Annotated in this window: 52 protein-coding genes, 4 tRNA genes, 2 pseudogenes and 1 riboswitch (1 of these 59 only partly in view); of the genes and pseudogenes, 17 read left to right on the forward strand and 41 right to left on the reverse strand. The window is 59.4% G+C overall.

Going from position 1 to position 57087, the window contains the following annotated elements; genetic code table 11:
* From IEQ42_RS00005 to IEQ42_RS00030, 6 genes and pseudogenes are all read right to left on the reverse strand, one after another.
* A pseudogene (locus IEQ42_RS00005) lies at positions 1-2618 on the reverse strand (DUF6531 domain-containing protein); the annotation flags it as partial.
* 249 nt (positions 2619-2867) lie between these two features.
* A complete protein-coding gene (locus IEQ42_RS00010; protein WP_210702176.1) occupies positions 2868-3260 on the reverse strand; it encodes a sel1 repeat family protein in 393 nt (130 codons plus the stop codon).
* Positions 3261-3632 carry a hypothetical protein gene (locus IEQ42_RS00015; RefSeq protein WP_003223109.1) on the reverse strand — a complete coding sequence of 124 codons (372 nt, stop codon included), beginning with the start codon at positions 3630-3632 and terminating at the stop codon, positions 3261-3263.
* Positions 3629-3970: a helix-turn-helix domain-containing protein gene (locus tag IEQ42_RS00020; protein ID WP_210702177.1), complete on the reverse strand. Its 342-nt coding sequence runs from the start codon at positions 3968-3970 to the stop codon at positions 3629-3631. Before IEQ42_RS00020 ends, IEQ42_RS00015 begins: the two co-directional genes overlap by 4 nt.
* A 112-nt stretch (positions 3971-4082) precedes the next feature.
* Positions 4083-4538 (reverse strand): YkvA family protein, encoded by a 456-nt coding sequence (locus IEQ42_RS00025; RefSeq protein ID WP_210702178.1) that lies wholly within the window; start codon positions 4536-4538, stop codon positions 4083-4085.
* Positions 4539-4832: 294 nt separating this feature from the next.
* On the reverse strand, positions 4833-5549 hold the full coding sequence (locus IEQ42_RS00030) for a BamJ family beta-barrel-assembly machinery protein (RefSeq protein WP_042558398.1): 717 nt from the start codon (positions 5547-5549) through the stop codon (positions 4833-4835).
* Positions 5550-5819: 270 nt separating this feature from the next.
* Between IEQ42_RS00030 and IEQ42_RS00035 the strand changes: the two genes are divergently transcribed.
* Together IEQ42_RS00035 and IEQ42_RS00040 are read left to right on the forward strand one after the other, a co-directional pair.
* Entirely contained in the window at positions 5820-7628 is a 1809-nt protein-coding gene (locus tag IEQ42_RS00035) for a di-heme-cytochrome C peroxidase (protein WP_210702179.1), read from the forward strand.
* Complete coding sequence (locus IEQ42_RS00040; protein ID WP_228731914.1) at positions 7625-8791, forward strand: catalase family protein; 1167 nt, start codon at positions 7625-7627, stop codon at positions 8789-8791. The genes IEQ42_RS00035 and IEQ42_RS00040 overlap by 4 nt, the downstream gene beginning before the upstream one ends.
* Before the next feature lie 228 nt (positions 8792-9019).
* On the opposite strand, the gene IEQ42_RS00045 is transcribed toward IEQ42_RS00040, so the two are convergent.
* The 4 genes from IEQ42_RS00045 to IEQ42_RS00060 form a co-directional block, all read right to left on the reverse strand.
* Positions 9020-9096, reverse strand: a tRNA-Asp gene (locus IEQ42_RS00045).
* Between the two features lie 19 nt (positions 9097-9115).
* Positions 9116-9191 (reverse strand) — tRNA-Val (locus IEQ42_RS00050).
* A 191-nt stretch (positions 9192-9382) separates the two neighbouring features.
* Positions 9383-9459 (reverse strand) — tRNA-Asp (locus IEQ42_RS00055).
* Between the two features lie 19 nt (positions 9460-9478).
* Positions 9479-9554 (reverse strand) — tRNA-Val (locus tag IEQ42_RS00060).
* Between the two features lie 159 nt (positions 9555-9713).
* Between IEQ42_RS00060 and rdgC the strand changes: the two genes are divergently transcribed.
* The 3 genes from rdgC to sugE all read left to right on the forward strand — a co-directional run bounded on the left by rdgC (position 9714) and on the right by sugE (position 12186).
* Positions 9714-10634, forward strand: coding sequence for a recombination-associated protein RdgC (rdgC, locus tag IEQ42_RS00065; RefSeq protein ID WP_042558339.1), 921 nt, complete (start codon positions 9714-9716; stop codon positions 10632-10634).
* A 153-nt stretch (positions 10635-10787) separates the two neighbouring features.
* A complete protein-coding gene (locus tag IEQ42_RS00070) occupies positions 10788-11753 on the forward strand; it encodes a bile acid:sodium symporter family protein (protein ID WP_210702180.1) in 966 nt (321 codons plus the stop codon).
* Positions 11754-11871: 118 nt separating this feature from the next.
* Positions 11872-12186, forward strand: a complete 315-nt coding sequence (gene sugE / locus IEQ42_RS00075; protein ID WP_042558337.1) for a quaternary ammonium compound efflux SMR transporter SugE — start codon at positions 11872-11874, stop codon at positions 12184-12186.
* 114 nt (positions 12187-12300) lie between these two features.
* On the opposite strand, the gene IEQ42_RS00080 is transcribed toward sugE, so the two are convergent.
* The 5 genes from IEQ42_RS00080 to IEQ42_RS00100 form a co-directional block, all read right to left on the reverse strand.
* Entirely contained in the window at positions 12301-14175 is a 1875-nt protein-coding gene (locus IEQ42_RS00080) for an MFS transporter (RefSeq protein WP_210702181.1), read from the reverse strand.
* 99 nt (positions 14176-14274) lie between these two features.
* Positions 14275-15426, reverse strand: coding sequence for a TDT family transporter (locus IEQ42_RS00085; RefSeq protein WP_210702733.1), 1152 nt, complete (start codon positions 15424-15426; stop codon positions 14275-14277).
* A gap of 105 nt (positions 15427-15531) precedes the next feature.
* Positions 15532-15843 carry a cupin domain-containing protein gene (locus tag IEQ42_RS00090; protein WP_210702182.1) on the reverse strand — a complete coding sequence of 104 codons (312 nt, stop codon included), beginning with the start codon at positions 15841-15843 and terminating at the stop codon, positions 15532-15534.
* A gap of 6 nt (positions 15844-15849) precedes the next feature.
* Positions 15850-17787: a membrane-associated oxidoreductase gene (locus IEQ42_RS27235; RefSeq protein ID WP_228731915.1), complete on the reverse strand. Its 1938-nt coding sequence runs from the start codon at positions 17785-17787 to the stop codon at positions 15850-15852.
* A 92-nt stretch (positions 17788-17879) separates the two neighbouring features.
* Positions 17880-19076 carry an MFS transporter gene (locus IEQ42_RS00100; protein WP_210702183.1) on the reverse strand — a complete coding sequence of 399 codons (1197 nt, stop codon included), beginning with the start codon at positions 19074-19076 and terminating at the stop codon, positions 17880-17882.
* 91 nt (positions 19077-19167) lie between these two features.
* On the opposite strand from IEQ42_RS00100, the gene IEQ42_RS00105 reads away from it, so the two are divergent.
* The gene (locus tag IEQ42_RS00105) at positions 19168-19710 is read left to right on the forward strand and encodes a TetR/AcrR family transcriptional regulator (RefSeq protein ID WP_210702184.1); all 543 of its coding nucleotides are present in this window, start codon (positions 19168-19170) and stop codon (positions 19708-19710) included.
* A 246-nt stretch (positions 19711-19956) separates the two neighbouring features.
* The gene (locus tag IEQ42_RS00110) at positions 19957-23427 is read left to right on the forward strand and encodes a hybrid sensor histidine kinase/response regulator (RefSeq protein ID WP_210702185.1); all 3471 of its coding nucleotides are present in this window, start codon (positions 19957-19959) and stop codon (positions 23425-23427) included.
* Positions 23428-23517: 90 nt separating this feature from the next.
* On the opposite strand, the gene IEQ42_RS00115 is transcribed toward IEQ42_RS00110, so the two are convergent.
* Positions 23518-24882 (reverse strand): DNA recombination protein RmuC, encoded by a 1365-nt coding sequence (locus IEQ42_RS00115; protein WP_191624053.1) that lies wholly within the window; start codon positions 24880-24882, stop codon positions 23518-23520.
* A 175-nt stretch (positions 24883-25057) separates the two neighbouring features.
* The gene (locus tag IEQ42_RS00120; protein WP_047300324.1) at positions 25058-25381 is read right to left on the reverse strand and encodes an SEL1-like repeat protein; all 324 of its coding nucleotides are present in this window, start codon (positions 25379-25381) and stop codon (positions 25058-25060) included.
* Between the two features lie 983 nt (positions 25382-26364).
* Here IEQ42_RS00120 and IEQ42_RS00125 point away from each other — a divergent pair.
* The 3 genes from IEQ42_RS00125 (at position 26365) to IEQ42_RS00135 (ending at position 28764) form a co-directional block, all read left to right on the forward strand.
* Positions 26365-26589, forward strand: coding sequence for a hypothetical protein (locus IEQ42_RS00125; protein WP_042558329.1), 225 nt, complete (start codon positions 26365-26367; stop codon positions 26587-26589).
* 274 nt (positions 26590-26863) lie between these two features.
* The gene (locus tag IEQ42_RS00130; RefSeq protein ID WP_042558328.1) at positions 26864-27346 is read left to right on the forward strand and encodes a hypothetical protein; all 483 of its coding nucleotides are present in this window, start codon (positions 26864-26866) and stop codon (positions 27344-27346) included.
* A 146-nt stretch (positions 27347-27492) separates the two neighbouring features.
* On the forward strand, positions 27493-28764 hold the full coding sequence (locus tag IEQ42_RS00135; RefSeq protein ID WP_210702186.1) for an OmpP1/FadL family transporter: 1272 nt from the start codon (positions 27493-27495) through the stop codon (positions 28762-28764).
* Positions 28765-28908: 144 nt separating this feature from the next.
* Here IEQ42_RS00135 and IEQ42_RS00140 read toward each other — a convergent pair whose 3' ends face one another.
* The 14 genes from IEQ42_RS00140 to cobO form a co-directional block, all read right to left on the reverse strand.
* Positions 28909-29469, reverse strand: coding sequence for a glutathione peroxidase (locus IEQ42_RS00140; protein WP_042558326.1), 561 nt, complete (start codon positions 29467-29469; stop codon positions 28909-28911).
* A gap of 54 nt (positions 29470-29523) precedes the next feature.
* Complete coding sequence (locus IEQ42_RS27455) at positions 29524-29646, reverse strand: hypothetical protein (RefSeq protein ID WP_263480683.1); 123 nt, start codon at positions 29644-29646, stop codon at positions 29524-29526.
* Positions 29643-30851: an MFS transporter gene (locus IEQ42_RS00145; protein WP_210702187.1), complete on the reverse strand. Its 1209-nt coding sequence runs from the start codon at positions 30849-30851 to the stop codon at positions 29643-29645. The genes IEQ42_RS27455 and IEQ42_RS00145 overlap by 4 nt, the downstream gene beginning before the upstream one ends.
* A 52-nt stretch (positions 30852-30903) precedes the next feature.
* Positions 30904-31308 carry a MarR family winged helix-turn-helix transcriptional regulator gene (locus IEQ42_RS00150; RefSeq protein WP_042558324.1) on the reverse strand — a complete coding sequence of 135 codons (405 nt, stop codon included), beginning with the start codon at positions 31306-31308 and terminating at the stop codon, positions 30904-30906.
* Between the two features lie 122 nt (positions 31309-31430).
* Positions 31431-32162 (reverse strand): adenosylcobinamide-GDP ribazoletransferase, encoded by a 732-nt coding sequence (locus tag IEQ42_RS00155; RefSeq protein WP_210702188.1) that lies wholly within the window; start codon positions 32160-32162, stop codon positions 31431-31433.
* A 1-nt stretch (position 32163) separates the two neighbouring features.
* Positions 32164-32739, reverse strand: coding sequence for an alpha-ribazole phosphatase family protein (gene cobC / locus IEQ42_RS00160; protein WP_210702189.1), 576 nt, complete (start codon positions 32737-32739; stop codon positions 32164-32166).
* Complete coding sequence (gene cobT, locus IEQ42_RS00165; protein WP_210702190.1) at positions 32736-33791, reverse strand: nicotinate-nucleotide--dimethylbenzimidazole phosphoribosyltransferase; 1056 nt, start codon at positions 33789-33791, stop codon at positions 32736-32738. Before cobT ends, cobC begins: the two co-directional genes overlap by 4 nt.
* Positions 33788-34309, reverse strand: coding sequence for a bifunctional adenosylcobinamide kinase/adenosylcobinamide-phosphate guanylyltransferase (gene cobU, locus IEQ42_RS00170; RefSeq protein WP_210702191.1), 522 nt, complete (start codon positions 34307-34309; stop codon positions 33788-33790). Before cobU ends, cobT begins: the two co-directional genes overlap by 4 nt.
* Before the next feature lie 87 nt (positions 34310-34396).
* Positions 34397-35899: a cobyric acid synthase gene (locus tag IEQ42_RS00175; RefSeq protein WP_210702192.1), complete on the reverse strand. Its 1503-nt coding sequence runs from the start codon at positions 35897-35899 to the stop codon at positions 34397-34399.
* A complete protein-coding gene (cobD, locus tag IEQ42_RS00180; RefSeq protein ID WP_210702193.1) occupies positions 35896-36888 on the reverse strand; it encodes a threonine-phosphate decarboxylase CobD in 993 nt (330 codons plus the stop codon). Before cobD ends, IEQ42_RS00175 begins: the two co-directional genes overlap by 4 nt.
* Positions 36881-37789, reverse strand: a complete 909-nt coding sequence (gene cbiB / locus IEQ42_RS00185) for an adenosylcobinamide-phosphate synthase CbiB (protein WP_210702194.1) — start codon at positions 37787-37789, stop codon at positions 36881-36883. The genes cobD and cbiB overlap by 8 nt, the downstream gene beginning before the upstream one ends.
* Positions 37786-38436 carry a 5,6-dimethylbenzimidazole synthase gene (bluB, locus tag IEQ42_RS00190; protein WP_115148243.1) on the reverse strand — a complete coding sequence of 217 codons (651 nt, stop codon included), beginning with the start codon at positions 38434-38436 and terminating at the stop codon, positions 37786-37788. Before bluB ends, cbiB begins: the two co-directional genes overlap by 4 nt.
* Positions 38433-39833, reverse strand: a complete 1401-nt coding sequence (locus IEQ42_RS00195; RefSeq protein ID WP_210702195.1) for a cobyrinic acid a,c-diamide synthase CobB — start codon at positions 39831-39833, stop codon at positions 38433-38435. Before IEQ42_RS00195 ends, bluB begins: the two co-directional genes overlap by 4 nt.
* A complete protein-coding gene (cobO, locus tag IEQ42_RS00200) occupies positions 39830-40441 on the reverse strand; it encodes a cob(I)yrinic acid a,c-diamide adenosyltransferase (protein ID WP_047300314.1) in 612 nt (203 codons plus the stop codon). The genes IEQ42_RS00195 and cobO overlap by 4 nt, the downstream gene beginning before the upstream one ends.
* Before the next feature lie 81 nt (positions 40442-40522).
* Positions 40523-40748: riboswitch (cobalamin riboswitch) on the reverse strand.
* A gap of 163 nt (positions 40749-40911) precedes the next feature.
* On the opposite strand from cobO, the gene IEQ42_RS00205 reads away from it, so the two are divergent.
* Both IEQ42_RS00205 and IEQ42_RS00210 read left to right on the forward strand, forming a co-directional pair.
* Positions 40912-41496 (forward strand): hypothetical protein, encoded by a 585-nt coding sequence (locus IEQ42_RS00205; protein WP_210702196.1) that lies wholly within the window; start codon positions 40912-40914, stop codon positions 41494-41496.
* A 66-nt stretch (positions 41497-41562) separates the two neighbouring features.
* Positions 41563-42876 carry a PQQ-dependent sugar dehydrogenase gene (locus IEQ42_RS00210; RefSeq protein WP_210702197.1) on the forward strand — a complete coding sequence of 438 codons (1314 nt, stop codon included), beginning with the start codon at positions 41563-41565 and terminating at the stop codon, positions 42874-42876.
* A 72-nt stretch (positions 42877-42948) separates the two neighbouring features.
* Here IEQ42_RS00210 and IEQ42_RS00215 read toward each other — a convergent pair whose 3' ends face one another.
* From IEQ42_RS00215 to IEQ42_RS00235, 5 genes are all read right to left on the reverse strand, one after another.
* Positions 42949-43485, reverse strand: coding sequence for a C40 family peptidase (locus IEQ42_RS00215; RefSeq protein ID WP_210702198.1), 537 nt, complete (start codon positions 43483-43485; stop codon positions 42949-42951).
* A 220-nt stretch (positions 43486-43705) separates the two neighbouring features.
* Positions 43706-44323 carry a C40 family peptidase gene (locus IEQ42_RS00220; RefSeq protein ID WP_210702199.1) on the reverse strand — a complete coding sequence of 206 codons (618 nt, stop codon included), beginning with the start codon at positions 44321-44323 and terminating at the stop codon, positions 43706-43708.
* Between the two features lie 223 nt (positions 44324-44546).
* Complete coding sequence (gene hda / locus IEQ42_RS00225; RefSeq protein ID WP_042558310.1) at positions 44547-45251, reverse strand: DnaA regulatory inactivator Hda; 705 nt, start codon at positions 45249-45251, stop codon at positions 44547-44549.
* A 217-nt stretch (positions 45252-45468) separates the two neighbouring features.
* The gene (locus IEQ42_RS00230; protein ID WP_210702200.1) at positions 45469-46542 is read right to left on the reverse strand and encodes an AI-2E family transporter; all 1074 of its coding nucleotides are present in this window, start codon (positions 46540-46542) and stop codon (positions 45469-45471) included.
* Positions 46543-46576: 34 nt separating this feature from the next.
* Positions 46577-47635 (reverse strand): DUF2066 domain-containing protein, encoded by a 1059-nt coding sequence (locus tag IEQ42_RS00235; RefSeq protein ID WP_210702201.1) that lies wholly within the window; start codon positions 47633-47635, stop codon positions 46577-46579.
* Positions 47636-48004: 369 nt separating this feature from the next.
* On the opposite strand from IEQ42_RS00235, the gene purM reads away from it, so the two are divergent.
* From purM to IEQ42_RS00250, 3 genes are read left to right on the forward strand one after another with little or no spacing between them, the layout of a single operon-like run.
* Positions 48005-49063 (forward strand): phosphoribosylformylglycinamidine cyclo-ligase, encoded by a 1059-nt coding sequence (purM, locus tag IEQ42_RS00240; protein ID WP_042558307.1) that lies wholly within the window; start codon positions 48005-48007, stop codon positions 49061-49063.
* On the forward strand, positions 49063-49713 hold the full coding sequence (purN, locus tag IEQ42_RS00245; RefSeq protein ID WP_210702202.1) for a phosphoribosylglycinamide formyltransferase: 651 nt from the start codon (positions 49063-49065) through the stop codon (positions 49711-49713). The genes purM and purN overlap by 1 nt, the downstream gene beginning before the upstream one ends.
* Positions 49714-49721: 8 nt before the next feature.
* Positions 49722-50435: a DUF3108 domain-containing protein gene (locus IEQ42_RS00250; RefSeq protein WP_042558305.1), complete on the forward strand. Its 714-nt coding sequence runs from the start codon at positions 49722-49724 to the stop codon at positions 50433-50435.
* Between the two features lie 279 nt (positions 50436-50714).
* Here the strand turns inward: IEQ42_RS00250 and IEQ42_RS27580 are convergent, their stop codons facing one another.
* From IEQ42_RS27580 to IEQ42_RS00260, 3 genes and pseudogenes are all read right to left on the reverse strand, one after another.
* Entirely contained in the window at positions 50715-51578 is an 864-nt protein-coding gene (locus tag IEQ42_RS27580; protein ID WP_390896403.1) for a methyl-accepting chemotaxis protein, read from the reverse strand.
* A pseudogene (locus tag IEQ42_RS27585) lies at positions 51570-52370 on the reverse strand (MCP four helix bundle domain-containing protein); the annotation flags it as partial. The gene IEQ42_RS27580 and the pseudogene IEQ42_RS27585, both read right to left, overlap by 9 nt.
* Before the next feature lie 100 nt (positions 52371-52470).
* The gene (locus IEQ42_RS00260; protein WP_215729511.1) at positions 52471-53526 is read right to left on the reverse strand and encodes an amidohydrolase family protein; all 1056 of its coding nucleotides are present in this window, start codon (positions 53524-53526) and stop codon (positions 52471-52473) included.
* A gap of 127 nt (positions 53527-53653) precedes the next feature.
* Between IEQ42_RS00260 and IEQ42_RS00265 the strand changes: the two genes are divergently transcribed.
* On the forward strand, positions 53654-54070 hold the full coding sequence (locus IEQ42_RS00265) for an OsmC family protein (protein WP_210702204.1): 417 nt from the start codon (positions 53654-53656) through the stop codon (positions 54068-54070).
* Between the two features lie 61 nt (positions 54071-54131).
* The gene (locus IEQ42_RS00270; protein WP_210702205.1) at positions 54132-54995 is read left to right on the forward strand and encodes a pirin family protein; all 864 of its coding nucleotides are present in this window, start codon (positions 54132-54134) and stop codon (positions 54993-54995) included.
* Positions 54996-55154: 159 nt separating this feature from the next.
* On the opposite strand, the gene IEQ42_RS00275 is transcribed toward IEQ42_RS00270, so the two are convergent.
* Entirely contained in the window at positions 55155-55883 is a 729-nt protein-coding gene (locus IEQ42_RS00275; RefSeq protein ID WP_210702206.1) for a dienelactone hydrolase family protein, read from the reverse strand.
* A 68-nt stretch (positions 55884-55951) separates the two neighbouring features.
* Positions 55952-57087, reverse strand: partial view of a molecular chaperone HtpG gene (htpG, locus tag IEQ42_RS00280; protein ID WP_150594201.1) — the 3' portion only. Its footprint extends 769 nt past the window's final position; the window shows 1136 of its 1905 coding nt (coding positions 770-1905); the start codon falls outside the window, past its right edge; it ends in the stop codon at positions 55952-55954.

Raw genomic sequence — 57087 nt, forward strand, 5'->3', positions numbered from 1 at the left:
TTCGGCGGTGACCTGGTTGTAGGCGCCATAACTGTAGGCGCGGGTGGCGCCCGTAGGAGAAGTCGTCTGGATCAGTCGGCCAATGGCGTCCCAATGCTGACGCGTGACCGCACCGTGTTCATCAGCAATGGTAGTCCTGCGCCCCAGTGCATCGTAGGAAAAGCGCCGCACACCCCATCGGGCAGGGTTTCTTCAACTAGCTGACCAAGGGTGTTCCAGACAAACACATGCCGACTGGTGTCCGGGTAACGGATCGACAGCAGCTGCCCGCGAGCGTCGTAGTGGTAATGCGTGACCTGACCATCGGGATCGACCGCCTCAGTGACATCGCCCTGAGCATTGCGCCGGTAGGTCCATACCGCGTCGCCACGGGAACGGCTGTGCAGGAAACCGTTGCGGTACTCGTAGGACGTTGGCACATCGTCCGGGGGAAGCAGCGCGATCAGCCGTCCGAGATCGTCGTAGCGGTATTCGGTGACGGCGCCTAAGGGATCCTGCTCGGCGACCAAACGGCCCGAACCGTCGTAGGCCTTGAGGTGTTCGCCGCCATCGGCCTCGACCTTGCGCACCAGTCGTGCGCGGTCATCGTGGACGTAGGTTTCTTCGGTGCCATCGACGTAATGCACGCCGACACTGCCGTCGTCATGCCAGGCATAACGCGTGTCCATCTGCGAGAACGACGCCCAGTGCCTGACGCAACGCGCCGATTTTCCTGAGCGTTCCCACTCCCAGAAGAAACTCGCGCCGCCCGTGAGTTGGCGCTGCAGGATGACGTGCTCATCGTCGTAGTCGTAACGCTCGCTGTCGCCGACCGCGTTACGCGCCTCGACCAGACGCTGATAGGCGTCGTAGCGATAACTGACAAGGGTGTGTTCGGTGTGCCAAGGCTCGGCAAGGTTCAGCGCCGAGTCAAAGCGCTGGTAATCAACCGCGATCAGATGCGACCGGTCATAACGCAACAACAGCGCCCGACCCGCGCCGTTGTCCAGACGCTGAACCCGATCCTGACGATCCCGAACAATGCGCAGACGATTGCCATACGCATCACTAACCGCCGTCAGACGCCCGGCCCGAAAGTGATAAAACCGCGCCGCATCCCCCGCCAGCGCGAGGATCAGTTCTTCCGGTTCATCCCCGAAAAAAATCGCCGCCCGCGACAGGCTGTTATGAATCGCCGGGCGCTCAACACTCGGCAGCGGGAACCGCGTACGCCGGTTTTCATGGTCAACCCAAACAACACAGTCGACATCGAACTCCAGCCGATGCGCCAGCGAATGACTCCAGCCAAACCCCAGCCCGACATTGATTTCGGCGGCACTGGTGCGATACAGCCTTGTGAACTCGAATGGCAGCAGCCCATCGAGCACGCCATCGGTCAGGGTCAGCAGTTCCTCGCCGGTAACCATCGACACCGGGCAGCCGTTGGTGCAGGTGAGTGGCACACAATCGGCGCTGTTGCCGTTGGGGTTCTTTGCCTGATCCGGCGAATCGTCGTGGTGTTCGTCTTTTTTCAGCAAGGTGTTGCGCTTGGCATTCCAGCGCAATTGCATCCGGCCTTTTTTGATACCGGCGGCGATCCCACGCGCGGCAACAGTCTTGTATTGATCAACGTACTTGATGAAACCGCTGACGATGCCGAACATCGCCTTCACCAACCGCACCAGCGCCGACAGCAGTTGAACCGCGTGACCTGCCAGACGTAGCGTCAGATAAGCGATCCCTCCACCGCCACTGGCGAAAGTCAGAATGACGGCAATCAGCACGTCGATCAGCACTTGCACCATCATCATCGATACCGCTTGCGCGGTTTTACCGGCGATCTGGCTCGGCGGCAGCATCTCCAGCCACAGGCTGGCGGTACGCAACAGCAAACACAGCGCCGCTTCGTCACTGACCAGTAACTGAAGCTTCTCCATGACCTCAGGAGCCGTGGACGCCAGATCAATCAGGTCAGTCGCGCCACTGCCCAACCGCTCGGCAAACTGGCCCGGATCCTTGAGAATGTCCGACAGCATTCCGATGCTGTCCCACACCCCCTCGATCGCCGCCCAACTGCCGGCGAGCATGCCGTTGCCCGCCGCCGTCGCCACCGAATGCGACCACTGCGGCTTGAACCCTTGCCATTCGCCGCGCAACCAGTCATCCAGCTCACCGGTTAAACCGTCATAGGACTTGAACAACGCCCTGACCTGTTCCGCGGTGACCTTACCGTGCACATGCACGCGATAGAACTTACCTTCTGTTCCCCTGAATTCGCCCTTGCCTTCGGCGTCGAGGGTGATGGGTGTTGTTTCGCCTCCATCCACCGCCACCACATCGACCACGATGTTGCCCAGCGGAATGTCGTAGACCGATTCGAACTTGCTCTCGATCAACATCAATCCGCCCTTCGGGCACTGGACGACATTGGAGAAAAATGCGTCGTCGCTGCTGCTGACGGCCGTCGTGCGGTTGCCGAAGCGGATGATCCGCTCCATGCCCACCAGTGACGGCAGATCAGCGGCGTGGCTGACGGTGTCGGCCGTGCGGCTGGCCCAGTGTTCGAGCTGTTCGCGGTAGAGACTGAGGGTGTCGGGGAAGCTGTCGAGTGCTTGCTCGATGCGAGTGATAGCTTCCATCAACGCACGTCGGGGTGCTGGGCGGACTGAGTTACCGGGTCGAACATGAGCGTTCCCTCGCGCAAAAAATAGGCGCGGGAACTGTGCGGGGGATCAGTCAGAAAAGAAGTCAGGCAAGTAGGCGATGGCCGTAGGACTTATCTGCAAAACAGCAAAAACCTAAACGGACAAACAAAACGCAAACGGGGCGTGAGGTTTACCTCACGCCCCGTTTATCGGACGACACAAATGGATTTACTGCGTTGAATCTCAAGCACCGAGCTCTTTCAATTTAAGCTCGGCCAACGGGTGCCCGGCCTTGGCGGCCATTCCCCACCAGCGCGCGGCTTCGGCAGGGTCTGGCGCTTTGCTCGCGGTGCCAGCCAGGCTGATCACGCCAACCTGATAGGCCGCTTTGCCATCACCTGCCAGAGCCGCCAACCGCAACAGCCGCACGCCTTCTTCACGCGCTCCCAGCCCCACACCGCGAAAGGTCAGAATGTGGCCATAGAAGCTTTGCGCGCCGACATCACCGAGGTTGGCCATGCGTGCAAACTGACCTTCAAGCCAGCGCCACCCGCGAGGCTGGCGCACAAACCATGACCAGTGAAACAGCCTGCGAGCCAGCCAATAGCTGGCCCGCGCCTTGAGTCGTAGAAACACTCAGGCCTCCGCTGATTCCGGGTATTCATATTCGAAAACCCTGACCACTTCCGATGCATGCCAGGACGCTGCGGCAACGCCATCGGACGGCCCGGAAAACCGCCCCAGACGTTCGACACATTCAAAAAAACCGGTGCGCGGCAAACGACTCGCGCCTTGGCTGATCACCAGCGAGCTGCGCAACGGCTGTTCGGCCTTGGCATCCAGCGCGGCCAGGTGCTCAAGCGCGGCAGTCAAGGTTTGCATCGCCGGTGTCGGCAATTGCAGCCGTTCAAGCAACGCCCGGTAGGTCAGCAGATGACGCTGTCGGCGCGCCTGGTCCAGTTCACCGAGTAATCCGTCCCAATGTTGACGACTGATGCGTACGCTCACGATTCATCCCTCCACCCTGGCACCGTCAGCTCCCAAGCGAGGCTACGCCGAATCGCGGCGTCAGGCAGACGCTCACCACTTTCGATCATGGCCAGATATGACGGGCTAATGCCTACCGTGCGGGCCAACGCCTCGATGGCGATGCCCTTCCCTTCGCGCAAACTGCGTAGTTGATCCAGACCTGGAAGAATCGGGTCCGACGTTGCCGCGAGCGGCTCTGGAGCCTGCTGCGACGGTGCTTCTTTAATACCTGCTGCTTTTAGTAGAGCCTGATACTGAGCCCAAGGCAGAACCGCGTATTCGGGTTCGCCATCGCGTGCAATTATCTGAATATCCATGACTACCCCGTAGGACAACAACACTTAGCGAGTCGGCACTTTTCCCTAGAAGTGTAATCCTAACAGCGGCCAAGGTCGCGAGGGGTATCTATCTGTCTGCGGGCTGGTTGAATCAGGGCTTTTTCGGCCCCTGGAGCTGAAGTTGTTCGGGGGTATCGGGCAAGCGTTCCGCGATTGCCAGTTTTTCCGGATTCTGGCGATTGCGCCAGAGCCGGAAGGCACCGAGTTCATCGTCGAGGACTTTCATCAGCCAGGCGAGGACGGCGATGTCATCGAGCATGCCGAATACCGGGATGAAGTCCGGAATCGCATCGACCGGGCTGAGAAAGTACATCAGGCCCGCGACCACTGAAACCAGGGCCTTGCCACTGATCGCCCGGTACTCTCCGCGCCAGTAGGCCAGACACAAAGCCTGAAGCAAACGCAGGTCATCCTTGAGCTTGCCGAGCCGATTGCCTTGCGCCGCGCCTTTGCTGGCCACCGCGAAAAGCAAGGTCGGCAGACGACCGCGAGCCAGCAGGCGGCCAGCCAAAGGCAGGAATCGAGCGAAATTCCACGGAGCTTTCATCTATTCCTCCCGTTGAAATGTTATCCACACAAATTGTGGATAACCTTGTGAACAGAGCTGCATTTGCGCGCTGAGAGCCCCGTTTTATAAGGGCTGCGCTCAGATCGGGCGTTTTTTACTCACATAAAAAACCCCAATATTTCATTGACTTGGCGGCTCAGGGCGTCTAGCGCGGGCAGCCTCAAAGCCTATGACTCTTCTGACCGGCGTCGGTTCGCTTTGTTTACCCTTCTCAAGGTCCAGATGCAACAACGCCCCGCATAAGCGAGGCGTTGTTGTCGAAGCCGTTACCGATTACTTGGCAGCGGCGTCTTCTTTGGCTGGATCCTTGATGGCCAGCAGTTCCAGGTCGAAGACCAGAACCGAGTTGGCCGGGATTGCCGGGCTTGGCGATTGCGCACCGTAAGCCAGATCGCTAGGGATGTACAGTTTGTACTTCTCGCCAACGTGCATCAGTTGCAGACCTTCAACCCAACCCGGAATCACGCCGCTCACCGGCAGATCGATCGGGCTGCCGCGCTCGACGGAGCTGTCGAAGACGGTGCCATTGGTCAGCTTGCCAGTGTAGTGAACGGTCACTACGTCAGTAGGCTTAGGCTGTGCGCCGTCGGCTTTCTTGACCACCTCGTATTGCAGGCCGGAAGCGGTAGTCGTCACACCAGCCTTCTTCCCGTTTTCTTCGAGGAATTTCTTGCCGGCGGATGCCGACTCTTCGCTCATCTTGGCCATGCGCTCTTCGGCACGCTTTTGCAGCGCGGCGAAAGCTTCGACCAGCTCTTCATCTTTCAGCTTCTGTTCTTTCTTGCCGACGGCATCTTCGATGCCCTGGGCTACCGCTTTGGAGTCCAGATCATCCATGCCTTCCTGAGCCAGGCTCTTGCCCATGTTCAGGCCGATACCGTAGGAAGCTTTTTGCGCCGGGGTTTTCAGCTCTACGCTGGTCTGCGAATCACAACCCGCAAGTACCAGGCTAACCAGGGCTACCGCCGCCGCCAACCGATGCTGTTTCATGCTATTTCCTTGTTCATGCGCCGAAAGGGCAATCGAGTAAAGCCGCGAGCTTATCAGGCCGCCACGACCAATGGCTACCGGCATGAGAGCAGGAAACTTCCGATAAGTTCAGGGATTAAAACGCATTCGGGCGCAGACACGATGAAGCTTCTGTCATCTGCCGACGACAACGACCGACTCTCCTTGCTCCAACATCTGGACTAATGGCCACTTGCCACACAAGGTCAGGCTCAGGCATAACAGCGCAACAATTCGACAAGGATGTTTAACTTGCGTCTCTTACTCCGCGTGCTGACCCTGATCGCGCTCCTGCTGGGACTCGTCCTTGCGGTGGTTTTGTATTATGTCGCCAACCCGAAATTGCCCTTCTACACCCCAGCCCAGCAGGTGCATTACCTGAATCAGTGGACTGAACAGGAGCGGCAGACCTATTACTTCACGCCCCAGGGCACACAGGTCAAAGGGCTGCGCTATGAATGGTTTCAGGCATTGGAGTTGCCATTCTCGCAGCAGCGCTTCGCCTCCCCTGAATACCTCGCACGCTTTGGCTTTTTGATTGATCCGCAGCAGAAAGCCATGCCAGACAACCCTGGCAACCTTCCGGTCGGTTTCGCACGACACCAGAATCCTCGCAGCTCCGAGCAATATCTGGACATAACTTGCGCGGCTTGCCACACCGGTGAACTGCGTTTCAACGGTCAGGCTGTGCGCATCGACGGCGGCACGGCACAGCATGTCCTGCCTTCCAGCGTTCCTACGTTACGCGGTGGCAGTTTCGGACAGGCATTGGTCGCCAGTCTGACCTCGACTTACTACAACCCGTGGAAATTCGAACGCTTCGCGCGAAGCGTTCTGGGCGATGACTACGACGCTCGCCACGAACAGCTGCGCAAGGATTTCAAAGCCTCGCTGGACACCTTTCTGAAAGTCGCCTGGAACGACACTCACCGTGGCCTTTACCCAACCGAGGAAGGCCCGGGCCGTACCGATGCGTTCGGGCGAATTGCCAACGCGACATTCGGCGACGCGATTTCCCCCGCCAACTATCGCGTGGCCAACGCGCCGGTGGACTACCCGCAATTGTGGGACATGTGGACGTTTGACTGGGTGCAGTGGAACGGTTCGGCGCAACAGCCGATGGCGCGCAATATTGGCGAGGCTCTGGGCGTCGGCGCGACTCTGAACTTCTTCGATGCCAACGGCCAGCCGATGCAAGGCGATGACCGCTACCCCTCCAGCGTGCGCGTGCGCGACCTGAATAAAATCGAAGAAACCCTGCAACGTTTGCAACCGCCCGCCTGGCCTGAGGAGCTGTTCGGTGCGGTCGACAAGGCGCAGGCCGCCAAGGGCCGTGCGCTGTTTGCCGAAAACTGCGCCAGTTGCCACGTCCCGCGCAGGACTCAGGAAGGCGACCGCTGGGTGCAGCATTTGCACATGTTGCCCGTCGCGGTGATCGGCACCGATCCGAACGCGGCCAACAACGTTGCCAATCATCGTTTCGACCTGACAGCCCTGCAATGGAATCTGCAGGAGCTGGAAAAAATGGACGTAAAACTGCATCCGTCGCCCAAGGAACCGCTGGACCTTGGCCAGTTGTCCGTGGCCAAAGGCCTGGCGTACGTCACCGCATTCGTCGAGAACCGTGCTTATCGCGAGGCAAACGTCAGCCCTGAAGAAAAACCCCGCCTCGACGGCTTTGGCCTGCCTATCGGCGTGCGCGAAAAGGTTGCGTACAAGGCGCGCCCACTGGCTGGCGTCTGGGCCACCGCACCGTTTCTGCACAACGGCTCGGTGCCGAGCCTTTATCAGTTGCTGTCGCCACAGGATGAGCGCGCCACTACCTTCTATAAAGGCACCTTCGAATACGACCCTCGGCATCTGGGCTATCGCACCGACGCCTTTACCAACGGCTTCCTGTTCGATACGCGGATCAGCGGCAATCGCAACAGCGGTCATGAATTCCGCGCCGGCGAACGTGGCAATGGCGTCATCGGCCGCCTGCTGCAACCTGAAGAGCGCTGGGCATTGCTGGAATACCTGAAAGTTCTCGGCGGCCCATTGGAGGCGCAACTGCCATGATCTCGACCTTCAAGAAAGAACTGCCACTGCTGGCCCGATTCTGGCTTTGGCTGGGACGTCTGCTAGGCAAAACCCTGTTGATCCTGCTCGCCATCGGCCTGCTCGGCTGGGCCATCAGCACTGCGTGGTTTGCCTGGCAGCATCGTGGCCCGGTGTCGGCACTGGAACAGATCCCGGCCGATGAGGCCGGCATGACTCAGGACGTGATCCAAACGGCCGTGCGCATCGTCGATCAACACCGTGAAGGCACGCGCTATCTTCGCGATGCTCACGCCAAGGCTCATGGTTGCGTAAAAGCTGAAGTGAAAGTATTGCCGGGGCTGGCTCAGTCGTTGCGACAAGGCGTGTTCAGTGAGCCGGGCAAAACCTGGCAGGCGATGATTCGTCTGTCCAACGGCAATGCCTACCCGCAGTTCGACAGCATGCGTGATGCCCGGGGCATGGCGATCAAACTGTTCGACGTTCCCGGCAAACAATTACTCGAAAACCGCCAGCAGCAACATGAACAAGATTTCGTGATGTTCAGTCACCCGAACTTTTTTGTCAGCGATGTCGCCGAGTACCGTCAGAATGTGGCCGCGCAGGCTGACGGCAAAAAGGTCATGGCATTTTTCCCCGGATGGGACCCACGTACCTGGCAGATCCGGCATTTGTTTATCGCCTTGGCAACCCTGTCGCCGGCCCCCAAGAGCCCGACAGAGACTACGTATTTCTCGGTCTCGCCGTATAAATTCAGTGAAGCCAACGCCAAGTTCAGGGTGGCACCGGCCCCCGACAATTGCCCGGCGTACACCCTGCCCCGGCAAAATCAGGATCTGCCGAATTTCCTGCGCAGCGCCTTGACCCAGCAGTTGTCGACGGATCGCGTCCCCGCGTGTTTTGTCTTGCAGATTCAGCGTCAGGACGCCAACCGATACATGCCCATCGAGGACACCAGCATCGAGTGGCGCGAGCGCGATGCGCCCTTCGAAACCGTGGCCCATATCACGCTGCCTGCGCAGGACTTCGACACCCCGGCGCTGAATCTCGCGTGCGACAACCTGTCGTTCAACCCGTGGTTTGGCATTGAGGCGCATCGGCCGATTGGCGGAATCAATCGCTTGCGTAAAGCCGTGTATGAGGCCGTGAGTGACTATCGACATAGCCAAAACGCCACACAATAGCGGAACAGGCAGACTACCCCGGCGATCGGATTTAATCCCCGATGGGCTGCTAAGCGGCCCCCAAGATCTAAAATTCTGAGCCCGCGGTGCAAGCCATCGGGAAATCAAGTCCCATCCCCCCGGGACTTGTGTGTGGCACACAAAAAGCCAAACGCCAGACAGCAAAAAGCCCGCACTAGGCGGGCTTTCTGTGGCGATCTGGCGTTCAGTGTTCCAGATTACCGAATATGGCGCAGCGGACGGGACTCGAACCCGCGACCCCCGGCGTGACAGGCCGGTATTCTAACCGACTGAACTACCGCTGCGCGAAACGCTTGAAACGAATGGTGGGTGATGACGGGATCGAACCGCCGACATTCTGCTTGTAAGGCAGACGCTCTCCCAGCTGAGCTAATCACCCTTCGCTTCGTTACGGGACGCATTATGCCACAAGTTTTCGTAACGTGTTGATTTAATTGAATATTTTTTCAAATAAATCCGAAAACAGGTAAAACGACACATCCCGCGGGTACAACCTTGGAGCAGAAAAAAACCCGCCTTGGCGGGTTTTTCCGTGGTGACCTGGCGTTCAGCGTTCCAGGTTACCGAATATGGCGCAGCGGACGGGACTCGAACCCGCGACCCCCGGCGTGACAGGCCGGTATTCTAACCGACTGAACTACCGCTGCGCGTAACACATGAAACGAATGGTGGGTGATGACGGGATCGAACCGCCGACATTCTGCTTGTAAGGCAGACGCTCTCCCAGCTGAGCTAATCACCCTTCGCTTCGGTGTGGCGCGCATTCTACGGAGCGACCCCACCTCTGGCAAGCACTTTTTTAAATAATTTTCCGAGGCCTTCCAAAGGCTTAGAGAAGGGTTGGCCTATGCCACGGCGAAGACAATAATGCCCCCCTTTGTATAAAGGAGAGACTCACCCCATGTGGTTCAAAAACCTGCTTATCTATCGCCTGACCCAAGACCTGCCTGTCGATGCCGAGGCGCTGGAAACTGCACTGGCCACCAAACTGGCGCGTCCATGTGCAAGCCAGGAGTTGACCACCTACGGTTTCGTCGCGCCGTTCGGCAAAGGCGAAGATGCTCCACTGGTGCACGTCAGCGGCGATTTCCTGCTGATCTCTGCGCGTAAAGAAGAACGCATTCTGCCGGGCAGCGTCGTACGCGATGCGGTCAAGGAAAAGGTCGAAGAGATCGAAGCCGAGCAGATGCGCAAGGTCTATAAGAAGGAACGCGACCAGATCAAGGATGAAATCATCCAGGCCTTCCTGCCGCGCGCCTTCATCCGTCGTTCGTCGACCTTCGCTGCCATCGCGCCGAAACAGGGGCTGATCCTGGTCAACTCGGCGAGCCCGAAACGCGCCGAAGACCTGCTGTCGACTCTGCGTGAAGTGATCGGCACCCTGCCCGTTCGCCCGTTGACCGTGAAAATGTCGCCAACCGCGACCATGACCGAATGGGTCACCACGCAGAAAGCCGCCGACGACTTCTATGTGCTGGACGAGTGCGAACTGCGCGACACCCACGAAGACGGCGGTATCGTGCGTTGCAAGCGTCAGGACCTGACCAGCGAAGAAATCCAGCTGCACCTGAGCACCGGCAAAGTCGTTACTCAACTGTCGCTGGCCTGGCAGGACAAGTTGTCGTTCATGCTCGACGACAAGATGACCGTCAAACGCCTGAAGTTCGAAGATCTGTTGCAGGATCAGGCGGAACAGGACGGCGGTGAGGAAGCCCTCGGCCAACTGGATGCCAGCTTCACACTGATGATGCTGACGTTCGGCGACTTCCTGCCGGCGCTGGTTGAAGCATTGGGTGGCGAAGAGACTCCGCAGGGGATCTGACCTGCCTTTTGTGTGAAAGCTTAAAAGATCGCAGCCTTCGGCAGCCTCTACATCTGGAATGCATTTTCCTGTAGTAGCTGCCGGAGGCTGCGATCTTTTTGCTGGCGACGTATGCTTAGCTTCCTAACGCTTTCGCATAACAAGGAACAAGCCATGCGCGCACTGGCAGCACTCAGCCGCTTTGTCGGCAACACTTTCGCTTACTGGGTTCTGATTTTCGCCGTTGTGGCCTTCCTGCAACCTTCGTGGTTTCTCGGCCTGAAGAGCGCGATCGTGCCGTTGCTCGGGCTGGTGATGTTCGGCATGGGCCTGACCCTCAAACTCGATGACTTCGCCGCCGTCGCCCGCCAACCCTGGCGTGTGGCGCTGGGCGTGGTCGCACATTTCGTGATCATGCCGGGCATGGCGTGGTTGCTTTGCCAGATTTTTCATCTGCCACCAGAGATCGCCGTCGGCGTGATTCTGGTCGGTTGCTGCCCGAGCGGCACTTCATCCAACGTGATGACCTGGCTGGCCAGAGGTGATCTGGCGTTGTCGGTGGCCATCGCCGCCGTCACCACCCTCCTCGCTCCGCTGCTGACCCCGGCGCTGATCTGGCTGCTGGCCTCGGCGTGGCTGCCGGTGTCGTTCATGGAGCTGTTCTGGTCGATCCTGCAAGTGGTGCTGTTGCCGATCGTTCTGGGCGTGGTTGCGCAACGTTTGCTGGGCGACAAGGTTCGTCATGCGGTGGAGGTGTTGCCGCTGGTGTCGGTGGTGAGCATCGTGATCATCGTCACCGCTGTAGTGGCGGCCAGTCAGGCCAAAATCGCCGAATCCGGTGTATTGATCATGGCGGTGGTGATACTGCACAACAGCTTCGGCTACTTGCTGGGCTACTTCACCGGGCGTTTGTTCAACCTGCCGCTGGCGCAGCGTAAATCGCTGGCACTGGAAGTGGGCATGCAGAACTCGGGGTTGGGCGCCGCGCTGGCCAGTGCACACTTTTCGCCACTGGCGGCGGTACCGAGCGCCTTGTTCAGCGTTTGGCACAATATTTCCGGGGCGCTGCTGTCGACGTATTTCCGGCGGATGAGCGAAAAGGAAGATCGCGAAACGTTGGCACAGCAGGCGACTGACTGACCTGCGAACTTGATCCCCGGATTAATGCTCGTCAATATGTTGCGTAACGCGGGGACGACCCTGCGGCTCGATCGAGTTTTAATCTGGGGACGACCCCGTCAACCGATGGAGGTCTTTCATGTCCTGGATCATTCTGTTTTTCGCCGGTCTGTTCGAAGTCGGCTGGGCCGTCGGCCTCAAATACACCGATGGCTTCAGCCGTCCACTCCCCACCGCACTTACCATTGCAGCCATGGCCGTCAGCCTTGGCTTGCTGGGCCTTGCGATGAAGGAATTGCCGCTGGGCACGGCCTATGCGATCTGGACGGGCGTGGGTGCCGTGGGCACGGTGATTGCCGGGATCATTCTGTTTGGTGAGTCGATGGCGCTGATTCGCCTGGCCAGTGTGGCGTTGATCATTACCGGGTTGATTGGCCTTAAGGTCAGCGCTTAGGCTTCTACCGCTTTCGCGAGCAGGCTCGCTCCCACATTCAACCGCGTTCCGTCAGAGGAATACGATCAACTGTGGGAGCGAGCCTGCTCGCGAAGAGGCCCTTAAAATCGCCGACTATCTAACTGCCCCGCGCAACTCCCCCACCAACCCCTGCAGCTTCATCGGCTCAGCCGCTTCCACCGCAACAGCAGAACCGGCCACCAGCGTCACCCGCGACCACAATCGCCGAAACACGCCTTTGTTCGGATCGCGACTGAAGAAACTCCCCCACAACCCCTGCAATGCCAGCGGAATCACCGGCACCGGTGTCTCTTCGAGAATCCGCGTCAGCCCGCCCTTGAACTCGTTGATTTCGCCATCGGTCGTCAACTTGCCCTCAGGGAAGATGCACACCAACTCACCGTCCTTCAGATATTGGGCGATCCGGCTGAAGGCCTTTTCGTAGATCTGGATGTCTTCGTTGCGCCCGGCAATCGGAATCGTACCGGCCGTGCGAAAGATAAAGTTCAGCACCGGCAGGTTGTAGATTTTGTAGTACATGACGAAGCGAATTGGCCTACGCACTGCACCGCCAATCAGCAACGCATCGACGAACGAAACGTGATTACACACCAGTAACGCCGCACCTTCATCCGGAATCGCGTCCAGGTTGCGATGTTCGACGCGGTACATGGAGTGGCTGAGCAGCCAGATCATGAAACGCATGCTGAACTCGGGGACAATTTTGAAGATGTAGGCATTGACGCCGATGTTGAGCAGCGACACCACAAGGAACAATTGCGGGATCGACAACTCGACCACACTCAGCAGCACGATCGACACGATGGCCGAAATAACCATAAACAGCGCGTTGAGAATGTTGTTGGCCGCGATCACCCGTGCCCGCTCGTTCTCGGCAGTACGCGACTGGATCAACGCATACAGCGGCACGATGTAGAAACCACCGAAGACACCGAGGCCGAGAATGTCGAACAGCACCGCCCAGGTGTGGCCGAAACTCAGCACTTCAATCCAGCTATGGCCGGTGACGCTGTCGGGTATTCCCCCGGAATGCCACCACAGCAGCAGGCCGAACACAGTCAGACCGAACGAACCAAACGGCACCAGACCGATCTCGACTTTGCGCCCGGAAAGCTTCTCGCAGAGCATCGATCCCAGCGCGATCCCGACCGAGAACACTGTGAGGATCAAGGTGACCACGGTTTCGTCGCCGTGCATCCACTCCTTGGCGTAGGCCGGGATCTGCGTCAGATAAATCGCCCCGACAAACCAGAACCACGAGTTGCCGACTATCGAGCGCGACACCGCCGGCGTCTGGCCCAAGCCCAGTTTCAGGGTGGCCCAGGACTGGCTGAAGATGTTCCAGTTCAGGCGCATATCCGGGGATGAAGCCGCCGCGCGGGGAATGCTGCGGCTGGCCAGATAACCCAGCACTGCAATGCCGACGATGGCGATCGACACCAGCGGCGCGTAGTGGGTCGAGGACATGATGACCCCGGCGCCGATGGTGCCGGCCAGAATCGCCAGGAACGTGCCCATCTCCACCAGACCGTTGCCACCGACCAACTCTTCTTCGCGCAAGGCTTGCGGCAGGATCGAATACTTCACCGGCCCGAACAGCGCCGAGTGGGTGCCCATGGCGAACAACGCCACCAGCATCAGCCACAAATGATCGAAGAGAAAGCCGACGGATCCCACAGCCATGATGGCGATTTCCGCCAGTTTGATCAGACGGATCAGCGCGTCCTTGGCGAACTTCTCGCCGAACTGCCCGGCCAGCGCCGAGAACAGGAAGAACGGCAGGATAAACAGCAACGCACACAGGTTGACCCAGATCGAGCGGTCACCTTCGATGGTCAGCCGATAGAGAATGGCGAGGATCAACGACTGCTTGAACACGTTGTCGTTGAACGCGCCGAGCGACTGCGTGATGAAGAACGGCAGAAAGCGCCGGGTGCGCAGCAGGTTGAACTGTGAGGGGTGACTCATCTTCCGTGTTTCCCTGATGTTTAAGGTAGAGAGGCCTGGATTCTGCTTATTGGAATGCCGATCCACGATCCAGGCCACACCTTACCTAAACTTTTCAGGTTATTTCTTCAAACCTGCAATGCACGGCGAGACAAACAGTTCGCCGCGCCACGCTCCTTGTACGGTGCGCGTGCCAACGATCAGCCACATCACCGCCAACAATGTCACCAGCACGCAGCCGACTACGCTGAAAAAGCCAAGGTTCAGCGTACTGGCGAGTTTCAGGGTCGCCAGCGAATACACGCCCAACGGGAAGGTGAACCCCCACCAGCCGAGGTTGAACGGAATGCCGTCACGCAGATAGCGAACGGTGATCAGCAACGCCATCAGCATCCACCACAACCCGAAACCCCACAGGGTGATCCCGGCCACCAGACCGATGCCCGAAGCGATTTCGCCAATGCCCGGCAAGCCGTTGGCAGCGAAAATCGCCGGTGCTTCAGCGCCCATCAACAACATGCCGAGCGCACCGGTGCCGATTGGCCCGAGTGCCAGCCAGCTCGAGGCGGCCATGTTTTCGTGGGGCAGTTTGTGCAGGGCCATGCGCAACAACAGGATGGTCAGAATGCTGAACGCCACCGGCAGGGAAAATGCCCAGAGCACGTAGCTTGTGGTCAGCACCACCAGTTGCGAGTGAGCATCGGTCAGGTGCGGCGCGAGCAGACCACCACTGGCCGCCGCGACTTCTGCTGCCACCACCGGCAACAGCCAAACGGCAGTCATCTGGTCGATGCTGTGTTCCTGACGGGTAAACATCATGTAGGGGATCAATACGCCACAGGCCAGCGACATCGCCACATCGAGCCACCACAGCACTTCAGCAAGATGAATCACGCCGCCGCCCCAGCGCGGCAGACCGAATAGCAGAAAGCCGTTGATAATCGTCGCCAGGCCCATGGGAATGGTGCCGAAGAACATCGAGACGGTGGAGTGGCCGAATATCCGTCGCGCTTCGTCGAAGAACAGAATCCACCGCGCCGCGTACGCAGCGGTAAACAGCGTGAACAACAGAATGTTGAACAGCCACAGCGCTTCGGCCACTGCGTGCAAACCGGGAATCGCCACTGGCAAATTCGCCAGCGCCAAGGCCAGCACGCCGGTACCCATGGTCGCGGCGAACCAGTTCGGCGTGAATTGACGGATCACTTCACGCGGGTGCTGAAGTTGGCTGAGCGGCTTGATGCCGGGTTTCGCGCTGTTGGGACAAATCATCATGGAATCCTCTCCTCTCGTGAGGTTGAGTCCATGGTAGAACCGAATCGAATATCTATATAACGGGTAATTTCTCTAACTGTTATCTGTTTTACCAATAAGCGGTCAGACGCTGCCTTCACTCTCGATCACCAGAATCCGCGCGGCGCCCTGCGGATGAGCGACGTGCTCGGTGCCGACCGAGGCGTAAAAGATGTCGCCAACGTCGAGCTGCACCTGTTTTTCCTCGCCGTTTTCGCGATAGCGCATCTGCACCTGCCCATCGAGCACCACAAACACCTCTTCGCCATCGTTGACGTGCCATTTGTACGGCTGATCGGTCCAGTGCAGGCGCGTGGTGATGCCGTTCATGTTGGCGATATCAAGTGCGCCCCAGGCGCGTTCGGCGGTAAACGACTTGCTGCGAATAATTTTCATGGATGCCTATTCCTTGCGGCGTGCCAAGCCAGAAACCACAGCAACAAACAAAAGGCTGAAGCCCCAGCCAGCGAGAATTTCGCACCACATCACAAACCGGACCCAGCGTTTGGCACTGAATAAGCCCCGCATCTCCGCCAGCCAATTGGACTTGGGGGTTTCAATGAGCGGAGCCCAGTCGTTTTCCTGATGTAGATCGACCAAAGGCAGTAGTAAATCCAGAGAAAAAGCTATTGGACTGAAACCGGTGTATTCCTCTCGCAACGCACCGCAAAGATACCAATTACCTGGACCTCTGAAAGCCTCTGGCAATTCAATGGGGAGGCGATCATGGCGCTTTTTCAGCCACACTGTCTCCCGGTCGGGTCGACAGGTTTCATAGGCTTCGTTTTGAAAGATCAACGGGTTGCTTGGTGCAAAAACCCCGTCACTCGCAGCATCCCAATAGACCAACGTGCAAAAGCCCCACACGAGTGCAAACCAAGGCAACAGGAGCATCGGACGGTAGCCGAAAGCTGTCAGATAGCCGTAGAGAAAATGCAAAAGCTTCGCTGAACATGAGTAAAGTCCACGAAAAAAGTAGTTCCAGCTTTTCGGTGATTGGCCAATCCGGCCAAATCTGCGCAAGCAATGCTCGTATTCAATGCCCACTTCCTTGGCTTCTTCGGTATGTCCCATAGAATCCAGTACCTGCTGCAATTGGCGCCAAGGCTGGGGGCGAAAATGTTCTGCTGGTGACAGAGGAGAGGTCTCGTCCTTCTTCAAGCATGATTTCTGCTTTTTAAGCCAGGTCATGCGCTCGCTGACCCTCATTGGCTTATGGATATCTACAGAATCGTAAATAAAGCCATTCAAAATCGGGCGCTCTCCCCAAGAGTCGAGATCATCGTTGATGGTCGTAACGCTTGCACCTAAAAATGAAATCTCAGTGGGGGCTGGTTTAAGCTTGCGCAAACAAAGCGTCCCTCTGACCCTTACTTCATTTGCCATTAACTCCTGAATCGAGGCACCGTCGAATTCGATGTTTCCTTCAACCTCCAAGCCTGAAATGTGCAATCGCCCGTTGATTTCACAGCCTTCTCTAAAGAGAGCATTACCCCGAATGAACGCGCGCTCAAGAATTAAGGCCTCACCGCCTCCAATCGCTTGGAGTTTTGAACTTCTACAACTCAGTTGCCCTAAAATTCTTGCACCCAGAAGGTTCACAATACCTTGCGACGAAAATCCGTTTCTGAGAAAAACAGGGCCATTGATGACAGCGCAATCAAGATCAAGCGCTTGGCCTGTCTCGACGACAAAAGACCCATTCTGACAATTGAACTGCCCCCCTATTTCTGCAGATCTGAAACGCACCAAGCCTTTCGCTGAAAATCCACCGCTGAGAGAAACACTTGTACGAATATCGGCAAAAGATGCATTGAGGGACTCTTTGCCACCGCCATCAAATTGTGAACCGGTGCATTTCAACGAGGCTGAAATTCGAGCAGAGGTAAGTTCGACTACTCCCTCAGTATTTGTGGATATAAATGACAGAGCGTTATTTACAATGAGTCGCTCACCCAAAAACGACTTAAGTGCGCAGTCTTCGAATTTGAGCAAATGATCAAAAATCGCCCCTCTGACATTTAAGTCTTTTTCAAACCTGCACTTTTCAAAAACGACAGGTGTTGACACAGTAATGCCAACGAGGAATAGCGGACCCTCAATGAACGCACCTTGCAGTTGCAGATATTCTCCGAGGAAGGCGCCTTTGGAGTAGGTAAGGATCAGAGAACGTAGAAAAATTGCTCGGACGACATTTTCATCGGTCGACGCGTCTGGCAGGGTTTCGCCAATTCTGGTGATAACTCCCTGTTTGAAACAGTCCAGCAAACGCTGCTCAGCAGGGCGAAATCGTCCTTTGCTGTCTTTCAAACGTCCAAGTAACTTCAAACTATCTTCCATTTTAGTTCACTCAAATAAACACACTGCCAACGGGGTGGGCATGTTAATGAGCTGGCGTTTTGCTAGCAACCGGGTATTTATCGATGGAACGATCAAGGGGGGCACCGCGCAGCAATACCCTGCCGCAACAGTCCAAGCAGCCCTCCTATCGATAGGACAGCCAAGACTGTGCCGTAAAAATTGGTCGTAACAAGTAAACCGAAAATATGAGCCAAGTATCCGGCCAATAACGCCGGCAAACAAAACGCCAGATAACTCAGCACATAAAACGCCGACATCAGGCCCGCCCGCTCATGGGGCAAGGCCAGCGGCACCAGACTGCGCACCGCGCCGAGAAAGCCCGAGCCAAAACCGCAACCGGCGACCAGTGTGCCGAGGAAGAACAGCGACAGGCTGGCGCTGTGCACGCCAAGCAGAATCAGCACCAGACCGCTGGGCAATAAGCTTGCGCCCAACTGCAAGGCGCGCGTGGCGGGACGATTGCGCAAGATGAAGATCATCAGCGCCCCGGTCACGGTCAATGCCGCTACGGTTGCGCCGCCGATCAGGTTGGACGTGGAGCCTGTGGCGGTGCGCACCAGCGACGGTGCGAGCGATGCGTAAAAACCACCGAGCGCCCAGGTCGCGGTATTCAGCGGCAGGACTCGCCACAGCGTTGCGCGAGCCTGGACCGGCACATGCAGTGTCGGTCGCAACGACGCCCATGCGCCCGCTTGCGGGGTAACGCTTTCGGGCAGCCGCCAGACATACAGTGCCTGCCCCACAAACAGCACGAGCAGTAACCAGTAGGTCAGTTGCAACGGCGCCGGCGCGAACTCCGCCAACAAGCCACAGCCCATGCCGCCCAGCGCCATGCCCAGCAATGGCGCGACGCTGTTGATCAACGGTCCTTGCTGACGGTCAATGTCGAGCAATGTGGCGCTGAGGACCGCAGTCGCCATGCCGGTAGCGAAACCTTGCAGCACGCGCGCGCTGATCAACCACGTCACGCTGTCGGCGCTGATGAACAGCAACATCGCCAGTGCGTTGAGCAACACGGCGGTGAAGATCACCGGTTTGCGCCCCAGATGATCGGAGAGCGAACCGACGGTTAATAGCGCCGCCAACAGGCTCAGGGCGTAGACGCCGAAAATCAGGGTCAGCACCGCTGCCGAGAAGTGCAGTTGATCCTGATACAGGTGGTACAGCGGTGTCGGCGCGGTGGAAGCGGCGAGAAAACTGAGTAAGGTAATCGCCAGAAACCACAGGCTGGGACGGTTGGACGCTAATCGGGACTGGGGGTTAATCATATGCACACTCCGCAAAAGCTAATTTTTTGCTTTTGCGGAGTGTGCTACCGCTCAATGCTTAAAGCAAATTCTTTGTGTTAAGGTCTGACGCATGGCTATTAAAGAAGGTTTACGCCCCGGCGGACGCAGTGCCCGGGTGCAAGAGTCGATACATTCGGCAGTCCGCGCACTGCTGCAAGAGCAGGAGCGCTCGACCGTGACCGTCCCGCAGATTGCGGCGCGTGCGGGCGTTACGCCGTCGACGATCTATCGGCGCTGGGGCGATCTGGCGGCGTTGCTGGCCGACGTCGCCCTCGCCCGCATGCGCCCCGACAGCGAGCCCGCAGAAACCGGCAGCCTGCGCAGCGACATCCGCGCATGGGCCGAGCAATATCTCGACGAGATGAGCTCCGAGCCCGGGCGCAACATGATGCGCGACGTGCAGGCGAGCGCTACGCCGGGGTATTGCGTGGCGATCATCGGCGCGCAGTTGCAGACCATTATCGAGCGCCATCCCAATGAGGCGGCGCCCAGTGTTGATCAGTTGATCAATCAGGTCGTGGCGCCGGTCGTGTTCCGGATTCTGTTTTCAGCGGCGGCGCTGGAGGTGGATGAATTGCACCGACTGATTGATATCGCGTTGCAGCAGGACTAACGCCATCGCTGGCAAGCCAGCTCCCACAGGATCTGTGGAGCTCACAAATTTTGTGTTCACTGAAGATCCCTGTGGGAGCTGGCTTGCCAGCGATGAGACCTTGACGGTCACCGCAGAACCACCCGGTTCCATTCCTGCGACACCCCGCCACGCCACGACCTTGGTCGACACTGACTAACCGCCGCGCGCATGCGAGACTGTCCGCCCGGGCAGGAGTGCCGGGGAGTCTTTAGTCGGGAGTGTTGCATGTCGTTGTCCACCGGGCTGATCGCCGCCGTCGCCCTGGCCTATATGGCCATCATGTTCGCCATCGCCTTCTACGGCGACCGTCGCAGCACGCCGTTGCCGCCGCGAGTGCGCGCGTGGGTCTACAGCCTGTCGCTGGCGGTTTATTGCACCAGTTGGACATTTTTCGGCGCGGTCGGCCAGGCGGCTGAACAGTTGTGGTCATTCCTGCCGATTTACCTCGGGCCGATATTGCTGTTGGTCGGGGCGCCGTGGGTCTTGCAAAAAATGGTGATGATCAGCAAACAGGAGAACATCACCTCCATCGCTGACTTCATCGCCGCGCGCTACGGTAAATCGCAATCGCTGGCGGTCGTCGTCGCGCTGATCTGCCTGGTCGGCGTCCTCCCCTACATCGCCCTGCAACTCAAGGGCATCGTCCTCGGTGTGAACCTGTTGATCGGTGCCGGTGCCGATGCAATGGGCACGCGCGCCCAGGACACCGCGTTGATCGTGTCACTGGTGCTGGCGCTGTTCACCATCGTCTTCGGTACGCGCAACCTAGACGCCACCGAGCACCACCGCGGCATGGTGCTGGCGATTGCCTTTGAGTCGCTGGTCAAGCTGTTCGCCTTTCTCGCCGTCGGCGCGTTCGTCACCTACGGCCTCTACGACGGTTTCGACGACCTGTTCAATCAAGCCATGCTCGCACCGCGCCTGGAGGAATACTGGAAAGAAACGATTAATTGGCCGTCGATGGTGGTGCAGACAGGCGTCGCGATGATGGCGATCATCTGCCTGCCACGGCAGTTTCACGTCACGGTGGTCGAGAATATTGATCCGCAGGATCTGCGCCTGGCCAAATGGGTGTTCCCCGCGTACCTCGCGCTGGCTGCACTGTTTGTAGTCCCGATCGCTTTGGCCGGTCAGATGCTGCTGCCGAGCGACGTATTGCCCGACTCGTTCGTGATCAGTCTGCCGCTGGCTCAGGCCCATCCGGCGTTGGCGATGCTGGCGTTTATCGGCGGCGCGTCGGCGGCCACCGGCATGGTCATTGTCGCGAGTGTGGCGCTGTCGACCATGGTCTCCAACGACATGCTGTTGCCGTGGCTGCTGCGGCGCAATAACGCCGAGCGCCCGTTTGAAGTGTTCCGCCAGTGGATGCTGTCGGTGCGCCGCGTGAGCATTGTGGTGATTCTGTTGCTGGCGTACGTCAGCTATCGCCTGCTCGGTTCGACGGCGAGCCTGGCGACCATCGGCCAGATTGCCTTCGCCGCCGTGACCCAACTGGCGCCGGCCATGCTCGGCGCGCTGTACTGGAAACAGGCCAACCGGCGCGGCGTGTTCGCCGGTCTCGCCGCCGGCACTTTCCTGTGGTTTTACACGCTGGTTTTGCCGATTGCCGCCCACAGCCTCGGCTGGTCGCTGAACAGTTTCCCGGGGTTGGCGTGGCTGCACAGTAACCCGCTGAACCTGCCAATCAGCCCGCTGACCCAAGGCGTAGTGTTGTCGCTGGCCGGCAATTTCACGCTGTTTGCCTGGGTTTCGGTGCTGTCGCGCACGCGGGTGTCGGAGCACTGGCAGGCTGGGCGATTCATCGGTCAGGAGATCAGCGCCCGGCCCAGTGCGCGGTCGATGCTGTCGGTGCAGGTCGACGATCTGCTGCAACTGGCGGCGCGGTTTGTCGGTGAGGAGCGTGCTCGCCAGAGCTTCATTCGATTCGCCTACCGCCAAGGCAAGGCTTTCAACCCGAACCAGAACGCCGACGGCGAATGGATCGCCCATACCGAGCGCTTGCTGGCCGGTGTCCTGGGCGCTTCTTCGACGCGAGCGGTGGTAAAAGCCGCCATCGAAGGTCGGGAAATGCAGTTGGAGGACGTAGTCCGAATCGCTGACGAAGCCTCAGAAGTCCTGCAATTCAACCGCGCTCTGCTGCAAGGCGCGATTGAAAACATCACCCAAGGCATCAGCGTGGTCGACCAGTCGCTGAAGCTTGTCGCCTGGAACCGACGTTATCTGGAGTTGTTCAACTACCCGGACGGTTTGATCAGCGTCGGCAGGCCAATCGCCGACATCATTCGCTACAACGCCGAGCGCGGGTTGTGTGGTCCCGGCGAGGCGGAAGTGCATGTCGCACGTCGTTTGCACTGGATGCGTCAGGGCCGCGCGCACACCTCAGAACGCCTGTTCCCCAACGGCCGGGTGATTGAGCTGATCGGCAATCCGATGCCCGGTGGCGGCTTCGTCATGAGTTTCACCGACATCACCGCGTTCCGTGAAGCCGAACAGGCGCTGACCGAGGCCAACGAAGGCCTGGAACAACGGGTCAGCGAGCGAACCCAGGAACTGTCGCAACTCAACGTCGCGCTGACCGAAGCCAAGGGCACCGCCGAAACCGCCAACCAATCGAAAACCCGATTTCTCGCGGCAGTCAGCCATGACTTGATGCAGCCGTTGAACGCCGCGCGACTGTTCTCCGCCGCCCTCTCCCACCAAGACGACGGCTTGAGCAGCGAGGCGCAGAAACTGGTGCAGCATCTCGACAGTTCGTTGCGTTCGGCCGAGGACCTGATCAGCGATCTGCTGGACATTTCCCGCCTGGAAAACGGCAAGATCAATCCCGATCGCAAGTCCTTTGCGGTGAACGAACTGTTCGACATTCTCGGCGCCGAGTTCAAGGCGCTGGCCCAGGAGCAAGGTTTGACCTTCCGTGTGCGTGGCAGCCACATGCGCATCGACAGCGACATCAAGTTGCTGCGGCGGATTCTGCAAAACTTCCTGACCAACGCTTTCCGCTATGCCAAAGGCCCGGTATTACTCGGTGTACGGCGGCGCGGCGGGAAGTTGTGCCTGGAAGTATGGGATCGCGGACCGGGCATTCCGGAAGACAAGCAACAGGAGATATTCGAGGAGTTCAAACGTCTCGACAGCCATCAGACGCGCGCCGAAAAAGGCCTGGGGCTTGGGTTGGCAATCGCTGATGGCCTGTGTCGCGTACTCGGGCATACCCTGCGCGTGCGCTCGTGGCCGGGGCGCGGCAGTGTGTTCAGCGTTACGGTGCCGTATGCGCGCACGCAAATCATACCGGCCACTGCCGCTGTGGAATTGAACGGCAAATTGCAGAACGGCGCACAAGTGCTGTGCATCGACAATGAAGACAGCATTCTGATCGGCATGAACAGCCTGTTAAGCCGCTGGGGCTGCCAGGTCTGGACGGCGCGCAATCGCGAGGAATGCGAGGCGTTGCTCAGTGACGGAGTGCGGCCGCAACTGGCGCTGGTCGACTATCACCTGGATCACGGCGATACCGGCACCGAGTTGATGGCGTGGCTGCGCACGCGTCTTGGCGAGCCGGTGCCGGGCGTGGTGATCAGCGCCGACGGACGCCCGGAGATGATTGCGCAGGTGCATGCGGCGGGGCTGGATTATCTGGCCAAACCGGTGAAACCGGCGGCGTTGCGGGCGTTATTGAGTCGGTATCTACCGCTGTAAACGTACCGCTGCCGTCTTCGCAAGCAAGCTCGCTCCCACAATGTTCAGATGATTCATGTGGGAGCGAGCCTGCTCGCGAAGCTTTCCAGACTATTCCGGCAACTCAACCAACCCATCAACATCCGTCATCGCCCGCTCCAGCAGATCCGCCGGCAAGCTTTTGCTCGCCCGCGCGCCCAACAGTTTGAGCTGCTCACTGCGGCTGACCAGGTTGCCGCGCCCTTCTGTCAGTTTGTTGCGCGCCGAGCTGTAGGCTTTGTCCAGTTGTTGCAGACGATTGCCGACTTCGTCCAGATCCTGAATGAACAGCACGAACTTGTCGTAAAGCCAGCCGGCGCGCTCGGCGATTTCCCGCGCGTTCTGGCTTTGACGCTCTTGCTTCCACAGGCTGTCAATGACGCGCAATGTCGCCAGCAATGTGGTTGGGCTGACGATCACGATGTTGCGGTCGAACGCTTCCTGAAACAGCGATGGCTCGGCCTGCAATGCCGCCGAAAACGCGGCTTCGATCGGCACGAAGAGCAAAACGAAATCGAGGCTGTGCAGGCCCTCCAGGCGTTTGTAATCCTTGCCGGCCAGGCCTTTGACATGGTTGCGCAGTGACAGTACGTGCTGCTTGATCGCGATCTGTCCGAGCGTGTCGTCCTCGGCCGCGACGTATTGCTGATAAGCCGTGAGACTGACCTTGGAGTCGACCACTACCTGTTTGTCGCCTGGCAGATAAATGACCACATCTGGCTGGAAACGCTCACCATCCGGGCCTTTGAGATTGACCTGCGTCTGGTACTCGCGGCCTTTCTCCAGACCAGCGTGTTCCAGCACGCGTTCGAGAATCAACTCGCCCCAATTGCCTTGGGTTTTCTGGCCTTTAAGGGCACGGGTCAGGTTCGTGGCTTCGTCACTCAAACGCAGATTGAGCGCTTGCAGACGCTCCAGTTCCTTGGCCAGCGAAAAGCGTTCGCGGGCCTCGGCCTGGTAACTTTCTTCCACACGTTTTTCGAAAGATTGAATGCGTTCTTTCAACGGATCGAGCAACTGACCGAGGCGTTGTTGGCTGGTTTCGGCAAAGCGCTGCTCACGCTCGTCGAAGATTTTGCCCGCCAGTTCGGCGAACTGCGCCCGCAATTCATCACGCGAACCTTGCAGATCATCGAGGCGCTGTTGATGGCTCTCCTGCTGCTCGCGCAGTTCGGCGTTCAGCGAAGCCGCCTGCGCGTCGAGACGGCGCAGTTCGGCCTCCTTGTTGGCGCGCTCAAGGTTCCAGGCGTGGGAGGCGTCACGGGCGTCGTCACGTTCTATCTGCAACAGCTCGACTTCGCGGCGCAGGGCTGCCAGTTCTGCTTGCTTGGCGGCGTTGGCCTGGCCAAGGTCGGCGATTTCATCGCGGCCGGCTTCCAGTTGCGCGTTGAGCCCGTCCTGCGCCAGTTGCGCCATGGCCAACCGCTCTTCCAGCAACGCCACCTGCGCTTGCCCGTTGCTTGCCCGACGTTGCAGTTGCCAGGCCAAAGCCAACAACGGCAGCCCAGCGCCTGCGAGACCGAGCAATACGCTGGTCAAGTCCATAGCCATAGCGACTCCTGCCGATCGGTTAAAGCCTGAAGGGTAACCAAGGTGTCAGAACTTGGACAGCTCAGTCTTCGAGCAGGCCGAGTTCCACTTGGGCACGATGATCGCCAGCGCGAGCAGCCTGACGCAGCAGATCCTGACCGATGCGGCGATCGCGTGCATTACCACACTCGCGGCACATCAACTGGCCGAGGCGGCTTTGCGCGGCAACCACTCCTTCGCGCGCCGGTTGCTTGAGCAGGCGGCCGGCAAGGTGCTTGGCATTGTGGCTTTCGCTCAGGCGCGGGCTGTCGAGCAGCCATTCGGCCACGCGCACGGAAAATCGCTTGGGCGGGATAACAGGTGGGGGTTGTGAGGTAACAGGGTCTGATACTGAGCGAAACTTCATAAAGCACTGTGGGACAGATCGGAAGGCGCGCCACTCTACTCTCTTTTTCTTACAGGTAAAGTCGAAATAAAACCCGGCACGCCCGTCCTAGAGCAAGCGCTCGGGACAATCCACAGAAGCTGTGGATAAGTCAGTGGACAACCGTCCTCCAACCCTCGCAAAGCCTTATGGAATGGGGCCCGCAGTCAAACTGACGATTTTTTCACCAACAAAAAAAAGCGATGTTTTTCATTGACTTAAACTTTCGATACAGGCAGCCATCAAGGTCAGGTTTGATATGACAGTGCCGTTACAGCCTGTGCAAGTAATGTGCACAAGTACCTGTTACCCGGTTATATCGGTGCGCTGTTTCGGGTCGTTTTGCGCTCCAGGCTGGGGATAAGCGGCTTCTCGACAGGGCCGCGCACGGTTTTGTGGCGACGAGTGGTCACCCTGGGGTTTCGTTTGTTATCCGATTACCGCCCCCGCAGGGAAGATCGCACCCACAATGGGCTGCGTTTTCTTGTAGAACACAACTTTTTTGGCGCAGGGTTTGCTTTACCAATTTCGATCCGTTACTATCCGCGGCGTTAGTACCAAGCTGAAAGTCAATTCCGGTCGAACATATCCCCACGGTGCGCCTTCCAACAAGAAGCCCTCACCGAAAAAAGCGGATACGACCCCTCGATGGTTTCCAGGTAAATCTTGCGACGACACAGCCTTTGAATGATGCAAAGGGTGTTGCGAAGACCGATTACTCTGACCGAACCAACCTGCAAATTGATCAGGATCTTCACCCCGGGCCCAGAACCTTTGCCCTTGATGTGTTGCCTGTCCTCCTAAGTACCTACCTGCCAGCCCAAGCGCGCCAAATTATCAGCGCTTCAAACTGGCTGCTTTGTTCCAGTCGGGTTCTTCGTTCGACCAATGGTGGTCGACGTTACTGGAACGTTTTAACGTTGCACGGTTCTTATCCGTGTCATTTGTAGGAACACCTAATAACTATGTCGACTCAAATCCATACTCAGGACGCCATTCGCGCCCTAACCAACGCTTTTGCTCCAATGAACTGCCTGATCATGGCCGCTCGCAAAGGCTGCTTCAGCTTCACACTGGTCAACGAACACGGGATCGCCCGCCACAGCGAGCGTCTGTATCCCGATCAGTACTCCAGCGCCGAACCGCTGCAGGCTGTTATTGATCGAACGCGTCAGGCACTGGTTGCCTGAGAGCCGAAAAGGCTGCAACAAACGAAGCCCCGCTTAAAACGCGGGGCTTTTTATTGCCTGATGTTTCACTTTTAAGCCTTTGCGCCTAAGCACCATCGGATATAACGGTTATAACGTGCAGCCGGAAATATTTTAAAAACAGTCCTTTACGTCGCGAATATGACACTACACTTCAACTCAAGCGGCGTTGTCCGCTTCCGGCGAGCCTGAACCGATCCACCGCTGCCAAGGCCCCTTTCAGGTGTCGCCGCCCAATAACAAGATCGAGGGCTTTATGGGTATCGCTGCCAGCGAACTGTGCCGCTACGTGATTCGCCCCACGCTGATCTATCTGGGACGTCACTGCGCCACCGCCGAATCACTGTTGCTGGGCATCGCGGCCAGCCAGTCCGCCCTCGGCTCCGCCCTGCATGACCGCCGTGGACACGGCCTCTACCGCATTGCCGAGCATCGCCATCAAGCACTGTGGGATGACTATCTGGCGCTTGATCCGGAACGTGCCAGCCTCGTCCGCGGACTGGCCAGCCAACACGCATTTCTCAGCGGGCCGCACCTGGAATTGACCGTCAATCTGCGTTACGCCACCGCTATCGCCTGGCTGCTGGTCGAAGAACAAAACCCCACCCTCCCCGACCCGAACGACTTGCTCGGTATGGCGCGAATCTGGCGTCAGACCTTCCAGCCTCAAGGTCGTCTGCGCGATTTCACCTGCGCCTGGCAGACTTGTGTTTCACCGCTGAATCAGGTCGCTTGCTGACCGTCCAGTTCCGCAAGATCCTGTAACAGGTCGCGAATTTGGTCGGATTGTCCTACAAAACCGCTCTAAATCAAGGCATTCAGGCTATAGCGCTGGGACGAAAATGTTGGTAATTTTCGCCCCGGTGATCACCAGGAGTTCTAATAATGAAAAAAGTAATGCTCAAAACCACCCTTAGCCTTGCCGTTACCTTGGCATCCACGCAGATTTTCGCCGCTGGCTTTGCCATCAACGAACACAGCATTAGCGGGATGGGGACTGGGTACGCCGGGCGATCTTCTTCTGCCGATGACGCAAGCACTGTTTATGGCAACCCTGCCGGCATGTCGCGCATCAAGCGCGAACAAATCACCGGCGGCGCTGCATTCCTCGACGCATCGACCGATATCAGCAATGCCAGCTCCAACCCGAATGGCGGGAGCAACAAAGGCGACATGGTGCCCTTCACCGCCGTACCTATGGGCTACTACGTCAAGCCAATCGACGATCACTGGGCATTCGGTTTCGGCGTTTACGTGCCGTTCGGCCTGATCACCGACTATGAAAACAACTTCGCCGGCCGCTACTTTGGCAGCAAGTCGGAAGTGCAAGTCATCACCTTCCAGCCGACCATCAGCTACGCCTTCAACGACAAGGTGTCGATCGGTTTCGGCCCGACCATTAACCGCATCGACGGCAAGCTGGAATCCAACCTGTCAATCACCCCGGCCTTCCCCGATGGCAAGGTCAAGATCAAGGGTGACGACACTGCGCTGGGCTACAACATCGGTGTATTGGTACAAGCGACCGACTCCACCCGCGTTGGTCTGACTTACCACTCGAAAGTCGACTACAAGCTTGAAGGCGACACTAAGGTCAACTACGGCGTACTGGGCCTGGCCGGGCTGAGCTCCAGCCAGAAGTACGACGCTTCGCTGAAGATCACCACACCTGAGTCGGTGGATCTGTCCGTCACTCAAGCGATCAACGATCAGTGGACGGTTTACGCCGGTTCGACTTTTACCCGCTGGAGCCAGCTGGATAAAATCACCGTCGAGAACTCCGGCGTTCAGCCTGCACTGGCCGGTCAGTTCGGCGAAATCAACGAAGACCAGAACTGGCACGACTCCTGGGCGTACGCGATCGGTACTTCGTACCAGTTGAACAAGGAATGGGTGCTGCGCACCGGTCTGACCTTCGACCAGTCGCCGACCAACAACGTCGACCGTTCGCCACGCATCCCGACTGGCGACCGGACCATCTTCAGCGTCGGTGCCGGCTGGAGCCCGACCGAAGACCTGACCATCGACGTCGCCTATTCGTACCTGAAGGAAGAGTCGGTCAACGTTCGTAACGAAAACAATCGTGGCCAGACTTACAACGCCAAGTATGAAAACTCGGCAAACGGCTTCGGCGTCGGCGCTACCTACCGCTTCTGATGCTATCGGGCGGGGCTAACCCCTCGCCCACTGAAAAGCCCCGCTCTCTTTGCAGAAGGCGGGGCTTTTTTGTGCCTGACTTGTTAACCCCTGTAGGAGCAGCGTGCCGCAGCTCCTACAGGGAAAGCGCAAACGCCCTGAGTTTCAGGGTTTCAGCGGTTTCGAGGCGATAGCTTTTTCGATCGCCGCAATAAACTCCGGATCATCCGGTTTGGTCAGGCTGGAGAAGTTGGCGATCACCTTGCCTTGGCGATCCACTACATATTTGTAGAAATTCCACTTCGGCGCGCTGCTCTGAGCGGCCAACACCTGGAACATATGCGTGGCATCATCGCCGCGGACTTTCTGCGGCTCGGTCATGGCAAACGTCACGCCGTAGTTGGCGTAGCAGACCTTGGCGGTCTCGACGCTGTCCTTGGACTCCTGCTTGAAGTCATTGGAAGGCACGCCGAGCATTTCCAGCCCCTGCGCCTTGTAGCGCTGATTGAGCGCCTCAAGGCCTTCGAATTGCGGCGCAAAACCGCAGAAGCTGGCGGTGTTGATCACCACCAGCGGTTTGTCCGCGTACTGCTTGCACAGATCGATGGATTCCTTGGCACGCAACTTGGGCAGCGAGCCTTGCAACAATTCCGGACAGTCAGCGGCCTGGGCCAGGCCAGTCAACCCCATCAGCAAAACAGGAACAGCACACCAGCGCATCAGCATGTCGAGCATCCTTGAGCAGTCATCAGCCTTCGAAGTTACTCGCCAAGCACGTCTCTAGCAAATGCTCATGCCCAACTGCATCAAGGCAAGGCCGCCCTGATGCCAGCCCCACCACACCAGCGCCAACAATGCAGCAGCCAGTGCGGTAATGACGATTCGCGGCCAGAAACGGCTCATGCGACGCTCACGCGAGGCTGCAGACGTTCGACCGGACGCTCGCGCACCGGCCAGTTCAACGCCGCCGCCAGCAGACTCAGAAGCACCGCCACTTGCCAGATCAAGTCATAACTCCCGGTACGGTCATACACCACCCCGCCCAGCCAGCCGCCGAGGAACGAGCCGAGCTGATGGAACAGGAACACAATACCTCCGAGCATGGACAGGTTTCGCACGCCGAACAAGGTCGCCACCGTGCCGTTGGTCAATGGCACCGTCGACAGCCACAGGAAGCCCATGGCCATGCCGAACAGATAAGCCGTCGTGGTCGTCACCGGCAGCCACAGGAATAGCACGATCACCACCGCCCTCATCAAATACAGCGCCGTCAGCAAACGCGGTTTGGACATACGTCCACCCAACCATCCGGCCGTGTACGTGCCGAAGATATTGAACAGCCCGATCAACGCCAGCACCGTAGTGCCGACGCTGGCCGGCAGATGTTGATCGACCAGATACGCCGGCAAATGCACTCCGATAAACACCACCTGAAACCCGCAGACGAAGAAACCGAGCGCCAACAGCCAGAATCCGGAATGCGAACAGGCTTCGCGAAGGGCTTCGGACAGCGTCTGCTCATGACCCAGTACCGGCAGCGGCTTGTCCTTGAGCATGCTCACCAGCGGCACAATCATCGCCACCAACAGACCCAACACAAGCAATGCGGCCGACCAGCCGAGCCAACCAATCAGTCCGAGCGTGCCCGGCAACATGGCGAACTGCCCGAACGACCCGGCGGCACTGGCGATGCCCATGCCCATGCTGCGTTTCTCCGGCGGCACGGCCCGCCCGACCACGCCGAGGATCACCGAGAACGAAGTGCCGGACAGGCCGATACCGATCAGCAACCCAGCGCTCAATGACAACGTCATCGCCGAGTCGGACAAGCCCATGCACACCAGACCCACGGCGTAGAGCACACCGCCAACCAGCACTACTTTCGCCGCGCCAAAACGGTCGGCCAGCGCGCCGGTGAACGGCTGCGCCAGACCCCAGATCAAATTCTGCAAGGCAATGGCGAAGGCGAATACCTCACGCCCCCAGCCGAACTGCGCACTCATCGGTGAAAGGAACAGGCCAAAGCCGTGTCGCACGCCCAATGACAACGCCAGGATCAGCGCACTTCCCAGCAACACCCAACCGCACGTACGCCACATCGATGTCATTCTTATTCTCCAGTCGCGGGTATATACCCGCTTGAGTTCGAACGAACTGGCATCAAGCCAGTTCGTCGAGCAATTTCAGCAAGGTTTCACGCTTCTCGGCGCCCAGACGATCAATCAATCGCTGTTGCGCCGCTTCCCAGGCCGGCAAGGCTGCTGCCAGACGTTGCGCACCCGTTTCCGTGAGACAGACGATGCGATTGCGCATGTCTTCACCCTCAGCCAGCGCCACCAGCCCCTCGCCTTCCAGCACCCGCAGATTGCGCCCGAGGGTGCTGCGATCCAGGCCCATGGCTTCGGCGAGTTCGGAAATGCTCGGCTGATCCAGACGTTGCAGATTGCACAGCAAAGAATACTGAGCAACGTTGATCCCGAAGCCGTCGAGAGCGCCGTCGTAATGCCTGCTGACGCCACGAGCGGCGCGACGCAGGTTGGTGCACAAACACTGAGAAGGAAGCATGATGCGTGTATATACCCGCGACTGTGTTAAATCAAGTTATAGATAACGATCGCAGCCTTCGGCAGCTCCTGCATTGGGATGCTTACCCTGTAGGAGCTTCCGAAGGCTGCGATCTTTTGACGTTAAAGCAGCACGATTCCAACCAGCACCGCCATCTCCAGCAATTCCAGCAGCGCCCCGGCGGTATCGCCGGTCGTGCCGCCTAACCGCCGCATCATCACATGCCGCAGCCAGATAAACACGCCGACCGCCACCAGCAGCGCAATAATCGCCTGGGACCCGGCAATCGCCACGCAGGCTAGCGCGCTGCCGCCCAGCACCCACCAACCCGCCTTGCGCGGCAGATGATCGGCCAGTGCCTGCCCCAAGCCACCCTTGCGCACGTACGGCGTGGTCAGAAACAACCCCAGCAACGCAGCGCGCCCAAGCAGCGGCGCGATGATCAGCACCAGACCTTGCTGCTGCTCGATCAGCGCCAGCAACGCAGCAAACTTGAGCAGCAACACTAGCACCAGCGTCACCACCGCAATCGGCCCGCTGCGCGGATCTTTCATGATCGTCAGCGTACGTTCGCGATCGCCGAAGCCGCCGAGCCAGGCATCGGCGCTGTCCGCCAGGCCATCAAGGTGCAATGCGCCGCTGAGCAATACCCAAATCGTCAACAGCAATGCCGCATGCAATAGCAGCGGCGCGCCCGCCAATGCCAGGTTCAGCCCCCAAAGAATCACCCCGAACAGCAATCCCACCAGCGGATAGAACAGCAGCGAACGCCCCAGTTGCCCGGGCTCCGGCATCCCCGGCAGACGAATCGGCAGACTGCTGAGAAATTGCAGAGCGATCCACAGCGGCAACATGTCAGCGACCTTCCTTGAGCGACCCATCGGCTTCAACGCTCAGCGAAAACAGCGCACCGTGCATAACTTCTACATTGAGCAATTGTTCACGCGGCAATCCCCGCGCCCGCGCCAGCAGCAGGCGCATGACACCGCCATGACTAATCAGCAACACCCGCTCACCGGAGTACGCCGTTTCAAGGCGCGCGACGGCCGCCAGCACCCGCGCGGAAAAATCGCTGACCGGCTCACCCTGCGGTGGCGTAAACGCATACGGATCGGCCCAGAACAGCCCTAACGCTTCGGCATCCGTCTCCATCAGCGCCGCCGCGCTCTGCCCCTCCCACGCGCCGAAATGCAGTTCTTGCAAATCCTTTTCCAGATGCACCGGCAGATTCAGCTGCTCACCCAACTCTGCGGCAAACCGCGCACAGCGCTGCAACGGCGAACTGACCAAGCGATCCCACGGCCCCCCTTCGCTCACCGCTTCGCGCATCTGTGCCCAACCCTTTTCGGTGAGCGCATCGTCGAGGCTGCCGCGCAAACCACCGCCGAGTTCGGTTTCACCATGGCGCAGCAGATCCAGACGCAAGGTCATGCCGGACGATCCGCCACCGCCGCTTCCGCGAACGTTGCCATCTGCCCGTGCAGATCACACGCCAGACGCAACAACGGCACCGCCAACGCCGCACCACTGCCCTCGCCCAGGCGCAGTCCCAGTTCGAGCAGCGGTTCGGCGCTCAGGGTTTCCAGTACATGACGATGGCCCGGCTCGGCCCCGCGATGGCCGAACAGCAGCCACTCGCGACAGGCAGGATTCAAACGCACCGCCACCAGCGCAGCGACGGTGCAGATAAAGCCGTCGACCAATACCGCGATACCTTCCTGCGCACAGGCCAGATACGCGCCGACCAGTGCGGCGATTTCGAAACCGCCCACATTGAACAGCGTCTGCAATGCATCACCGCGCTGGGCCGCGTGCAGGGCCAGGGCGCGCTCGATCACGTGCGCTTTATGGCTGACGCCTTCGGCATTCAGGCCAGTACCCGGGCCGGTCAGATGCATCACCGGGCAATCGAGCAAGGCACAGGCCAGGGCACTTGCCGCAGTGGTGTTACCGATGCCCATTTCCCCACCGATAAACAGCTGAGTGCCGGCAGCTTTCGCCCGCAGCACACTGTCGCGACCAGCCTGCAACGCCAATTCGCCCTGAGCCTGAGTCATCGCCGCGCCCTTGGCGAAATTCGCCGTGCCCGGGCCGATGTTCAGGTGGCGCACGCCCGGCAGGTTCAGCGACGGCGTCACCGTGCCCAGATCCACCACTTCCAGTTGCGCATTGAGTTGACGCGCGAGCACGCTGATCGCCGCGCCACCGCTGACGAAGTTGAGCAACATTTGCCCGGTGACTTCCTGCGGGAATGCCGACACGCCTTCAGCGACCACACCGTGGTCACCGGCAAAAATCGCAATCCAGACCTGCGCAAGCGTCGGCTTGACCTGCCCTTGCAGGCCGGCCAGTTGTACCGCCACCGACTCAAGACGCCCCAGCGAACCGGCCGGTTTGGTCAGTTGCTGCTGCCGTGCCGCCGCTTGTTCAACGATATCGGCATGCACCGCTTTACACGGATTGAGCCACCAGGCTTGAGTCATAACGCAGGTCCTTTCAGGGTCAGGGGCAGGCCGGCGACGGTCAACACGACACGCTGACAGCGCTCAGCCAGGGCTTGATGCAGCCAACCGGCTTCATCGACGTAGCGGCGAGTCAATTCGCCCAGCGGCACGACACCCATTCCGGTCTCGTTGCTGACAAAAATGATTTCGCCCGGCAGTGACGCCAGGCAGTCCAGCAGGGCGTCGCGTTCGGCGACGAGGCCTGTGGCGTCTTCGAGCATCAGCAGATTGGTCAGCCACAGCGTCAGGCAATCGACCAGCAGGCAGCGCTCGGCGCTGGCGTTTTCACGCAGGATGCGGGCGAGTTGCAGCGGCTCTTCGATGAGTGCCCATTCGACAGGACGGCGCGCGCGGTGATGGGCGACACGCTCGCTCATTTCACCGTCCAGCGGCTGGCTGGTGGCGATGTAGGTGACGGCCAGCGCGCTGTCGGTCGCGAGTTTTTCGGCGAGGCGACTTTTGCCGGAGCGGGCGCCGCCGAGGATCAGCTGAAGCATGGGGACATCCTGAAAATTATCTGTTGAGGCAACCGGCCCCGTCACTGGCAAGCCAGCTAACACAGTGATCGCGTTAGCCGGATCACCTCAGCCCCCTGTGGGAGCTGGCTTGCCAGCGATGGGGCCATGACATTCACCCTGGATCCCACAGAGCTGACGCAACAACCCGGTATCCAGATGCTTTTCCACCAGATCCGCCAAGCGCTCGATATCGCGCTCACGCAACCCGTGGTAATCCACCGTTTGCACATCGCTCAATCCAGCCCAGCGCAGCAACGCCGAACTGGCTGCCGGCGATTCGAACAAGCCATGCAGATAGGTGCCGAACACCTGACCATCCGCACTCTGCGCACCGTCACAACGACCGTCATCCAAGCGCACCGCTGCGTTCTCCAGCGCCGGCCCGGTGGTCACGCCGGCATGAATTTCGTAGCCGCTGACTTCGGCATCTTCCAGCGCCAGACGACCGCGCACATTGCGCAATTGCTTCTCGGCTTCGAGCTGCGTTTCGAAGGCCAGTAAACCCAAACCGGCACTGGACCCGGGCGCGCCCTCAAGACCCAGCGGATCGTGCACGTGCTCGCCGAGCATTTGCAGACCGCCGCAAATACCCAGCACTTTGCCGCCGTAACGCAAATGGCGACTGATCGCTGTGTCCCAGCCATTGGCCCGCAGATACGCCAGATCACTGCGTACACTTTTCGAGCCCGGCAGAATGATCAGATCGGCCGGCGGAATCGCCTGTCCCGGGCCGACAAAATGCAGATCGACCTGTGGATGCAAACGCAGCGGATCGAAATCGGTGTGGTTGCTGATGCGCGGCAGCACCGGCACCACGACTTTCAGCACGTGTTCGGCCTTGTCGGTCTGGCGCTGATCGATGCCGTCCTCGGCCTCAAGATGCAGATCCATCACGTACGGCAGCACGCCCACCACCGGTTTGCCGGTGCGCTGTTCCAGCCAGTCGAGGCCCGGTTGCAGCAGCGCAATGTCGCCGCGAAAACGGTTGATGATGAAGCCTTTGACCCGCGCCTGTTCGCTCGGCGACAGCAGCTCCAGCGTGCCGACCAAATGGGCAAAAACTCCGCCGCGATTGATGTCGGCAATCAGCAGCACCGGGCAATCCACGGCCTCGGCAAACCCCATGTTGGCGATGTCGCCGGCGCGCAGGTTGATCTCCGCTGGCGAGCCTGCGCCTTCGACCATTACCAACGGATACGCGGCGCTGAGGCGATCGTGGGAGGCCAGCACGGCTTGCATCGCGATGGCTTTGTAGTCGTGATAGGCGACGGCGTTCATGCTGGTGACGGCGCGGCCATGGATGATCACTTGCGCGCCGGTGTCGCTGTTCGGCTTGAGCAGCACCGGGTTCATGTCGGTGTGCGGTTGAAGATTCGCCGCTTGCGCCTGCACCGCTTGCGCGCGACCGATCTCGCCGCCATCAGCCGTCACCGCGCTGTTAAGCGCCATGTTCTGCGGTTTGAACGGCACCACCGCTACACCCTGACGGGTGGCCCAGCGGCAGAGTGCCGTCACCAGTGTGCTTTTACCGGCGTCGGATGTGGTGCCCTGCACCATCAGGGTTGTCATTGGGTTTCCTTGGCGAACGCTTGCAGCGCTTGTTCGAGGCGCGCCTCTTCAGCGGCATCGGCAGGCAGGCCGAAACGCAAGCTGCTGTTGTGTGTGAAGAGGCGCAGGAGGATGCCGCGTCGGGCCATGAATTCGTGCAGCGCTTGCGCCTGATCGGTGATCAACCATTGAAACAGCGCGCAACCGCCCTGGGGGTTAAAGCCGTATCGCGCCAGCAACGCGGCCAGTCGCTCACTCGCCTCATCGCTGCGTATCCGCTGGCGTGCATGACCTTCGGTGTCTTGCAGACAGGCCTGGGCGAGCACCCGGGTCGGCCCGCTGACCGCCCACGGCCCGACCTGCTCGGCGAGCAGTTTAAGAAATTTGCGCTCGGCCAGCACAAAGCCCAGTCGCACCCCGGCCAGCCCGAAGAACTTGCCAAACGAACGCAATACGACCAGGCCCACCAAATGCGTGTGCGCGGCCAGACTCAATTGTGGCGTGTTGTCCATGAACGCTTCATCGACCACCAGCCAGCCACCGCGCTGCGCCAGCCGCGCATGCCAGTCGAGCAAACGCGCCGGGGTCAGGCTCAGGCCCGTGGGATTGTTCGGGTTGACCACCACCAGTACGTCGAGGTTGTCGATAAAGAACTCGACTTCCTGCTCCAGCACTTCGCGCACGATGTAACCGCTGCGGCGCCACGCCTCGGCGTGCTCGGCATAACACGGCGACAACACGCCGACCTTGCCGGCCCGGCGCAAACGCGGCAGCAACTGAATGGCCATTTGCGAACCGGCCACCGGCAACACCTGCGCCGCACCGTAGTAATCACACGCCGCCTGCTCCAGACCATCGTCGGTTTCCGGCAAGCGTGCCCAGGCGCGCAGCGGAATATCCGGGATCGGGAACGGCCATGGAGCCAGACCGCTGGAAAGATCCAGCCAATCAGCCTCGGCGATGCCGTGATCGAGTGCAGCCTTGCGCAGTCGGCCACCGTGCTCAAGCATAGAATTCAGCTCCCACGCAAAGAATCAGCAGCCATAACCATACCCCGCGCTGGACCAATTGCCAGCCACGGTCGATGGAATCGGCATCGGCAGGTGTGCCCTCGCCAAGTTGCGGACGGTCATGCAGTTCGCCGTGATAGATCGCCGGGCCGCCCAGTTCCACGCCCAGCGCGCCCGCGCCTGCCGCCATTACCGGGCCGGCGTTGGGGCTGTCCCATTTTGGCGCCTGTGTACGCCAGCACTTGAGGGCCAGTCGGGTTTTGCCCAGCAGCGCGTAGGTCAACGCCACGAGGCGCGCGGGAATGTAGTTGAGGACGTCGTCGATTTTTGCCGCACACCAGCCAAATCGCTCGAAACGTTCGTTGCGATACCCCCACATCGCATCAAGCGTATTGCTCAAGCGATAGAGCACCACGCCCGGCGCGCCGGCCACGGCAAACCAGAACAACGCGGCAAACACCGCATCGCTGCCATTCTCCAGCACCGATTCGGTGGCAGCACGGGCGACCGCATTGCTGTCGAGTTCGCTGGTCTGGCGGCTGACCAGATAGCCGACACGCTTGCGCGCCTCATCCAGATCATCGGCGCGCAACGCCTTGGCCACCGGCTCGACGTGCTCGCCGAGGCTGCGCATGCCGAGGGCGCAATACAGCGCGAGGATCTCGACGATCCAGCCAACATAAGGCGCCCAGGAAAACGCAGTGGCGAGCAACGTCAGCGGTAGCACCGCGATCACCCACGCGGTGAAGCCATGACTGCGCCAGCCACGGCCACCGGCGTTGAAACGTTGCTCGATGCGTCCGGCAAAGTTGCCGAACGCCACCAGCGGATGCCAGCGTTTCGGTTCACCCAGCAGCGCATCCAGCGCCACTGCGGCGACACTCAACAACGCCACACTCATTGATTCACTCCCCAATAATTTTCATACAGCAATTCATTGAGCGGACGCGCCTGCGCCCACCCCTCAAGCACCAGCATCGGCGCCGGATAGAATTCCTTGACCGGGCCCAGGCACAACACCGCGAGTGGCTTGGCGCCTTCCGGCAATTTCAACAGATCGGCCAGCGCCTGCGGCTCGAACAGCGAGACCCAGCCCATGCCCAGACCCTCGGCGCGGGACGCCAGCCACAGGTTCTGGATCGCACAGGACAGCGACGCCATGTCCATTTCCGGCAGCGTGCGGCGACCGAAGATGTGTTTTTCGCGATCGTCCATCAACGCGGCGACCAGCACTTCCGCGCAATCATTGATGCCTTCGACCTTGAGTGTCATGAACTCATCGCTGCGCTCGCCGAGGGCAACAGCGGTGCGAATGCGTTCTTCTTCCACCAGGTTCTGGATCTGCCCGCGCAGGGCTCGGTCGCTGATGCGAATGAAGCGCCACGGCTGCATCAGGCCGACGCTCGGGGCCTGATGCGCGGCTTCGAGCAAGCGCCGCAACAGTTCCGGCGCGACGCTGCCACCGGTGAAGTGGCGCATGTCGCGGCGCTCGGCGATGGCTTTGTAGACCGCTGCGCGTTCGGCTTCGGAGAATGCGTTGTCTGTCATGGCCCCATCGCTGGCAAGCCAGCTCCCACAGTGGGCGGTGTAATGCCTGAAGAAACGCGATCCCCTGTGGGAGCTGGCTTGTCAGCGATGGCGGCCTCAAGGTCAGGCGCAAACAGTGCTGCGATAGCCGCAGGATTCGACGGAAAGTAGAAGTGCACGTAAGAAGCGGTCATTCGCCCATCGCGATAAACCGCCTCCGCCCCACGCCCACCATTCGGGCTCAGCCCACGGGCAATCGGGGTCAATTCAGTCGTCGTCAGGGAGTGATGATAAGTGTGCCCACGCAGCGAGCCCTCCGGCAGATCAACCGCTTGCAGCGCCAATGCCGCCAGACGTTTTTGCATCACCGCATCGCCGCTCAGCAAACCGACCAGTTCGGCGCGGGTGCCTTCGACATCAGTCAGCGAATCGAGCAGATAAAGCATGCCGCCACACTCGGCCAGCAATGGTTTGCCCGCCGCATGGTGCGCGCGGATCGCGTCGAGCATCGCGGTGTTCTGCGACAACGCCACGTGGTGCAATTCCGGGTAGCCGCCCGGCAGATACAGACTGTCCGCCTCAGGCAATTGCGTGTCGCGGATCGGCGAGAAGAAACTCAACTCGGCACCCATCGCCCGCAGCAAATCGAGGCTGGCGCCGTAGGTGAAGGCAAACGCCTCATCATGGGCGATAGCGATTCGCACACCTTGCAATAACGGTTCTGCAGCGATCACTTGCGGCGCCGCGAACTCCACGGCCGGTGGCAGCGCTACCTCGCAACTGCTGGCAAGCGCTTGGGCGGCGGCGTCGAGACGAACATCCAGGTCATTAAGCTCGCTGGCCTGCACCAGACCCAGATGACGGCTCGGCAGCTCGATCCCGGTCTCGCGGGACAGCGCGCCGTACCAACGCAAACCCTCGGTGAGGCTGCCTTCAAGCAGTTGTGCATGACGCAAGGTACCCACGCGATTGGCCAGCACGCCCGCAAACGGCAAGTCCGGCTGATAACGCGCAAGGCCCAGCGCCAATGCGCCAAACGTCTGCGCCATCGCGGTGCCGTCGATCACGCCGAGCACCGGTACACCGAAATGCCGCGCCAGGTCAGCGCTCGACGGTGTGCCGTCAAACAGTCCCATCACGCCTTCGATCAAAATCAGATCGGCTTCGGCGGCGGCTTCCCACAGCAGGCGACGACTTTCCTGCTCGCCGACCATCCACATATCGAGTTGATAAACCGGCGCACCGCTGGCGCGCTCGAGAATCATCGGATCGAGGAAGTCCGGGCCGCATTTGAACACGCGCACCTTGCGCCCCTGATTGCGATGCAAACGAGCGAGCGCGGCAGTAACGGTGGTCTTGCCCTGACCGGAGGCCGGCGCGGCGATCAATACCGCCGGGCAGTGACGTGGCTGATTCAAAGTTCGACGCCCTTCTGCGCTTTGATGCCAGCCTGAAAGGCGTGTTTGAGCATGCCCATTTCGGTGACCGTGTCACCCATCTCGATCATTTCCGGCTTCGCCCCGCGACCGGTGACGATCACATGCTGCATCGGCGGACGCGCCTGCAAATCGCTCAGCACCTGATCGAGATCGAGGTAGCCGTGCTTGAGGGCGATGTTCAATTCATCGAGCACCACCAGACCGATCGACGGATCACGCAGCAACTCGCGCGACACCGCCCACGCAGCTTCGGCGGCAGCGATGTCGCGTTGGCGATCCTGAGTCTCCCAGGTGAAGCCCTCGCCCATCACGTGAAAACGCACCTGCTCGGGAAAGCGGCGGAAGAACAGCTCTTCACCGGTGCTGTTGCGACCCTTGATGAACTGCACCACGCCGCACTGCATGCCGTGGCCCATGGCGCGGGCGAGCATGCCGAACGCCGAGCTGCTTTTGCCTTTGCCGTTACCGGTCAGCACCAGCACCAGGCCGCACTCGTCGGGCGAGTTGGCGATGCGTTCATCGATCACGGCTTTTTTGCGCTGCATACGCGCCAGGTGGCGTTCGTCACGCTCGGGGGAATCAGTCATGGGGGAGCTCTCCGTTGAGGCTGGATAACGGCGGGCAGGCACAAGAATAGACGGCAAAAAGCCTGGCATCGCCCACCGTGATGCCGCTGGATGGATCAGGCCGGTCTCCGGGCTCATGAGCGGCGTTCGCCTGACTGCGCGCCTTCCCGCTGTTAAGCAGTGGCACAAGACGCAGTTTTCACTCATTTACCGTTGCGGGGGCAGCGCCGGGATCGTGGTTGTTATTCGCTTGAAAACAACCCTCACCGGCTTCCCTGTTTCACTCTGTCGACGCAGGTCACAGAGCACCTGAAACAAGCCGCGAAGGTTAGAGGGTTGGGGGTGGAGCGTCAATTAAAGAGGGGGGGATCGGGCGAATAACTGCCGCCGATCAATTATCTGACGCCAATCTTGTGCCACGCTGAAACAAATGATATCAAAGAGCCATGCTTTTACCGCAAAAGCACACCACAACAATAAGGATGATTACCATGCAAGGCATGATCATCAGCAATCCGCGCCTGGAATTCCTGCGCCCGGTACTAGAACGCTGGTTTGACTGTATCGACCGCTACAACGCCGTGCGCGGCGACAGTGACACGCCCTACTGGCACGACGAGAAAGCCAATCTCGGATTGCTCTGCGCGGCCGCATGGATGGCCGAACTGGTGACATTGCGCGACACCGCCACGCGCAAGCAGAACGAGGAAGGCGAGCGCAACGCCCGCGCCGATCTGTTTCTGGCGAGTGCCGAAGACCGCGCATTTATCCAGGCCACGCAACGCTGGCCACGCGTCAACAACCTCAACCTGACTCAACCCTTGCTGGATATCACCCACGACGCCAAACGCCTCAGCTACGCCAGCGACCTCAAGCTCGGCTGTCTGTTTGTCGCCCCGCAAAAAGCCCAGCACAGTGCCAGTCCGGAAGAATTGCAGGACATGGTCGACGACCTGCAAAAGGAGCACACCTGCGCCGTCGCCTGGTATTTCCCCTACGCCTATCGCAAATTGCGCAATGAGGCCGGCAATTATCACCCCGGCATTGCCGTGCTGTTCAAAGAGGCCCGCGGCTGAGCAGTTGAACCATCGGGCTTGTGCGATCCTCTATGACTAGGAATGCATTCATAGGGAAGATCAGCAATGCGCAAGCCCCAACTCGTTTTCGTCATCGCCCTCGCCGGAGGGCTCGCCGCCTGTGGTGAATCGTCCAGCCTGCAGGTCATCGACGGCACCGGCCCGTCACCGAAACTGCCCGAACCCAACAAGACCCTGATTCCGACGGTGAATATCGCCCCGGCGGTCGGCTGGCCCGCGGGCGGCAAACCGACCGCTGCGGCAGGCACACAAGTCGCTGCGTTTGCCGAAGGGCTCGATCATCCGCGCTGGCTCTACGTGTTGCCCAACGGCGATGTGCTGGTAGCAGAAACCAACGCACCGCCCAAACCTGATGACAGCAAAGGCGTGCGCGGCTGGGTCATGGAAAAAGTCATGGGCAAGGCCGGCGCCGGCGTACCAAGCCCCAATCGCATTACCCTGCTGCGCGATGCCGACCACGACGGCGTGGCTGAAACGCGCACGGTATTCCTGCAGAATCTCAATTCACCGTTCGGCATGACGCTGGTTGGCAACGACCTGTACGTCGCCGACACCAATCGCCTGCTGCGCTTCAACTACGAACCCGGCGCAACCGAAATCAAGACGCAGCCGATCAAGGTTGTCGATCTGCCTGGCGGCACGCTCAACCATCACTGGACCAAGAACGTCATCGCCAGCAAGGACGGCAGCAAACTGTATGTCACGGTCGGCTCGAACAGTAACGTCGGCGAAAACGGTCTGGATAAAGAGGAAGGCCGCGCAGCGATCTGGGAAGTGGACCGTGCAACCGGCAATCATCGCATCTTCGCATCGGGCATCCGCAACCCCAACGGTCTCGCGTGGGAGCCCACCAGTGGCGCGTTGTGGACCGCGGTCAACGAGCGCGACGAAATCGGTAGCGATCTGGTCCCGGACTACATCACCTCGGTCAAGGACGGTGGCTTCTATGGTTGGCCGTTCAGCTATTACGGCCAGCATGTCGATGTGCGCGTCGAGCCACAGAACCCCGACCTGGTCGCCAAAGCCATTGCCCCGGACTACGCCGTTGGCCCGCACACAGCTTCGCTGGGTCTGACGTTCGCCGAGGGCAACAAGCTGCCAGCGCAGTTCAAGGAAGGCGCATTCATCGGCCAGCACGGCTCCTGGAACCGCAAACCGCACAGTGGTTATAAAGTGATTTTCGTACCGTTCGCGGCGGGCAAACCAACAGGCCAGCCGGTGGATGTACTGACCGGTTTTCTCGACAAGGACGAGAACGCACTGGGTCGCCCGGTGGGCGTAGTGATCGACCAGCAAGGTGGCTTGCTGGTGGCTGATGATGTGGGGAACAAAGTGTGGCGGGTGTCGGCCACCAAGTGATTTTAGATCTGCCCTGAAACAACTGTGGGAGCGAGCCTGCTCGCTCCCACATTGGGTTTGGTGTTGTCCCTGTTATGGGTTATGCGCCAGATGTTCCGGCTGCAACACCCGCTTGGCACTCAGATAAGCCTTCTGCCAATACGCCTTCGACAGGCTATCGAGCTTCACCGTGCCGCCGGTTGCCGGCGCATGTACGAAGCGCCCTTCCCCGACATAAATTCCCGCATGACTGACCTGCGAACCGCCATTGGTGGCGAAGAAGATCAGATCGCCAGTCTGCAAACCTTCCTTACCCACATTCGGCGCCTGCATCACGATCAGGTCGCGCGTGGTCCTTGGCAGCAAAATACCCGCCGCATCACGGTAAACAAAGCCGATCAGCCCACTGCAATCAAATCCCGTGTCCGGCGTATTGCCGCCCCAGCGATAAGGCGTGCCAACCAGACCTAGCGCGCGAAACAGCACGTCTTCAGCAGCGGGCGAGAATGATTGCGAGGGGCCGAATACCACCGGAGCGCGAACCACGGGTGCTGGTGGCGGCGTACGGCTGGCGCAGGCGCTGAGCAGCGCTGCGAAAAAGATCAATGTGAGGCGGGCCGACATGGTCATAAGCAGAACATCCTGATCTGGCTGCGGCTTTTTCTGCCGGAGGGGCAGAAAACAAAACCGCCTGCGTCAGCACGCAGGCGGTTTGCCATCAATATAGATTCAGGATTCTAGCGGCTACGCGGCAAACTTCAAGTAAGACTTTAACTTCACCTTGTAAAGTCTAGGTCTACTCCGTTGCCGGTAGCCTGATTGCCGCTGCGATCGCAGCGACATCGGGGAATTACTTGCGAGCGGTGACGACGGTCGGAGCGTTAGCCAGAGCGCGTTTCGCTTCGATGAAGGTCTTGCTCCAGTAGCTGTCACCCAGGTTGTCGATGCGAACACCGCCACTGCGACGACTGCTGGAGTGAATGAACTGGTTGTCACCCAGGTAGATCCCGGCGTGACTGACACGGCCGCGACGACCATTGGTGGCGAAGAACAGCAGATCGCCCGGCTCAAGGTTTTTGCGCGAAACCAGCGGCGCATCCACATTGATCATTTCGCGGGTCGAGCGTGGCAGGTTCATGCCAGCTTCTTCGCGGAACAGGTAGCCGATGAAACCACTGCAATCGAAACCGGCTTCAGAGGTACCGCCGAAACGGTAACGGGTACCGATCAGGGACATGCCGCGTTCGAGGATACTGTCGGCCAGAACTGGCATCTGGTAAGGCTTGTTGCCGTTGAAATCCGACAGTTCTTTTTCGGTGTCCAGTTCTTCCTGGTAAATAACGGAAGACTGGGCAGTGACGGAATTCTTAACCTGTTGAGGCTGCTCTTGAACTGGAGAATGAGCAGCGCAACCGTATAACAGGGTGACGAGTGCGAGAGGCACGAGGGGTGCGAAGCGCTTTAGCATGGGCACGACCGTGGCTGATAGTTGTAAAGAAGGCGAGACTATGCCCGCTATCAACCTCATTTGCAAATTCAATCGATCTTTTTGTGACTTCTCGGTTTCTCGTTTACATCTAAGCGCTTAAGCCCATTTGAACCGACACGCGCTCTGCACACCGTGTAGAAAAGCGGATTTTCTGGCGCCTGAAATACGCCCCCCCCTGGAAGCCACAGATTGCAAGGGCCAGCTACCAGCCCAGCGTTTCTTTCAGGAAGGGAATGGTCAGCTTGCGCTGAGCCTGCAGAGAAGCCTGATCGAGCTGTTCCAGCAGATCAAACAGCGCGCTCATGCTGCGGGTGCCACGGGTCAAGATGAAATGCCCGACTTCATCGGTCAGATGCAGACCACGACGCGATGCGCGCAATTGCAGGGCACGCAATTTGTCTTCATCGGAAAGTGGGCGCATCTGGAAAATCAGCGCCAGCGTCAGGCGTGATTTCAGGTCAGCCAGTTTGACCGGCAGCTCGCGTGGCGAGGTGGACGCGGCGATCAGCAGGCGCCGACCGCTGTCACGCAGACGATTGAACAGATGAAACATCGCCTCTTCCCAATCAGCCTTGCCGGCAATCACCTGCAAGTCATCCAGGCAAACCAGTTCGTACTGTTCAAGGTTGTCGAGAATTTCGGTGCCGCGATCCATCAACTCGGCCAGCGGCAGATATACCGCCGGTTCTCCCATCTGCTCGAAACGCAGGCAAGCAGCCTGCAACAGATGCGTACGCCCTACGCCGTGCTTGCCCCACAGATAGATAAGGCTTTCCGTCCAGCCGGCGTCGGCTTCGCATAAGCGCTCGACATAGCCGAGTGCAGCGGCATTGGCGCCTGGGTAGTAGTTGATGAAGGTGGCGTCGTCACGCAGACGCACACCTAGGGGCAGCTGAATCGGTTTCATGCTGACTGAACAGTTCTCAAGGAACCGTTAGTGGCCTCTGTGTAAAGTTGGCGAAGTTTATACCCGTGAAGCTAAGCGCACAATGCGACAGAGTCCAAGCAAAATCAAAGGTTTGCGTTAACGCACTGGTTTTATGACAGTTTCTCTGACGCAGTCGAGCCACTATTCCCCGCAAGACACGGGCCAACCCGGCCATTCGCCGGGTCGCCCATCTGCGCTATAACTGCGGCTCATCAGCACCACTATAAATGTCGGAGTCCTTGTACAAGTCGTGCATATGGCGCACCAGCACCATAATCACCGCCGCCACCGGCAGCGCCAGCAACACGCCAGTGAAGCCAAACAGCTCGCCGCCGGCCAGGATCGCGAAGATCACCGCCACCGGGTGCAGGCCGATCCGGTCGCCTACCAACAATGGGGTCAACACCATGCCTTCCAGGGCCTGACCGACCATGAACACCGCGACGATCCCAACCATGGGATACAGATCACCACCGAACTGGAACAACCCGGCAACCAACGCCGCACCGATGCCGATCACAAAGCCCATATACGGCACGATCGCCGCCAACCCCGCGATCAACCCGATCAACAGCCCAAGTTCCAGGCCGACGATCATCAGCCCAGCCGCGTAAATCACCCCCAGCGCTACCATCACCAGCAACTGGCCGCGCACGAATGCACCGAGCACTTCATGGCATTCACCGGCCAGCGCGACGATGGTTGGCTCACGATCACGCGGCAACAGGCTGCGGATCTTGGCCATCATCAGGTCCCAATCGCGCAGCAAGTAAAAACTCACCACCGGGATCAGCACCAGATTGGCCAGCCAGCCAATCAGCGCCAGACTCGAGGCCGTCGCCTGGTTCAGCACCACACCGACAATATCGGTGGTCTGACCCATGTGCTCACTGATCGCAGCCTTGACCTTGTCGAATTTCCAGAAGCCGTCCGACAGCCCCAGCTTCGACTGCGCCCACGGCACCGCCGAGTGCTGCAGCCAGTCGAGCATCTGCGGCACCAGTTCGTACAGGCGCAACAGCTGTTTGGCGAGCATCGGCACCAACACCAGCATCAGCGCGGTGAAGATCAGCGTGAACAACGTGAACACCGCGATAACACCCCAGGTGCGCGACAAACCGAGCTTCTCCAGCCGATCCACCAGCGGATCGAACAGATACGCCAGCAACAGCGCCACCAGAAACGGCGTGAGGATCGAGTGCAATAACCACACAAACACACAAAGCAGGACTATCCCACCGAGCCAGAACCAACGCCGCGTATCGGCCATGTACAACTCCTACTGCTTCTATATAAGGAAAGACTTACCAGCGAAACCGCAATGACGGCGCAGCAGGGGCCGGTGCCGGATCCGCGACAGGTTCCGCACCCGCAACCACAGGCTGCGGCGCTGCCACCGGAGTCGGAGCTTCGGCTGGCAGTTCCTGCAACCTGGCCAGCGACAACTGCGCGCGCATCTGATCGGCACTGCCATTGACCCGATAGACGATACGATCGCCATCTACACTTTGCAGACGCACGCCAAACGGTTCGAGTAACCGCAACAGCGCAGCGTAACGTTCCAGATTCATGCCCTGCACTTCCAGAGTCTGCTGCCCGGTTGCCCCTGCCTTGGCGGCAAAGCGTGGCGCCAGGCGCTGGGCGACGGCAAGCATCACTGCATCCGCCACGGCGGCCTGATCCGGCCCCTGCACACTGCCCGCTTCTTTTTGATCACCTAGCCACAAATGCCATTTGGCCTGCCACTGACCACTCTCTTCCCGCGCATGCACAGCCAGCAGGGCGTCAGCGTTATAGCGCTCCGACGCATCGCGCAAAGGTGCTGCATCCGTGCCTTCGAGTGCCGGCGCCGTGGCGACCAGTTGTTCACTCAGATCAGCCAGCGGCAAACGCAACGGCAAACCACGATGCTGAGCCGCCGTGCGCAACGGCGCGGCAGCAGCCTGACCATCACCCACCAGACTCGAACCTTCGGCCGAGTCGTTCAGCCACCAGCTCAGTATCGACGGCCGGCTGGCGCCCCACAGGGATAACCCGGCGCGACGCAGTGCCTGCTCGGTACTGCTCGGATCGAAATCGACTTTCAGCACCTCCGGCGGCCCGGCATCGAAACCGAACTGACTGATGATCTGCTGCGGATCCTTGCGAACGGCTGCCAACCCCGGATTTTGCGCAGCTTTAGGGTCACCGGTCAGGCGCAATACCAACGTATCCAGCGCGGCCTGAGTCGCGCGCTCACGCTCCTCCGGAGCCTGACCCTGGACCGGCTCACGCACTTGATAAAGGCCTTTGAGGTTTTCGGCATGACTCGCCAGGCTGACCACAGACAAACAGCCCACAAACAACAATTTACAAAAACGCATGGAGAATTCCCGTCGACAGGAGCGGCTGGAACAGGCCGCGTGAACCGATTTGGCAAGGCTGTGACAGTCTGCCAGCACCAAACATTCACACGGCGGCGGTAAGTTTTTGCACAGTGATAACGATAGACGGTTAATTGCCACACCTTATACAGGCAGCCGTACGCCTCAATTGCAAAAAATTTCGGGTGATATGGCCCTGCCCGTCGGTACGAGGATGGCCGCTGCCCCTCAAGCCTGATAAAATCGCGCGCCTTCGCAGACCGGCAACAGCCGGGCACCTCGAAACTCGCGTGAGGCTATCGCCCCATCGACTTCGGCGCCCCGCTGAACTCGGTCGTTACCCCTGAATCCCCCCTAAAGGCCTGGATCATGAGCAAGCAACCCTCCCTGAGCTACAAGGACGCCGGTGTAGACATCGACGCCGGTGAAGCATTGGTCGAACGCATCAAGAGCGTCGCCAAGCGCACTGCGCGTCCGGAAGTCATGGGCGGCCTGGGCGGTTTCGGCGCCCTCTGCGAAATCCCGGCCGGCTACAAGCAGCCCGTACTGGTTTCCGGCACTGACGGCGTCGGCACCAAGCTGCGCCTGGCCCTGAACCTGAACAAGCACGACACCATCGGTATCGACCTGGTCGCCATGTGCGTCAACGACCTGGTGGTGTGCGGTGCCGAGCCGCTGTTCTTCCTCGACTACTACGCCACCGGCAAACTCAACGTCGAGACCGCAGCCCAGGTTGTGACCGGCATCGGCGCCGGCTGCGAACTGTCCGGTTGCTCGCTGGTTGGCGGCGAAACCGCTGAAATGCCTGGCATGTACGAAGGCGAAGACTATGACCTGGCCGGCTTCTGCGTCGGCGTCGTGGAAAAAGCCGAAATAATCGACGGCTCGAAAGTCGCCACCGGTGACGCGCTGATCGCCCTGCCTTCGTCCGGCCCGCACTCCAACGGCTACTCGCTGATCCGCAAGATCATCGAAGTGTCCGGCTCCGACATCGAAAACATCCAGCTCGACGGCAAACCGCTGACCGACCTGCTGATGGCCCCGACCCGTATCTATGTGAAGCCGCTGCTCAAGCTGATCAAAGACACCGGCGCCGTCAAAGCCATGGCCCACATCACCGGTGGCGGCCTGCTCGACAACATTCCGCGCGTGCTGCCAAAAGGCGCTCAGGCCGTGGTCGACGTCGCCAGCTGGAATCGCCCGGCCGTCTTCGACTGGCTGCAAGAGAAAGGCAACGTTGACGAGACCGAGATGCACCGCGTTCTGAACTGCGGCGTCGGCATGGTCATCTGCGTGGCTCAGGAGCACGTTGAAGTTGCGCTCAACACCCTGCGTGACGCTGGCGAACAGCCTTGGGTCATCGGCCAGATCGCAGTCGCTGCCGAAGGCGCTGCTCAGGTCGAACTGAAGAACCTTAAGGCTCATTAATGTCCGCAACCTGTGATGTCGTGGTGCTGTTGTCCGGCACCGGCAGTAACTTGCAGGCCCTGATCGACAGCACGCGGACCGGCGAAAGCCCGGTCCGCATCGCTGCGGTGATTTCCAACCGCGCCGACGCTTACGGCCTGCAACGCGCCAGTGACGCGGGTATCGCCACCCGCTCGCTGGATCACAAGGCTTTTGAAGGTCGCGAGGCCTTCGATGCTGCCCTGATCGAACTGATCGACGAATTCAATCCCAAACTCGTGGTACTGGCCGGTTTCATGCGCATTCTCAGCGCTGACTTCGTACGCCATTATCAGGGTCGCCTGCTCAATATCCATCCTTCGCTGCTGCCCAAATACAAAGGGTTACACACTCATCAGCGCGCGCTGGAGGCCGGCGACACGGAGCACGGCTGCTCCGTCCACTTCGTCACCGAGGAACTCGATGGCGGACCACTGGTCGTACAGGCAGTAATACCGGTAGAGTTGCACGACACGCCGCAGAGTCTGGCGCAGCGAGTGCATGCTCAGGAACACTTGATCTACCCCATGGCGGTACGCTGGTTTGCCGAAGGCAGGCTTGCACTCGGGGGCGAAGGTGCTTCACTGGACGGCCAGTTACTCGCGGCCAGCGGCCATTTGATTCGACACTAGGAGATATTATGCGTCGCGCCCTGCTATTTGCTTGCGCACTGCTCGCCCTGCCTTTTGCGCAGGCGGCAGACCTTCAACCGTTCTCCGCCAGCTACACCGCCGACTGGAAACAGCTGCCGATGAGCGGCACTGCCGAACGCAGCCTGTCAAAGGATGCCAAAGGCGTCTGGACGCTCAGCTTCAAGGCGTCGATGATGATCGCCAGCCTCACCGAGACCAGCACCCTGACCCTGGACAAGGACACGTTGTTGCCTCAGTCCTACCACTTCGAACGTGGCGGTCTGGGCAAGGCGAAGAAGGCTGATCTGGACTTCGACTGGACCAACAAACTGGTCACCGGCACCGACCGTGGCGATGCGGTGAAAATCCCGCTGAACCGCGGCATGGTCGACAAATCGACTTATCAGCTGGCACTGCAACATGACGTCGCCGCCGGCAAGAAGACCATGAGCTACCAAGTGGTCGATGACGGCGAGATCGATACCTATGACTTCCGCGTGCTTGGCTCGGAAAAAGTCGACACCAAGGCAGGCAAGATCGATGCGATCAAGGTCGAGCGCGTACGCGACCCGACACAAAGCAAGCGCATCACCGTCCTCTGGTTCGCCAAGGATTGGGATTACCTGCTGGTTCGCCTGCAACAAGTTGAAACCGACGGCAAGGAGTACAACATCATGCTCCAGGACGGTACGGTCAACGGCAAGGCTGTGAAAGGCAGCTGACCCGAAGTGATGTGAAAAAGCCCCGCGATTGCGGGGCTTTTTATTGCCTGAATGTTGGTCTGAAGAATGGTGCAAGGCTCGCCCCTCACCCCAGCCCTCTCCCGAGGGAGAGGGGGCCGACCGAGGTGTCTGAGGTTTGACATCGACCTGAAAGATCGAGTCGATTATGGATTCTCCAAATCGAGATCAGGTCGGCGTAAATCGCCAATCTCCCACGGTCTGTCCCCTCTCCCCTTGGGAGAGGGTTAGGGCGAGGGCAACCCCGGGCTCACCACACACTCAAACTGAAAACCTGGCCACCATGCTGTTCAAATCCACCGCCAATCGCGATAACTCCTGGCTCGCCGCACTGGTCTGATTCGCACCCGCCGACGTCTGCATCGCCAGATCACGGATATTCATCAAATTGCGATCCACCTCCCGCGCCACTGCCGCTTGCTCTTCCGAAGCACTGGCGATCACCAGATTGCGCTCGTTGATCACGGTGAATGCCGAAGCAATTTCCTCCAGCGCAGTGCCGGCCGACTTGGCCAGGTCCAGCGTCGCACGCGCCCGCACATTGCTCTGCTGCATCGAACCGACCGCTGAATCCGTGCCTTGCTGAATGCCACCGATCATCTGCTCGATTTCCTGAGTCGACTGCTGAGTGCGATGCGCCAGCGCCCGCACCTCATCCGCGACCACTGCAAAACCGCGTCCGGCATCGCCAGCCCGTGCGGCTTCGATCGCCGCGTTCAACGCCAGCAGATTGGTCTGCTCGGCGATCGAGCGGATCACATCCAGCACTTTGCTGATGCCATGAACCTTCTGCGCCAGATCTTCCATCTGCGTCGCATTGGCCGTCACATCCTCGGCGAGGGATTCGATTGACGACACGGTCTGCTGCACCTGCTGGCGACCATGCTGGGCAATGCGATCGGATTCGCGCGAGGCCTCGGAGGTCGCCACGGCATTGCTGGCCACCTCCTCCACTGCCGCAGTCATCTGATTTACCGCTGTCGCAGCCTGTTCGATTTCCAGACTCTGCTGGTGCAGCCCACGCGTAGCGTCTTCCGTGACGCAACTCAGCTCTTCCGACGCCGAAGCCAACTGACTGGACGACTCGGAAATTTGCCGAATCGTGTCGCGCAGGTTGTGCTGCATGCTTTTGAGCGCTTGCAGCAGCCGCGCCGGCTCGTCCTTGCCGGAAATATTGATGTCACCGGTAAGGTCGCCGCCGGCCACTACTTGCGCCACGCCCAAGGACTGCGCCAATGGCAAGACAATGCTGCGCGTCAGCAACAGCGCCAGGCCGATGGTGATCAGCGCGGTAACGCCGATCATGACCCCGACCCAAACCCGCGACTGAGTGAACACCAGCCGCGCGCCCTCGGTGGCGAGATTGGCATTGTGTTTGTTCAGTTCGACCAACTGACGCAGGACAACGGCGATTTCATCGGCCAATGGGCTCATCTCGCCATTGAGAATGCGCGCCGCCTCCTCCACCCGGTTCTGCGCAGACAACTGCAAGACTTGCGCCTGAAGCTCCAGATATTGATGCTCGGCCACCTTGAAGCGATCGAATAACTGGCGCTCTTCAGGCAGCACGATCAGCACGTCATAACGCTGCTGGGCCTCACTCAGCACGCCGCGCAGCTCATCTAGCTTGGCCACATTCTGCTGCAACGCCTGCGGATCACGATTGAGCAACAGGCGCATGGTCAGCGCGCGCAGGCGCAACATGTCCTGACTCATCTCGCCAACCGCCATCACGCTCGGCAGCCAGTTATTGTCGACCTCGTCAGACTGGGCGCGCATGTTCGACATTTGCAGCAGAGCGAACGCCCCGAGAGCGCACACCATCAACGCCAACAGGCCAAAACCGAGGCCGGCACGCGGGGCAATATTGAGACTACGGATACTCATTAATTTGGCTTCCTTCCAAAAGCGCTGCATCAACCTACAGCGGGTTGCTCTAGAAGGTATCGGCCCGGAAGAAATTTGCGTAAGACGAAAACGCGATATCAAAACGCCTTAATGCTTCTAACCCTCGGCATTAACGATTCAGCGCGATTTTGCCGGACTTGAGCGCTGTTCGCGGCAATATCGCCAAGAAGTTATCGCGCGCGACCTTTTGCGCAATTTCTTCCGGAAGCGCATTGAGGAAAGGCACGAAGTTGTGCATTTCCTCACCGAGCTTGTTGAATCGCCCTACGACATCCGAGCCGAGCATGAAGCGCTCCGGGTATTTCTTTACCAGCGCCAGCCATTCCGGGCGTGGCTTGCCGTGTTCATCCAGCAGATACGGCGTGAGCATGCTCCACGACAGATCAATGAACAGATTCGGATATGCCTCGAGCATGCGTGTGAGCGTCGGCAGGAGAAAGTCGAGTTGTGTCTGGTGCCGATGGATTTCCGCGCTGGTGCCGGCGTGCGCCCAGATGAACCGCGTGTGCGGGTGATTACGCAGCGGCTCTTCGATTTCCTGCAGGTACAGCGGATTTCTCTCACGCTTGGAAGTGATGTTGGAGTGCACCATTACCGGCAGATCGTTTTCTGCCGCCAGATGATAAATCTTGGTCATCGCCTCGTTGTTGGCGCGCGGCGTGTCACCGGACGTCAGCGCCGTCAGGTCGTCATGCCGCGTGAAGACTTCGCCAATGCCTTGCCACAGCCCCGGATACAGTTTGAGCATCCGCTCAATATGCGCCGCGGAGTTCTTATCGTTAGGGTTGAAGCCTGACAGAAACGGATGAAAGTACGGCCGCTGCTCAGGCGTCAGTTTTTGCACGGCATCAGCGACGATCACGTCGGTGGCGCTGTACCAATAGGCGTCGGCATCATCACCGGCGTAATAGCGCGGGCGCTTCGGTTCATCCTCATGCCACTTCTTCGCCACGGGAATGCCGGAAATCATCACATGCTCAATGGAGTTTTCCTTCATGGCCGTCAGCAATTTCGGCATGCCGGCGGTTTCCTGGAAAAAATCCACGTAGTGCAGGTGCGCATCGCTGTAGGTGTATTCGCGGGCGCTGGCGTTACCGGCAAACACCAGCAGGCAGGCAAGACTCAGACGATACAGGGACACAATTAATCTCCGACAAGTAGGCATAGCCTAGACCCCGCCCTGCCCCCAAGGGTTCATCCCGCAGGAAAGTGGAACGCGTGCCGCTGGCAATGCTCTATAACTGCAAGGTCTTTTTGATCGAACGACTTTTCCTACTGCCAGTGAGGTTCACATGACCGTTACCGTCAATACCGTCTCCGCTGAAGGTTTTCGTCACACTGTCCAGATCGATGAACACGAACTGTTTGCCGACGTACCGGCCTCTGCCGGCGGCGAAGGCACGGCGCCAGAGCCGCACGATTACTTCGACGCCGCACTTGGCGCCTGCAAGGCCCTGACCCTGAAGATGTACGCGAAGAAGAAAGACATCCCGCTGACCGGCGTGGGTGTAGAGGTCAAACGCGATAACAGTGAAGAGCAGAAAGGCAAATACGCCCTGCACGTCACCCTCACCCTCAAAGGCGTGCTCACAGACGCCCAGCGCGAGGAACTGCTGCGAGTCGCCGACCGCTGCCCGATCCACAAGCTCATGACCACCAGCGAAGTCAGCATCGAAACCCATGCCCCACTAGGCTTCGACAGCCAATAACCCTCCTGATGCCAGCGGCGGGTTATGCTTCTGGCATCACCCGCTCAGCCTGGAATGCACCATGGACACGCAACCCCTGATCATCCGCCCGCGAGCCGAAGACGTCGAAGGCCAGCCGATTCTTCGTCCGTTGCCGTCAGCCAAATGCCGCAGCGTCGGGCCATTCGTGTTTTTTGATCACATGCTCGAAACGGTTTATCCGACGGGCAAAGGCATGAACATCCGACAGCATCCGCACATTGGCCTGTCGACACTGACCTATCTGTTTGAAGGCCAACTCCAGCACAAGGACAGCCTAGGCTCCGATCAGGTAGTCAGCGCTGGCGATGTCAGCTGGATGACCGCCGGCAGCGCGATTGCCCATGTTGAACGCACGCCGGAGCCGCTGTGGGACCAGAGTTTCACGATGCACGGTTTGCAGATCTGGCTGGCCTCGCCCAAGGATCACGAACAAGGCCCGGGGCATTACAGTCATCACCCGGCAGCAACCTTGCCGGTCAGCGATAACCTCGGCGTGCAGATTCGGATGATTGCCGGGTCAGGCTTTTGTCTGGAATCGCCAGTCCCGGTGCTTTCTCCTACGTTGTATGCCGAAGTGAAGATGCAAACGGCGACCACATTGCTGATTCCCTCAGAGCATGAAGAGCGAGCGCTGTATGTATTGAGTGGCGATGCACAACTGAACGGCGAAACGGTCGAACCCCACGCGCTGGTGGTGTTGCCGGTTGGGAAAGAAATGAGTCTGTTTGCCGAGAGCGAGGTTCACGCCGTGGTGTTCGGCGGCGCACCGCTGGATGGACCGAGGCGGATCAACTGGAATTTTGTTGCGAGCGATCCGGCAGCGATTGATGAGGCTCGACGCAAATGGGCGGCCGGGGAATGGCCAACGGTGCCGGGGGAAATCGAGCGAATCGAACTGCCCTGAAATTTGTATTGCCCTTGAGTCAGCCATCGCTGGCAAGCCAGCTCCCACAGGTTTTCGCGTCGAACACAGGCTTTGCTAACGGCTCGATAACTGTGGGAGCTGGCTTGCCAGCGATGAGGCCCTGTCAGACACCGTCCAAGTCAGTGCCTGACAACTGAATCAGCCCCTGAACACTTCATCCAGCAAATCATGCATCGACTTGAACGCCCGTTTGGCCGTCTTCGCGTCGTACATCATCTTGCCCGGCACATTGGCGTGCGGGTCGGTAAACGAGTGCACCGCACCGCCGTAGCTCAGCAATTGCCAATCCACCTTCGCCGCGTTCATCTCGTCTTCGAAGGCCGGCAACTGCTCCTTTGGCACCAACGGATCGGACGCGCCGTGAAGCACCAACACCGAACCTTTGATGTTCTGCGCATCCGCAGGATTCGGTGAATCCAGCGTGCCGTGGAACGACACCGCCGCTTTTACCGGCGCGCCAGTGCGCGCCAGATCCAGCGCACAGCAACCGCCAAAGCAGAAACCGAACACCGCCAGCTTCGACGTATCGACTGCCGCTTCGCCCTGGGTCTGCAACTGCTCGAACGCAGCCTGCATACGCGTGCGCAGCAGTGCGCGATCATCCTTGAGCGGCATCATCGCCGCACCGGCCTGATCAGCGTTCTGCGGACGCACGGCCTGACCGTAAACATCAGCGATCAACACCACGTAGCCCTTGGCCGCCACCGACCTGGCGATTTCTTCAGCGCCAGCGCTGACGCCCATCCAGTTCGGCGCCATCAACAAACCCGGGCGGGCGCCTTTGTGCTCGGCGTCGAATGCAAGCCGACCTTCATAAGGCTGGCCATCAATCTGATAGATCACGGAACGTACTGTGACTTGGCTCATTTCTGACTCCTGATTGCTTGAACACCAGAATGAAAAAACCCGCCGAAGCGGGTTTTTCTACAACTTCATCAAACCGACAGTTCGACCAGCAGCTTGTTCAGGCGGCGCACATAAGCGGCCGGGTCCTTCAAGCTGTCGCCGGCAGCCAGGGCTGCCTGATCGAAGAGGATGTGCGACAGATCGCCAAACCGCTCTTCGCTCTGCTCGCCGTCGAGTTTCTCGATCAGCGGGTGGCTCGGGTTGAATTCGAAGATAGGCTTCGAATCCGGCACCTTCTGACCGCTGGCCTCGAGGATCTGACGCATTTGCAGACCCAGGTCCTGCTCGCCGATGGCCAGAATGGCCGGCGAATCGGTCAGACGATGGGAAACCCGCACCTCAGCAACGGAATCGCCCAGCGCGGTTTTCAGACGCTCGACCAGACCTTCTTTGGACTTGGCGACTTCTTCTGCGGCCTTCTTGTCCTCTTCCGAGTCCAGATTGCCCAGGTCCAGGTCACCGCGTGCCACGTCAACGAAGGACTTGCCGTCGAAGTCGCTGAGGTAGCTCATCAGCCACTCGTCGATACGGTCGGTCAGCAGCAGTACTTCGATGCCTTTCTTGCGGAAGACTTCCAGGTGCGGGCTGTTTTTGACCTGCGCGTAGGTTTCGCCGGTGAGGTAGTAGATCTTGTCCTGACCTTCCTTGGCGCGTGCCAGATAGTCAGCCAGACCGACGATCTGCTCGCCGTCGTCGCCATTGGTCGACGCGAAACGCAGCAGACCAGCGATTTTTTCCTTGTTGGCGAAGTCTTCTGCCGGGCCTTCTTTCATGACCTGACCGAAGTTCTTCCAGAAGCCCTTGTACTGCTCAGGCTCGTTCTTCGCCAGTTTTTCCAGCATGTCGAGCACACGCTTGGTCAGCGCCGACTTCATCGAGTCGATGATCGGGTCTTTCTGCAGAATTTCCCGCGACACGTTCAGCGACAGGTCGTTGGAGTCGACCACGCCTTTGATGAAGCGCAGGTAGAGCGGCAGGAACGACTCGGCCTGATCCATCACGAACACGCGTTGCACGTACAGCTTCAGGCCTTTCGGCGCTTCACGCTGGTACAAATCGAACGGTGCGCGGGCCGGCACGTACAGCAGCGAGCTGTATTCGAGTTTGCCTTCAACCTTGTTGTGGCTCCAGGCGAGCGGGTTCTCGAAATCGTGGGCGATGTGCT

Source organism: Pseudomonas iridis (genome assembly GCF_017980685.1).
Taxonomy (GTDB): domain Bacteria; phylum Pseudomonadota; class Gammaproteobacteria; order Pseudomonadales; family Pseudomonadaceae; genus Aquipseudomonas; species Aquipseudomonas iridis.

Bases quoted from the DNA above. Each gene is read 5' to 3' on its own strand.
- IEQ42_RS00205 (WP_210702196.1), top strand. From the start codon at position 40,912: ATGCAAGGCATGATCATCAGCAATCCGCGCCTGGAATTCCTGCGCCCG.
- IEQ42_RS27455 (WP_263480683.1), bottom strand. From the start codon at position 29,646: ATGAGCCGTTTCTGGCCGCGAATCGTCATTACCGCACTGGCTGCTGCA.
- IEQ42_RS27580 (WP_390896403.1), bottom strand. From the start codon at position 51,578: ATGCAGCACAACCTGCGCGACACGATTCGGCAAATTTCCGAGTCGTCC.
- IEQ42_RS00265 (WP_210702204.1), top strand. From the start codon at position 53,654: ATGACCGTTACCGTCAATACCGTCTCCGCTGAAGGTTTTCGTCACACT.
- bluB (WP_115148243.1), bottom strand. From the start codon at position 38,436: ATGACAGACAACGCATTCTCCGAAGCCGAACGCGCAGCGGTCTACAAA.
- IEQ42_RS00085 (WP_210702733.1), bottom strand. From the start codon at position 15,426: ATGATTTGTCCCAACAGCGCGAAACCCGGCATCAAGCCGCTCAGCCAA.
- cbiB (WP_210702194.1), bottom strand. From the start codon at position 37,789: ATGAGTGTGGCGTTGTTGAGTGTCGCCGCAGTGGCGCTGGATGCGCTG.
- IEQ42_RS27235 (WP_228731915.1), bottom strand. From the start codon at position 17,787: ATGGAAGATAGTTTGAAGTTACTTGGACGTTTGAAAGACAGCAAAGGA.
- IEQ42_RS00130 (WP_042558328.1), top strand. From the start codon at position 26,864: ATGGGTATCGCTGCCAGCGAACTGTGCCGCTACGTGATTCGCCCCACG.
- IEQ42_RS00020 (WP_210702177.1), bottom strand. From the start codon at position 3,970: ATGGATATTCAGATAATTGCACGCGATGGCGAACCCGAATACGCGGTT.
- IEQ42_RS00110 (WP_210702185.1), top strand. From the start codon at position 19,957: ATGTCGTTGTCCACCGGGCTGATCGCCGCCGTCGCCCTGGCCTATATG.
- IEQ42_RS00275 (WP_210702206.1), bottom strand. From the start codon at position 55,883: ATGAGCCAAGTCACAGTACGTTCCGTGATCTATCAGATTGATGGCCAG.
- cobT (WP_210702190.1), bottom strand. From the start codon at position 33,791: ATGACTCAAGCCTGGTGGCTCAATCCGTGTAAAGCGGTGCATGCCGAT.
- IEQ42_RS00140 (WP_042558326.1), bottom strand. From the start codon at position 29,469: ATGCTGATGCGCTGGTGTGCTGTTCCTGTTTTGCTGATGGGGTTGACT.
- IEQ42_RS00145 (WP_210702187.1), bottom strand. From the start codon at position 30,851: ATGACATCGATGTGGCGTACGTGCGGTTGGGTGTTGCTGGGAAGTGCG.
- IEQ42_RS00025 (WP_210702178.1), bottom strand. From the start codon at position 4,538: ATGAAAGCTCCGTGGAATTTCGCTCGATTCCTGCCTTTGGCTGGCCGC.
- IEQ42_RS00070 (WP_210702180.1), top strand. From the start codon at position 10,788: ATGCGCGCACTGGCAGCACTCAGCCGCTTTGTCGGCAACACTTTCGCT.
- IEQ42_RS00210 (WP_210702197.1), top strand. From the start codon at position 41,563: ATGCGCAAGCCCCAACTCGTTTTCGTCATCGCCCTCGCCGGAGGGCTC.
- IEQ42_RS00155 (WP_210702188.1), bottom strand. From the start codon at position 32,162: ATGTTGCCGCTGTGGATCGCTCTGCAATTTCTCAGCAGTCTGCCGATT.
- IEQ42_RS00250 (WP_042558305.1), top strand. From the start codon at position 49,722: ATGCGTCGCGCCCTGCTATTTGCTTGCGCACTGCTCGCCCTGCCTTTT.
- IEQ42_RS00125 (WP_042558329.1), top strand. From the start codon at position 26,365: ATGTCGACTCAAATCCATACTCAGGACGCCATTCGCGCCCTAACCAAC.
- purM (WP_042558307.1), top strand. From the start codon at position 48,005: ATGAGCAAGCAACCCTCCCTGAGCTACAAGGACGCCGGTGTAGACATC.
- IEQ42_RS00230 (WP_210702200.1), bottom strand. From the start codon at position 46,542: ATGGCCGATACGCGGCGTTGGTTCTGGCTCGGTGGGATAGTCCTGCTT.
- IEQ42_RS00175 (WP_210702192.1), bottom strand. From the start codon at position 35,899: ATGACAACCCTGATGGTGCAGGGCACCACATCCGACGCCGGTAAAAGC.
- IEQ42_RS00235 (WP_210702201.1), bottom strand. From the start codon at position 47,635: ATGCGTTTTTGTAAATTGTTGTTTGTGGGCTGTTTGTCTGTGGTCAGC.
- IEQ42_RS00135 (WP_210702186.1), top strand. From the start codon at position 27,493: ATGAAAAAAGTAATGCTCAAAACCACCCTTAGCCTTGCCGTTACCTTG.
- IEQ42_RS00260 (WP_215729511.1), bottom strand. From the start codon at position 53,526: ATGCCTACTTGTCGGAGATTAATTGTGTCCCTGTATCGTCTGAGTCTT.
- IEQ42_RS00120 (WP_047300324.1), bottom strand. From the start codon at position 25,381: ATGAAGTTTCGCTCAGTATCAGACCCTGTTACCTCACAACCCCCACCT.
- cobC (WP_210702189.1), bottom strand. From the start codon at position 32,739: ATGACCTTGCGTCTGGATCTGCTGCGCCATGGTGAAACCGAACTCGGC.
- purN (WP_210702202.1), top strand. From the start codon at position 49,063: ATGTCCGCAACCTGTGATGTCGTGGTGCTGTTGTCCGGCACCGGCAGT.
- cobO (WP_047300314.1), bottom strand. From the start codon at position 40,441: ATGACTGATTCCCCCGAGCGTGACGAACGCCACCTGGCGCGTATGCAG.
- IEQ42_RS00150 (WP_042558324.1), bottom strand. From the start codon at position 31,308: ATGCTTCCTTCTCAGTGTTTGTGCACCAACCTGCGTCGCGCCGCTCGT.
- cobD (WP_210702193.1), bottom strand. From the start codon at position 36,888: ATGCTTGAGCACGGTGGCCGACTGCGCAAGGCTGCACTCGATCACGGC.
- hda (WP_042558310.1), bottom strand. From the start codon at position 45,251: ATGAAACCGATTCAGCTGCCCCTAGGTGTGCGTCTGCGTGACGACGCC.
- rdgC (WP_042558339.1), top strand. From the start codon at position 9,714: ATGTGGTTCAAAAACCTGCTTATCTATCGCCTGACCCAAGACCTGCCT.
- IEQ42_RS00215 (WP_210702198.1), bottom strand. From the start codon at position 43,485: ATGACCATGTCGGCCCGCCTCACATTGATCTTTTTCGCAGCGCTGCTC.
- IEQ42_RS00090 (WP_210702182.1), bottom strand. From the start codon at position 15,843: ATGAAAATTATTCGCAGCAAGTCGTTTACCGCCGAACGCGCCTGGGGC.
- IEQ42_RS00220 (WP_210702199.1), bottom strand. From the start codon at position 44,323: ATGCTAAAGCGCTTCGCACCCCTCGTGCCTCTCGCACTCGTCACCCTG.
- IEQ42_RS00105 (WP_210702184.1), top strand. From the start codon at position 19,168: ATGGCTATTAAAGAAGGTTTACGCCCCGGCGGACGCAGTGCCCGGGTG.
- IEQ42_RS00100 (WP_210702183.1), bottom strand. From the start codon at position 19,076: ATGATTAACCCCCAGTCCCGATTAGCGTCCAACCGTCCCAGCCTGTGG.
- IEQ42_RS00270 (WP_210702205.1), top strand. From the start codon at position 54,132: ATGGACACGCAACCCCTGATCATCCGCCCGCGAGCCGAAGACGTCGAA.
- IEQ42_RS00040 (WP_228731914.1), top strand. From the start codon at position 7,625: ATGATCTCGACCTTCAAGAAAGAACTGCCACTGCTGGCCCGATTCTGG.
- IEQ42_RS00030 (WP_042558398.1), bottom strand. From the start codon at position 5,549: ATGAAACAGCATCGGTTGGCGGCGGCGGTAGCCCTGGTTAGCCTGGTA.
- sugE (WP_042558337.1), top strand. From the start codon at position 11,872: ATGTCCTGGATCATTCTGTTTTTCGCCGGTCTGTTCGAAGTCGGCTGG.
- IEQ42_RS00080 (WP_210702181.1), bottom strand. From the start codon at position 14,175: ATGAGTCACCCCTCACAGTTCAACCTGCTGCGCACCCGGCGCTTTCTG.
- cobU (WP_210702191.1), bottom strand. From the start codon at position 34,309: ATGCTTCAGCTGATCCTCGGCGGCGCCCGCTCCGGCAAAAGTCGCCTC.